Source organism: Arthrobacter sp. efr-133-R2A-120 (assembly GCF_030209835.1).
Classification (GTDB): domain Bacteria; phylum Actinomycetota; class Actinomycetes; order Actinomycetales; family Micrococcaceae; genus Arthrobacter.
Window position 1 is genome coordinate 1 of the sequence record NZ_JARVRF010000009.1, and the last position, 54342, is coordinate 54342.

Below are 54342 nucleotides of genomic sequence, written 5' to 3' on the forward strand. Positions count from 1 at the left end.
CTAAAGGCCTGACAGCAATAAACCCAAGCTTGACCCAGACGCGAAGGCCGGTTAACTGCCCGTGGCTATCGCAACCCAGACAACTACAAATCGGTTATTCTCTTGAGAAGTGCCGTCCGGACGGCGGCATGACACTCATCCGGGAATCTGCTTCCCCACGAACCACCAAGAGCCCGGATGCTCCGGCGGCTCAGGGCGCGAAGGTGGATGTCGTCGCCGCCGTCGGTGCAGGAGAGCAAGGCGTTGCAGGCGAACCGCGCCCGGGTAAGCAGTTGCCCAACCGTCAGGGCGTTGATCCCGTGCTCGGGCCGTGAATGCCCCCTGCCTAACCCAATAACTCAGATCGTGCTCCCGATCCCGCTATCGAACTGTGATTGATGCACCTTTTCTTCGGTTGCAAGGCCCGCAAAGGATTTGCAGGTTCTCTGCCTGGCTGCTGCCGCCCATTGCTATTGGAATCACATGGTCGAACTGAAGTTCGGTGGCACTCCCGCAGCTTCGGCATCGTCCCTGGTCCCTAGTCCACACGTAGTGTTTCACGTCCTCAGGGATGGATCCGCGGGATGACGACTCGCGAGGCTGAGAACCCATTGCCACGATCTGCTGTGCCCGATTGATTCGTTGAGTCTCGCGCTGTTGCCTTGTCACTAACAACGCGTAAATGGCGTCTTGATTAAGGTTGTCGTTGTCCCAATAGAATTTGCCTTGGAATAGCCAATAGGTCCGCTGGTCTATTCTCGCGATGTGCCAGGGTGTCCCGGCTTGCCACTGCTGGTACTGCGCATACTCGTTTTTGTGCATCTTTTTGATGCGAAACGCCGACTTTGCACCGACATGTAGAACTAGCCATCCTTTTCCCGTTATCCATCCGGGTGAGAAGGAGATTTTGGTGTTCTCGGCTCTCCGTAGCACTTCGTACCCTTCTCCAATGATCTTGTTATCTGGTCTGAGATCAAGGTACAGCCTCCCAATGACAATTGACCGGAAGGCCATCGAATGGGTACCAATGGCCTGCTAAGGCACGAGCTTTATGGGAGTTGCGTGCCTTCGTTCGTGAACGTGAGTTCCGCGTCGTTGGCTGCTTCCAGCCACTCGTGCAGCGGGATGCTCTGGCGGCCGAGCATGTTGAGGTGGATGTCGAGGCACAAACTCAGTTCTGCGACCTCACAAATCTTCGACAGGCCGGACGCTCACCCCGGCAAATCTCGGGAGCCTATGGGGCTGCGAGGATTTCGACGAGCGCCAGGTCCCAGCGATCAGAGGTGGGGGCGGTGTCGTTGATGGTGACCACGGTGCCGCTGGTTGTTGTTGGTCCGGTTTGGCGCTGCAGCCAATAGGTATCGCCGGCCGGGGGGAGGTATTGGTCAACAAGGGTCTGGGCTGGCCCGACGGTTCGGGCCAGCGGAGCGTTCCAGTCAGTTCCAACTCCCCAAACCCATGATCCGGCGCGGGTGGTGGTGAGGCTGGCGTTCGGGGCTCCGGTGGCGGCGCTGCCTCCGGCTGTGGCGCCCTGGGCGGTGTCGGCATTGTTGAACGCCACCACGGTCACGGCTGACTGCCACGAGCCCGAGTTCTGGGTTGCCGTGATGGTGGCGTTGGTGAGCGGGCCAGGTGCCACTGCCTGCCATATTTCGGCTGTGCCGGCCTGGGCATTAGTGCGCTGGCGGAGCGTCCAGGACAGGCCGCCGCCGCTGACGGATCGTATGGATGCGCTCCCTCCGCTGCTGGGACCGTCAGAGCTGATGAAGGCAAGTATTAGCTGGGTGCTTCCGGTCGTCGTGAGACCGCCAACGCTGACCGTGGCGGCGTTGGTGCCCTGATGTGCGGTCACGAGCTTGTCGATGGTGATGGTCCGCGCGCCGGACGCTGTTGCCGTGGCGGTGTTCGAGGGAGGACTGACATTGCCGGCCGCATCCTGCGCCGTGACGGTGTAGCTGTAGGTGGTGCCTGCGATGACCGTTCCGTCGACGAACGACGTGCTTGTGGCGGTGCCAATGGGTGCCCCGTTACGGGAAATGTTGTAGCGGGTGACACCGACGTTGTCGGTGCTGGCGTTCCAGGCCAAGGAGATTTGGCCGGAATCGGCAACAGCGGTGAGGTTTGTCGGGGCGGTCGGAGCAGTCGTATCGGCTGACACCACAGCTTGGGCTTCATTTGACGGTGGGCTCAGGTTCGATGCGGCGTCTTCCGCTTTCACCCGGTAATAATAGGTGCCAACAGCCAGGCCCGCGTCATGGTACGTGGTGGTTGATCCGTTCACCTGCGCGATTTGGTTTGCAGGCCCGGGCGTGAAGCCGGACGTCGTCGAGCGGTAGATGTCATATTTGGCGACGCCGACGTTGTCGGTCGATGCGGTCCAGCTCAAGTCCACCTGCCCGACGCCGCCCACAGCTGACAGGTCGGAGGGGGCGGTGGGGGCCATTGTGTCCTCGAACGGAGCGGGAAAGCGGACCATGGATGCCACCGAGGGCACACCGTTGCCGTCGATGATGGAAAGCATGTAGTAGCCCGGCGGGGCGTAGTTGCCATTTGACGGCATCTGAACGTTCAATCCGCCGGAAGCTTGGGAGAAGGGCAGCGATAACGCGCGGGTGTTTTGATCGAAGGAGTGGGTCACCGAACCGGTGCGAATAAGGGAAACAGACCGGATATCTGCTGCGTTCGGGGTCTGGACAAAGGTACTTGCGTTGTATTGGACGGTGGCCGGAACTGAACCCATCGTCGGTCGGCCACCCTTGAACAGGTACGACGGCGAGTAGATCTGATAGCTCTTTTGGTCCGTCACGCCCGTGTCACCGCCGCCGCCCGAGACGAAGACCCGGCCGTCGGGCAGGAGCAGGGCCGTGGAGTGGTAGAGGCGTGGTGCTGTCAACGCTGCCACCGTGGTCCACGTGCCCGTCGCAGGATTCCAGATCTCGGCCGGCTTGACGGCATTGTTGTCGTCGTGGCCGGACCTGTCAGTGCCGCCTCCCGTGGCCAAGACCGTGCCATCGGGCAGGTTGGTCAGGTTAACGAAGCTTCGGGGATACTGCATTGACGCGGTCGGCTGCCACGTCGGGTTCGGAAGGTTCATGTCAAGGGTGAACGCAGTGTTTGATGACAAGCCTGAGAATCCACCATCCGAGGAAGACCCGGCCTTCATGAATTTGCCGGGTGCGTAGTTGGTGATGGACGCGCCATCAATCACGCGGCCGTCAATGGTGCTCCACTGTTGTGTGGCCACGTTGAGGGCGAGCGTGGACGTCGCCTGTTCAGAAGCACCGGCCTGAAGGACCCGCCCGTCGGGAAGTTGGTACATGAAGGGGTAATACGGAATGTTTTTGGAGGCTGTGGCCAGATCGCTCCACGCATTCTGCTGGGAGTCATAGATCTCGGGAATTTGGATGAGGTCTGTGGAACTGGTGTTCGCCCCGGAGGTCACCAGTACCCGGCCATCGCCCAGGGTGGTGCCGGTGGGGTACCACCGGGGGTAGTGCATGGGCGCGAGCACCTGCCAAGCCTCGGTGCCCGGATTGAAAGCGTCGACATTGCGGATGCCCAGGCCGCCGCTGGTCGCTGTTCCACCGACAACCAGGATCCGGCCGTCGGGAAGTACCGCCTGCCCTGCGCAGAACAGATCTACGGAAGCGTTCGGCACCTGTATGTAGCTGCCCGTGACCGGGTCCAGGAGATACTGCTGGCCTCCCTGCGTAAAGTCGCCCTGGAACGTCAGGACCTTGCCGGTATTGGTGAGGGCCGCGTGGATGGAAACCTCGGGCCAAGCCTGGACTGGCCCCCACGAACCGACGACGGCGGGGTCGCCGCCGGAGTTGCTCACCGTTACAGTCACTGGACTCGCGGTCGCGGTGTTGCCGGCAACGTCCCGGGCGACGGCCGAGAGAATGTGGCTGCCGTTGCCGACGGCGGTGGTATCCCACTGAACCGAGTAGGGCGACGCCGTAGCCTCTGCCGAGAGATTGGCGCCGTCGAGCTTGAACTGGACGCCGGCAACGCCCTGATCATCGCTGGCGCTCGCAGTGACGGCTATCGTGCCGGTGACGGTGGAACCATTGGCCGGGCTCGTGAGACTGACCGTGGGAGGAGTCGTGTCCGAGGATCCCGCGGGTAGGATCTCGATCGTCGATAGATTCCACATGTCGGTGGTGGGAGCAGTGTCGTTGATCGTTACCGACTGTGGCGCTGTGGATGTGCCGGGGGTGGACTGGCGTTGTGTCCAGAATGTATCGCCGCTGCTGGCAAGGAACTCATCGACCTTGGTCTGACCGGTCCCGACGATGCGGGTCGCGGCCGCGCTCCAGTCATTGCCGACACCCCAGACCCAGGAGCCGGTGCGGGTCGTCGTGAGTGTGGCGGAGGGCGCCCCGGTGGCTCCACCGGCCCCAGCGACCGCTCCGTCGGTGGCAGTGTCCGCACCCGTGAAAGTGGCGACTGTAATCGAAGCCTGGTATGAACCGGTGTGCGTGGCCGTCACAGCCGCGTTGGTGAGGATACCGCTCGCCACGGCCTGCCAGACTTCAGCCGTGCCGTACTGAACGTTGGTCCGCTTACGCAGGCGCCAGGTGAGCCCGCCTCCGGTGACCGAGGTGAATTGCTGGGATCCGGTGGCTGCGGGGCCATCCGCGGTGACGAATGCAAGCAGTAGTTCCCCTGATTGGCTCGTGGTGAAGGTTGGTGAAACGACGGTCGTAGACGGGGACGACTGGTGCGTGCTGACCACTTTGTCTGTCGCCAAACCGCCGACGGCGCTGGCTGGCAGAGAGAACAGGGGCACCAGACCGAGGGCGGCAACTGTAGCGATCGAGACTAAGCGCGCAAACACGTTCCGCCGCATGATTTCCCCTGGTTTTCTCGCAGTGAACATTCGGCACAGAACCCTGACCGCCGCGTAACTTCGGTGTGCGGCCCGGAAAGCTCCGGTCGGAATCACCCCACAGGAGACCGAGCGTAGCCGGTCCGAAGCCGCGACATCACGAGTGGTGACCACCTGTTAGGGCTCTGACGCACTCCTAAGCACTTCCCGTCAGCCAGTAACAAGGAGTCGCCGACTTCGCGCAGAACTTACTGACCGACCGGCCTAGTCGGCGCTATTTCTTTCTTGTCGGGGACCAAGGAACTCCTTGTTTGACCTACTTGGAGCGGTGACGATGCTAGCTGCAGCGGGATGGCAGCCATCTACGTGTTTCGGTCTTGAACACGTAGACGCTCCTTTTGTGACACGTAGATGGAGCCCTTATTACACGTAGATTGGCCGTTTTTGCACGTATTTTTCGTTGTCTCACCACTTAGATGGCAAATCCAGACATAGCCTTTTTACGGCGAACTGGGCGGCCCTTGCGTCTCCCAATTGCCGGAATGAAGTGATTGCTACAGCAAGCTCGCACCTGAAGGGGCGCGAACCGGACATTCCCGCCGCACAACAAATCTGGGGGAAACGTGAAAATTAGTTCAGTATCCTTAGTTTTTTCGGTCTCAGCCGCTGCAATACTTTCTCTGTCAACTATTTCTCCCAGCGTGGCGGCCGAGAGCGTGCCACCGATAAGTCCGGCAATCCGCGCCATCGAAAATTCGGCACCGGGATTCATTCCGACGGCCAACGTGCGAGGATCTGCAGATTTGAACACCTCGCAGGCCAGGGCCCGAGCCGGGAACGTCTCGAACGAGCTTCCCACGAATTCTGGTGATCCCGTGGCAGTCCAGGGTTCAAGTGGGACCGTGATTAGGTTGGGGCTTCCCTTCAATGAAAAGGCCGTTGAGGGCAAGAAACAGTCGAACGGGACAGTCGTTTTTGATAATGAGAACGGAACGAGTTCCGTGCTGGTGCCTAAGGAAGGAAGGAGCGTTGCCGCAGTGACCGTCCTTTCCAACTCCTCCTCACCCAGTCGCTTCAACTACAATCTCACGGTTCCATCCAACGGCAGCGCAACCTTGAATAACCGAGGTGCCGTCGAAATCTTCGATGCCAAGGGCGCTTTCTCGGGCGTAATTGCCACCGCCTGGGCAAAGGACTCCAAAGGCACGGTCGTGGCGACTCATTACGAGCTAAATGGTCCCACTCTCACCCAAGTTGTAGACCACACGTCCCGGTCGTACACGTACCCCGTCGTGGCGGATCCATGGTTAGGAATCGACCTGATTGACAGATTTAGTTGGGACGGGAACAGTATCAAGGTTCACGTAACCCCCATGATGGGCTTCGTGAACGAGGCTGTCGCTGCCGGCGCAGGCTGGGACGAGCTGAAGACAAAGACCCGTAACCGGGTGAACCAGGCTACCCTTCACCAGCAATGGCTCTGCCATGCCTTGGGAAAGTTCGTGATCTTCTTCGAGCCGCCACCCAACAATACTTGGGATCTGGAGGGTTGGCGCCGAGTTGTGGTCAACCCACTCGACTTCATCCGGTACCGGTGCAATTGGTAGCACGTAAAGTAAGAAGGACGAAATGAGTAACCGAACAGCCCCCATCATCATAGGTGCCCTTGGTCTTGTAGTCTTTTCAGTCGTAACAGTGATCTGGACAGTGCGGACATTTGAGATTGACGCTGCCAATCTGACAGAGGCCACCCCACCACTGCAGGCGGCCCTCTGGCTGGGGAGCATCCTCGTGGTTGCGGGATCTATTACTTGGCTCATTGTGCTCAGAAGACGGGGACCTAAGGAGTAGCAGCCACTCGATCATTTCATCGACCAGCGCGGGTTCGCGGCTTTCGCTCGCGGAGGAGCGACGGCGGATTTGCCACTTTGCCAGTCGATAGCCCTAAATAGAACGGCTCTGAGCGGCTTTTCTTAACCGGTGACGGTGAATCGCCGGGACACCAAGAAAGATGTACCCAAACGCTAGCGCCGGGTATCCGGTCCACAGCGGTCCAAGCAACTCACGAACGGGGCTAATGAAAATCATGGCCACGCCCAAGAGTGCTACTGCGAGCGTCAGCAAGCCGCTCCAACCGTGAAGCATCACGTGTCGGGCTTGTTCTGCGGTTATCATTTCGCGGCTCCTATTTCTTTGGATGCAGTTGTTCACCTTGTTGTCATGTGATCTCGAATTGCTGACGTGACGTCCTCAGGACGAGCGGTTGAGACGATCCATCGGCGGTTGTTCGTTTCCAAAGCGATCGACGGCCCTCCCACCAGCAAGCCCCGGGTGTTCTTGCCCATGACCCGGAAGCCATATCCGACAGCGAGGGATGTCTCCGGGGCCGTGGTTACGGCCAAAACGTCTGAGATCGACACCTCGGTTGAATAGAACGGCTTGCAGCTTAGGACGATTTTCTCTCCAGCTACGGCGATGGAGACGGTCATCCGAACAATCGCCCAGGTGAAGGCGACGATGCCGGCGGCCACGAGGAGCCCGGGCAATACGATGCCCGAGACCAGAGCGGACACGACTAAGACCATGACTGAGGCGCCGACAATTCCCCAGATCAAGCTTTTGGAACTACCTGCCAGCCGGGCCTCTGATATCACCATGTCTTTCCCCAATTCCGAGTCCTGCTATGCCTGCCTCTCTACGATCTTCTGGAGGGACTTCCGAGCTGCTGCTGGCGCGCTTGTGAGTAGATAATCCAGGCAACTGAGCCTGCTAACGGCAACGCAAAAATCGCGACGGCAATTGCTACTTTGACTGGAGCGGGAATCCATTTTGATGCGATGAGCGATGCAAGCGCGACGACTACCAACACTAAATAGACGACGCCCGCAGCAGGTGTAGCCCAGGTTTCGCTGACGTCTGGGTTATCCGGATCAGTTGGATTCAACACGACCGACCTGCTTTGTTTGCTTCTTATAGACAAACCACGTCGCGAGATTTGCCCCCGATGCGGCCAGGGACACGATCCCCATGATGATCTGATTGGTGGAGAACGCGATGGCGGCAACGATCAAGAGCATGACGGCCGCGGAGATGGTCAGAAGTTTCATGACGCAGTCATCCACATCCCCAGGCATGCGACAGGGCGCTAAGTTGGCGCCAGTTCATAATTCCCCCCAAGGGTTACATCGTTTGGTTAGGAAAGCCTGAGAGAAAGATAGACCTCCGAGAGCCCGTCTCCGTGTGGAATAGGTCGAATCTCCGTGCGTTTTGGGCGAATCTCCGTGTGAAAATCGCTAAATTCAGTGGGGAAGAGCCTGCGTCTACGTGTTTTGGGCTACGTGGGTCTACGTGTTTGGGCTGGAGGGCGCGCCGTCGAGCTCCGCGACGGAACCACGCAGGAAGTGAACGCAACCGCCCAGGTGCCGGACGACGTCGTACGCCTCAACCTGGGCGACCCGACGCGCCACCTAAGCCCTCACACGGTCTACTTTTTCTTCGGGCAGCAGCAGGCCCTGGATTCGCGCGATACCCGCAGTCGCCTGGTCCACCTCACTTGGCTCTGAGGTCATGCGTGGGCTTGGGGGACTGGGCGATGTTCTCGGTCGCCGCCCAGGATGCGAGGAGTTTGAGGGCCTCTTCGGAGGGGCTGCCGGGAACGGCGGGGTAGACAGTGAGGGTGTGGCCGGGGTCGTCCTCGAGTTCCATGGCCTGGTAGGTCAGTTCCAGGAGCCCGACCACGGGGTGGTTGAAGAACTTGGTGCCTGAGTAGTGGCGGCGGACGTTGTGTGCTGCCCATCGGGTGCGGAATTCCTCGCTGCGCATTGAGAGTTCGCCAACGAGTGCTGCGATGTCTTTGTCGTGGGGGTTCCGGCCGGCGTCGCGGCGCAGAATGGCGACGTTGACATTCGCTGCGCGGTCCCAGTCGGGATAGAAGTTGTGCGCCCGGGGGTCAAGGAAGATGAAGCGCGAGTGGTTCGCGGGGCGTGCCGGGCTGCGGTACATCTCGGAGTAGAGGGCGTAGCCGAGGGCGTTGGCGGCAACGATGTCCATGTGGTTGTTGCCGATGAAGGCCGGGGCGCCGGTGATGGCGTCGAGCAGATACTGCATCACGGGCCGCACGGCTGACGCCGGTGGGCTCGCGGGTCTCCGCGCAGAGGTACCGGCCGCACGTGCCAGGTCATAGAGGTGGTCGTGTTCGGCGCGGTCAAGCTCAAGGGCCCGGGCGATTGAGTCGAGGACGCTGTCCGAGACCCCTGTGAGGTTTCCACGCTCGAGGCGGGTGTAGTAGTCGATGCTGACGCCGGCGAGACGGGCGACTTCTTCCCTTCGGAGACCGGCCACGCGGCGCCGGCCGCCGATGGGCTCGATGCCTGCCTGCTCGGGGGTGATGCGTCCTCGGCGGGAGACCAGAAACTCTCGTACCTCGGCTCGGTTATCCATAAGGAAACGGTACGGCGTAACCGGGAACGGTTGGGAGGTTCTGTCATAACCCGTTTCGGCAGAGCCCTCGCTACGCCTGCACGATGCGGGTTTCATGGAAATCGAAGGTCAAGCATTCGATGAAATGGAGCACCAGCGCATGCGCGCAGCAATCATGTATGCCCCCGGAGACGTCCGCGTCACGGAAAGGGACAAGCCCGCTCTCCGGAAGCCGACGGACGCAATCATCAAACTGGTCGCAGCCTGTGTGTGCGGCTCGGATCTGTGGCCCTACCGCGGAGCCGACAGCATCGAGGCGCCCAGGCCGATGGGACACGAGCACGTGGGCATCGTCGATGAGGTCGGCGCCGACGTGCGGAACGTCCAGGTGGGCCAGTTCGTCGTCGGGTCCTTCTTCGCCTCCGACAACACTTGCGAGATCTGCCGCTCCGGCTACCAGACCGGGTGCATCCACCGCGAGGGTGTCGGCGGCGCCCAGGCCGAGTACATGCGCGTGCCCCTCGCCGACGGCACCTTGGTTGCCACGCCGGAAATGCCCGACGCCGGCAAGGTCCCCTCGCTGCTGGCCGCGTCTGACGTCTTGGGCACCGGGTGGTTCGGTGCCAAGGCCGCGGAAGCAGGGCCGGGTAAGACGGTCGCCGTCGTGGGTGACGGCGCTGTAGGACTACTCGCCGTCCTGGCCGCGAAACAGATGGGTGCCGAGCGGATCATCGCCATGTCCCGCCATGCCTCCCGGCAGGCCCTTGCCCGCGAGTTCGGCGCAACGGACATCGTCGAGGAGCGCGGCGACGCGGGCGTGGCAAAAATCAAGGAACTCACCAACGGCCTCGGTGCGCACTCTGTCATCGAGGCGGTCGGTACCCAGGAATCGATGATGCAGGCCATCCGTGCCACCCGCGCGGGTGGGCACGTGGGCTACGTCGGTGTCTCGCATGACGTCGAGCTCCCTGGACTGGAGCTGTTCTTCTCGCACGTCCACCTGCACGGCGGCCCGGCCCCCGTCCGGGACTACCTGCCGGAACTGATCGACCTGATCCTCCGCGGCGAGATCGATCCCGGCAAGGTCTTCGACCTCGAGCTGCCCCTTGAGGAGGCAGCCGAAGGCTACAAGGCCATGGACGAACGCCGGGCCATCAAAGTGCTGCTCCGCCCGTGAGCACGCCAACCACAACCAAGGTGCCGTCGTCGGGGGCGGTCCCGGCGGCACTCGTCGCCACCGTCATCTTCCTCACCGCCGTCGCACCGCTTGCCACCGACATGTACGTCCCGGCGTTCCCACGCGTGTCGCAAGAATTCGGCACCTCGGCCTCGTCGGTGCAGCTGACCCTGACGACCTTCTTTGCCGGGATGGGACTCGGGCAACTGGTCGGAGGTCCGTTCAGCGACCAACGCGGCCGGCGAATACCTCTTGTCGCCGGCACGATACTCATGACCATCGCGACGGTTGGCTGCGCCCTGGCACCGAGCATCGGATTCATGATGGTTGCCCGGTTCCTGCAGGGCTTTGGCGGGGGATGGGCGATGGTGATCGGCCGCGCCGTCATCGTGGACCTGGCCCACGGCCCGCAGCTGGTCAGGGTGCTCAACATCGTGATGGGCATCGGCGGCGTGGCCCCGATCATCAGCCCCTTGTTGGGCGCGGTCATCCTGCAACTGACCGGGTGGCGGATTACCTTCTGGACACTGGCGGCCCTCGGCGTCCTGATGACCCTCTGTGCCCTGTTCATCGTGCCGGAATCCCTGCCACCCGGGAAACGTCACGCCGGCGGACTGCGTGAATTCGGGCACGCGGCGCGCACTGTCCTGGCGAACCGCCGGTTGGTTGGATACGTCATGGTGGCATCCTCGGCATTCATCGCCTTGTTCGCCTACGTCGCCACCTCCGCGTTCATCCTGCAGAACATGAACGGACTCTCACCGGTGGCGTACTCCATCGTCTTCGCCGCGAACGCCGGAGGGATGACCATCGCCGCCCTCGTCTCGGCGCGGCTGGCAGGCCGGGTACCCACCCGCCGGGTCATCCTCGCAGGGCAGACCATCGCCCTGGCCACCGGGGTCGTGATGCTGGCCGGCGCACTCTGGTGGGGCACTCCTTTGCTCGTGGCAATGGGCAGCTTCTTCGCCCTCATGGTGGCCCAGGGGCTCATCAATACCAATGGCGGTGCCCTTGCCTCGGCCGAAGTACCGGCGCACCCGGGCACGAGTTCCGCCGTCCTTGGCCTGGTGCAATGGACCACGGCCGGCATCATCGCGCCGATCGCAGGGCTGGGCGGCACTGACACAGCCGTCCCCATGGCAGTCATCATGATCGTCGGGGCACTGCTGTCCCTCGTCGGCCTCCTCATGGTGGCCCGGCCCGCCACTCCACGACCCGACTCCGACTCCTGGAACCCGCAACTCGAAGGAGCCAGCTCCCCGTGACAACCATCGCAATCATCGGCGCAATGTCACGGCCCGGCTACTGTCCGAAATAAAGTCAAATCGATTGACATGACCTAAGTCACTTTTTATATGCTGGTATAGGTCAAGCAGCTGGCTTTCTCGATTTAGTACGAGGAGGTCAGTCATGGCACCTATTCAACCCAGTCACCCCCACCTTCATGGTCAAGGGGTCGGCCACCCCGATGTCCGCACTGCACGGCGCGGGGCGCCTTTCACGCAAGCGCCCTCCAGTGATCCTTGGCGGGGCTACCTACCCAGGCAAAGCGCAGTTCAACAACTGTTTCGGCGGTGGCCATCCGTGCCGACGCGCGAATTGGAACGCATCCGTCGCGTGCTTCTGCACTGCGACGAAATTGCCCGCCCGGCCGCAACGCACCGCCTCTCCGAACCAGCCCAAGCGTTGCTGGACCTCGTGACGGGCGAACTGGAGCGACGACGGGAATCGGGAAAACATCAACCGCCCTGTGGTGGCCCGGCTACCGGGCACCCCGGACTGCCCAAGCTTCCTCCCAGACGCCGACAGGGAGAACTTCTCTGATGGCCGGACACTTTGAAGTGTTCACCGACAACGGAGGCCGTTGCAGGGTCAGGCTGGTTGACGAGTTCGGAAAGGAGCTTGCTGTCTCCGCCCCTTTCCGTGATACGGACGCCGCAGCCCGGGGGATCTATGCCTTCCGTGAGATCGCGGCGAGCGGACTCATTGAAGACCACACTTCCCGATTTTGAACCTTTGTGCGCGCCGGTGGCATCACCGTCGCGGCAGTTACTTCTTCGACGAACGCGGTTTCGCAGCTTTCGGCGGGAGGGTCGCAACGTAGGCGAACGCCTTCTCGACCCATTCCGCCGTTTGCTCTTCGTCGCCGTTCCAGGCTTCGGGCAGGCCGACGTAGCCGCCCATGGCGCGGCCTTCCGGGCCGAATGGAAGCGTTTGGTGGCCGGCCTCCAGAGCTGCCTTGTCGGCGTCGGAAAGCCTGACGCCGATCATCGGACCGAACAGTCCGGCGAACATGTTGCCGTTCACGAAGGCGCCCAGGTTGCCGAACATCGGCTTGACGACGACGTCGGGATGCTCCGGGACCACCGCGCGGAAGCGGTCTTTGTCGGCGTCGGACGGTTTGGGGATCTGCATGTGTCTACTCCGCGGTAGGGGATCGAAAGCCTAGGACTGCATGCAGCTTACGACGGCGAGATGCGGGCTGCCAGCGTCGGGGCACCGTGCCCCTCGTCAAACAAGAACAGCGGGACGGGGCAATGTCCACAGAATACGCCAACGCCGACAGTGCAAAAGCGCTCTGCGTGACCGGCGCTCTACCGGGGATGTCCTTCCGCAACTTTTGGCATTCGCAAAAGCTGCCGAAGTAGCAGCCAATGATCGTAAAGTGCATTTTCAACTGCATATTCAACGATGCCGGTTTCATACCCAGGGAGGATGTCAGGGAGCTGGCCAGTTGAAAGACTGCGTGGGCAGAACCACCGTGTTTTCGGTGGTAGGCCCGGAGGAGTGTTGCTTTGATGGATCGCCTTGAATCGGACTCGGAATCGCGCATCCATTGGTTCCTACAGCAGACCATCGGGAAGCCCATGGGATCGCTGGCCGGTCTAATCCCTCCCGTGTATCGCGCTTATGCCCGAGTGCTGAATCCCGCTACGTCGCCAGATGGGCGACGTCTGCGCTGGTCACAGCTTGCTGCTGATCACTTTGAGGTTGACGGCGCCACCCAATGGAGCGACATCGTCGCCGCGTGCGGTCCCGAGCCGAATCGAGTCTACGAACCCGAGTGCGGTTCAGTTGATTCCCTCGTTGCCGAACGTTTGGTTTCCAGGCTATCCAAAGCCGCCAAGCCACGACCTGAATGCTTGTTTTTGGTGTGGGAGGGATATAGCGACCTCAAAAGCCAAGTTCGAACCTCGCCCGTCATCGTCAATGGCCTTGGTCGGGGACTTCATGTGTTGCGGGGACCGCTCGAACTGGCGCTGGAATCCATCGAGGACCATCCTGCCGGACGTCTGCCCTTGAACCGGCTGCCTCCCGATGGAACATGGTGCGTCGCTAATGACATTCATGCTCGCTCGGTGTTTATCGGAGGTTCAGCATCCCTGATCGGTGAAATACTGGGCGATCCTGATTTGGAGGCCTATTTCATCCGGCCCAATCACGCGGTCGACCCGGAAGACTAGGAAAGGGATAAGCAAAACGATGTGAGCCAATGAAGCGCGGAACGAGTCATTTCCGGGTCAGTTCCCTCACCAGACTTGGATGAAGCCGGCATTAGGCTTTGAGTGTTGCACCATTCTGAACGGGGGCCAGAGTCGGAGAAAACGTTGAACAGATCAGTAAACAGGGGACTACTATTCGGTGCCGGGTTCGGATGCGCATACGCGTTGGTGGTTCTTCTCTTGGTCGGCACTGGCGGCCCCGGCTTGGCGATACTCAGCGGGCTTGGTGGGACGGCGCTGGGTGCCGTGTCAGGTTGCATTATCGCTGTGTTGACCCTTAGCGTCGTTCGCCTGACCAAAATTCGAGGTCATCTTGAAAAAGCTACCGCCGCCGGTATAACCGGGGTTTCGACTTTGCTGATCCTTTTGGCCTTGACCTCGGGATCGGAATCAAAATGGCCGTGGTGGACGAATCTTGTTTCGGCAGGTGCAGCAGCTGTTGTTGGTGGACTGGCGTGGCCCCGAGCGAAGAGGTTGGTTGAGGAGTCCCGTTAACCTCACCGCCCGGAAACGCGCCCCGCGTCCACGCCTACCCGCCGACGGGTGCTCACTTGCTGGGCTGCTGCGCCCGTGCGATACATCAATCCGGAATTCTCGCTGGCGCGGCCGAACCCGAGGCGCTGCAATGCCTGTACCTGTACCTCTGTGGTCGTAAACACTATGGATGCCCAACCGGGGCTGAGGTCCGGTACTAGGGTCCGCAACGCGGCTTCGAGATCGTCGACGGTGGCTTCCGGGTCGTGGACCAGGGCGCCGACGATCCACAGATGTCTGACTCCATGGCTTCTTTTCCACCTCCGCCCATTCAGCCTAAGGCCACGCGATCGGTGGAACCTGAGAGAGGGCAAGACGGCCGCCATCGAGCCGATGATCATCAACTCGAGGGCCACGATCACCGCGAAACTGCTCGAGGCGGGAACAGTCGTGGACACGAGGGTTCCGAGTGCAATGCCGATGGCTGCCGCGAGCAGACCCCTGAACACGGCCAACCCGCGGTACGCGCGCTCCGTCCCTGCTACGGCCGCGACCGGACCGCGGCCGACAACCATGCCGGCGAGGGAAGCAAGTGTCAGGGAGACGGTGGCGGAAACCACGGTGCTGGCCCTCTGCGCACGGCTCCGGTCTCCCAACGACGCATACCGTTTTGCGGCGTTCCACGCCTGCGCAGGGCCGAGCTCGCCCCATTCGGTGTCCGTTAAATTCCCGCCCACGCCTGTCCCCCTGTCAGCGCCTACATTTTGTGATCATTCTTCGAGGACTCGATGAGCCCCCCTGAAGTGTACCCACGGGGAAGTTCAGCCATCGACGACGGACATCGGCAGGCCGCCCGCGTGCACGTTAGGGGCGATGCCGTCCAGCTGCCAGCCGTTCCGAGATGACCGGAACGTCGCGGTTTGAGGCAGCGAGTAGCCCGACGGGATGCTGCTCGGCCCATTCGCCGTCGAGGCCTGATATTCCTCGGTCATTTCCTTGAACCGGACGCTCGCCTCCGAACCGGTCACCTCGACCGATTCCACCGTTAGTTTCGTCGAAAATGACGTATACCAGAAGCCCATTGCCTTGAATCCGGCCTTCGAACGGGTCACCGTTGAGAGGTCCCGTTCGCGCTTGGACAGGTAGGCCGCCGTCATGTGCTCTCCGGCAAGGCTCGCGGCAGGGGGAGTGTCAAGGACTGTGCCGTTTCGATCCTCAACGGCGGCCTGGATGATGGCCGCGAGCTCGGACGGCGAGGGGCTTGGGGCTGCTGCGGGCGATCCCGCCGCGAGCGGCCCGGCGTCGGGCTGGCAACCGGCAAGGGCTAACCCGAGCACAACCGCAACGGCGACCGTGTACGTCGCGTGCTTCATCGTGGTCCCCCTGCCGTAGGTGTCCTCACAGCCTGCCGTGCCGACCCCACCCCGTCAACAGGGCTCAGAGAGGTGCCCCTACAGGACGGCGGGCTTACGGGCGCTGTTGAAGTGCGCGACCGTTTTTAGTTAGGGTCCGCGACTCATTACTCGAAGGAAGCTCGGAGAACGCATCCGCCTGCGCGCGCTGAGTGCGTGACGCTTGAGGATTCAGGTCGGTGCACCACGCGGGATAGACGCGGAAGCCGCGTTTGCCGGGATGCAGGTCGGAGCTGACGTATCCGAGCGAGCTCAGGTGCGCCGCGGTGAATTGGAAGACCCCGAACCGTTCCTTCTCCTCTACGAACACGAGCAGTCCAGACATTGATTCGTCAACCGTGAAGGGCCTGGTCGATCCGCCTTCGCCACGCTTCCAGACTGCGACGAAGGCGCCCGGCTTCGTCGCTTTAATCCGGGCGGTGCGGATTCGCCATTGCTCCTTCCCGATGCTGGCGACCCCGGATTCGTAGTCACTGTTCTGTTCTTCAACCTGGAGGACAGGCTGAGCATCCGCAGGAACAGGCGCAAGATCGATGAAACGGTTGAACGCGTGGAAATTCACTCTCAAACTGTATTCGCTCAAGAATCCGGCCTGAAACCTGTCCGGTTGACGGTCCGTCAGCGTGGCCATCGCGGAGCCAGGGGCGTCCGCATCGATTATTTGGCAGAGGGCTGGTCGTTGAAAGGGAAGCGATACGTGGTGTCCCAAGTGAAGGTGCCTCGGTTGACGTCCTGGTGGACGGCTATGAAGTGCACCTCGTTGATGGTCAGCGGTGGCAGCGCAGATGCCCTCAGCTGATCGGACGCTTGTTGAATGCGTTCGGTACTGCCTTCGGCGACGGCGTAGCCCAAAGTGAGATGGGGGTTGAAGGGGGCGTTGGGCAGCGGTTGGCCCTTGTTGATGGTATCGGCAGCTGCGTCGCGGACCGCCGCGGTCAGTTTCGCCCATGATGACGTAATGGTCCCTTTGACGCCGAGCGAGTAGTCATCCACTTCCGGCTCACCCAGCTCGACGCTGAACGGCTTGGTTTCGGCGGCGAGGCTCTTGAGCCTGGCCTTGAAGGCATCCATTTCTTCGGGGCTGACCTCGTCGGAGGTAACCGCGAATTGCTGCACTGTCGCATGCAGGTAGTCGGCTGGCTGGATGGAGCAGTAGTCGAACGCCCCCAGGACGCGCTGACGTTCTTCCAGCGCCGTTCGGAGGTCAGGGTCGGGCAATGCGTAGATGTGCAGGCGGTTCCGCATAGACGGCCACAAAGTCATGGGGTGCCCAAAAAAGCGCTTCACGTGGAAACCGTAGTGTCATCATATGAATCGGAGGTAAACCGCCTGCCTGGCGGGCAGCAGAAGGCCCACGCGCCTTGATGGTGTGCGTGAGTCGATCTGTCTGAGGCTCTCAGCGGCCAAGTACCGAATGCGCGATCTGACGACGTCCCGTTCCCCGTCGTTCAGGGCCCGCGGTGGTGTCGAGCAGTTCGCGGACGTCGCGTTCGGCGTCGAGCATCGCTGCCACCGATTCAGCATGGTCTGCCTCATGTTCGCCGTGCCGGGGATCCGAGTGCGTTAGCCTCGCAAGGAAATCCGCGTGCCGGCGGGAAGCCCTGGCTCGGTTGCGGTTCGCGTTCGTCGCGACCCCAAGCAGCCACGGAAGGACGGTGTCCCTCTGCGGTCTGAGCCTGTTCCGTTGCCGCCACGCCTCCAAAAAGGTGATCGAGACGAGTTCCTCGGCGTCATGCCAGGACCCGCACCGGGACAGGCAATAACGGAAGACCGCGTCCGCGTGTCTGTCGAACAGCACCCCGAATGCATCGGCGTCGCCCGCAACGCACTCACGCAACAGGTCTTCGTCGGTTTCCCCCATTAGCCTCATGCCTTGTAGTGTCCGCAGGACCCGAAAAGGTTCCCGAGTCCCAAACAATTTTCACCACCCGATGCCCCCAGCTTCCGTCGAACAGCTCACGGCACCGCTCGACGCTACCGGAATTCTGTGATCAGTCGAGCGAATCAACCCAACTGGTACTGCACGTTGGCGGACTCGGCTATGGGGTGTCCTGGTCGAAGCAGGCCGCGAGTTCTGTGATGCGTCGGGAGCGGCCTTCCGGACGCATGCGTCCGGCGCGTTCGAGTTGGCTGATGCCGTGCAGGGCACCCCAGAACACCTCGGTCTTCGTTCCATCGCCGTCATCGCGAACCGCATCGGCAAGGGCCTCGAATCCTGCTCGCAGTTCAGGCTCGGTGTCCTCGCTCGTGAAGCGAGTTTCGATCGGTTGCTGGAACATCGCTTCGTAGACAGCCGGATGCGCGGCGGCGAAATCTAGATACGCGACGGCGACGGCTTCGATCGCGCGGGGTCCCCTCGTGCGCCCGACGGCCGAGCGGCACAACCGCGTCAGCTCGACGAAGCCTTCGAATGCGATGACCCGCATGATCTCCGTCTTGCCGCCGGGAAAGTGGCGGTATAGCACCGGCTGGGTGTATCCGATGGCATCCGCGAGGTGCCGGGTGGTCACGGCCGTCCAGCCCTCGGCATCGGCGCGCTCTTGTGCGGCATCGAGGATGCGCCTGCGCCGCTCGTCGCTGCGTCGTTGCCGGGCCGTGGGTACAGTCATCGGTCCTCCTCTTGCGCTCTGGGTCTCCATGGGTTTATGTTAGCACCGCTAGAAAAAATAGCATTGCTAACTAGAGGGGAATGTCATGATCCCGGTTCTCTCCGTCGTCACCGCGACCGTCCTCGGCCTTATGGTCGGTGTGGAGTTCGCCGTCGCGTTCGTCATCAATCCGATCCTGCTGCGGCTGCCGGCTGGCGCGTCACTCGAAGCGCGCGCAGACGGCGGCCGAATGCTGGGACGCGCGATGCCGTTCTGGTACATCGGATCCCTGGTCCTCATCGCAGCACTCACTGCAGTCACCTGGGGTACGCCGACCGCTGCGCTGTCACTCGTCGCGGCAGCACTGCTCGCCGTGAGCATCATCATGTCCGTCGCGCTGCTCGTTCCTATCAACAACCGTTCGGTCACCTGGACGGCCGACGACCATCCGGCCGACTGGCGGGAACAACAGCAGCGCTGGGACCGCCTGCACTATGCCCGCGTCGCGATCATCGTCACAGCGTTCGTGCTCCTACTTGTCGCGACAGCGCGCTGACCATACCCAGAGGCCGTTTCGTGACCGCTCCGTAGCCGTCACCCGTGCGTTGAAGGATCTACACCCGGCGCGCATGCCGCCACAAACCGTTGACAGAGCCACACCACTCACCGCTGCGTTCCACCGCTCCTAGCGGGTCCCTTTATGGTCGGCTGACGCCGTCGATCTTGCGCTCGAGCGCCGCGCGTTCGGCGGCGTTCCCGCACAGCTCAAGGGCCTGCAGGAGTGCGGACCGCGCTTCGTCGCGGCGACCGAGCCGGGTGAGCATCTCGCCCCGGATCGCGGGGAGCAGATGCGAGCCGGTCAGTTCGCCCCGTGACGCGATCGCGTCTACCAGTTCGAGACCCTCCGCGGGACCGGCGGCCATCGCGACCGCGACCGCTCGGTTGAGTTCGATGACAGGCGAAGGCGTCAGCCGTCCGAGGGCTTCGTAGAGGATCACGATTCGCTGCCAGTCCGTTTCGGCAACCGAGCGCGCCACCGCGTGACACTCGGCGATGGCGGCTTGGAGGCCGTATGCGCCCAGCCCGCGTCCGGCCCCCGCGGCCCGCGCCAGCGCCGCACGTCCGCGCCGGATCGCCGACTGGTCCCACAGCCTCCGGTCCTGGTCCTCCAGAAGCACCGGGTTGCCGGACGCATCGAGCCGCACCAGGACGCGGGCCAGCCGGCGCGCCTCGCCGGCCAGATCCGTGCGGATCCACTCCTCGCCGCCCGACGCAAACGAGCCCTCCGTAAAGATCAGGTAGATGACCTGAAGCACCGAGCCGAGCCGCTCGGTCAACTCCTGCCGTTCGGGCACAGCGAACGGGACCCGCGCGGCCGCCAACGTCTTCTTGGCCCGCGTGATGCGTGCCTGGATCGTCGCCACCGGAACCAGGAACGCCTTGGCGATCTCGTCGCTGCCCAGTCCGCCGACCACCCGCAGCGTCAATGCGATCCGTGCCTCCTTCGACAGCACGGGATGGCACGAGATAAACATCAACCCGAGCACGTCGTCCTCAATCGCGTCAGGGTCGAACAGCACGTCCGCCCCGGGCGCTGAGTCGTCCAGGCCGCGGGCGAGCACGGCGTACCGTTCGTCGCGACCGGCGCGCCGCCGGAAGGCGTCGATGGCACGACGGCGGCCGGTGGTCAGCAGCCACCCTGCCGGTTCGGTCGGCACCCCGTTTACGGACCAGGAGACCAGCGCCTCGGCGAGGGCTTCCTGCGCGAGATCCTCGGCCAGCGAGAAGTCGCCCGTATAACGGGCGAGGGCGCCGACGATGCGGGCGGACTCCATCCGCCACACAGCCTCGACGGCGCCCCGCGCCTCTGCGCTGCTCACCGTCGGGTCAGAGCTGCCCGGTCAGCTCGCGCCACGCGCGTTCCTTCTGGATCCACTGGTTGTCCTGCGGGAACTCATCGATCGTCGTCACGCGGCGGATCTCGGTCTTGCTACCCGCCGTGAGCGGCGCCCGCTTGGCCCACTCGACGGCCTCCTGCTTCGACGCGACATCAAGGATGTAGTAGCCGGCGAACAGCTCCTTGGTCTCCCCGTACGGGCCATCGGTGACAACCGGCGTCTCGCCGGTGAAGTCGACCACCACGCCCTCATTCGCATCGTCCAGGCCTTCGGCCGCCAGCAGGACACCGGCACGAATCAACTCGTCGTTGAACTTGCCCACGCTCTCCATGATCTCCGCGAAGTCCGTGTTCGCGAAGTTCGCGAACGACTCGTCGCTCGCCCGCATAATCAACATGTACTTGGCCATCGAATGCTCCTTGATTCTGGAAGGCCGCCCTTCCACCTTCTCACCCACAGGTCGAACGGCGCGAGGTCGGATCGACACAAACCGAAGAATCTTTTTTGCTTGCTTCCGCGGTGGACTGCTTGCCACCGTTCGACCAACGCTGGATCTTCAGTTCGTCGCCGAGCACCTCGAACGCGGTGCCGGCCTCGCCGAAACCCGCCTCAACAACAGAGAGGCTGGCGCCAAAGTAGCTGGCCTAAAACCACTCATAACCCACTTGGCTGTCGCCGATCAATGCCCGAAGCTCGACGACGTCATGATCGACCTGGCCGAGCGAGTCGATAACACCGTCACGGACGTTGACCTCAATGAGCTTCTCGGCTCCGGAGTGGAGCACGGGCCGGATCGACTGGCGGGCCCCCAACCACTGACGCCCCTGTTCCGCCCGAGAGCCTCAGCTCTGATTCGACGTCACCGTGCAGTCCCGGTGTCAGTGGGAGAAGTTTGCTGAGATCTCGGCGAGGGTGCGCCCTTTCGTCTCAGGCGCGAGCCATTGCGAGAGGACTGCGCCGAGTAATGCGACGGCGGCGGCCACGACCATGCTTGGGCCCAAGCCGATGTTGCTGATCGCCCATGGCAGGGCAAAGGTGCCGAGTGCGGCTCCGATGCGGCTGAAGGCGGCGGCGAAGCCCATGCCGATGCCCCGCAGGTGGCCGGGGAATACCTCGGCCGGATAGACCTGGGTCATCGTGGTGTAGCCGGCATTGAAGAAGGAGAAGGCGAGAAACAGGACGAGCACGAGGATCGCTGGTGCGTTCGCCCAGACTCCGATGATCAGCAGGATGCCTGCGCAGAGCCACTGCCCGGGCACGGTGAGAATTCGACGGCCGAGCTTGTCAATCAGAAGCACGGTGGTGACAACACCCGCGGCCGCAAGTGCGGACAGGCCGACTCCACCGGTCCAGCCGCCGAAGCCGAATTGGTTGAGCACGTCGTCGGCGAAGGTCGCGATCGCGAAGTACGGAGTGACCGCACAGAACCAAAAACCTGAGGTGAAGAGGGTGGTGCGCCAGTACTGCCTCGAGAACAGCATTCCGAAGGAAGCGCCCTTGATTTTGGTCCTACTCTGCGCGGCTTGGGCCTCCTGGATTATCCTCAGATCGATCTCTTCGGTGATGCTGTCGTGCATCTGGGGCGATTCGACGTATCTGCGTGCGATTGCGAGTGCTTCCTCACGCCGTCCCTTCGTAATGAGCCAGCTCGGCGATTCGGGGAGGCCAAAGCGGGCGAGGAACAGGACGAATGCGAGTATCGTGCTCGTGCCGATTACGAGGCGCCATGGGGTGCCGGCGTCGTGCAGGAGCGTGCCGATGATGAATGCCATCATGAAACCGACGTACCAGGCGATCAGAGTCAGCCCGAGCAATCGCCCGCGGAGCTTTGGAGGGGAGAACTCTGATAGCAATGGCCCACCGATTGAGTACTCGCCGCCGATGGCGACACCCATGAAGAACCGGATGATGGCCAGCTGGATCACGGCCCCTTCTCCGGAGGTTACGAAGAACTGGGCCGCTGAGGCGACCAGGAACAGGCCCATGTCCACGAGGAACATGGGCTTGCGTCCGAACTTGTCAGTAGCCCAGCCGGCCAGCGGGGAGCCGACGAAGATACCAACCAGCGGGCCTGCAGCAATCATGCCCAGAGATAGTGCGTCGAGCTGGAGATCTGACCGCATGAGTCCGCTGACGGGGCCGATGATTCCGAGGATGTAACCATCGAGGAACATCCCGCCGATGAAGACAGAGACAAGCCGCACCATGAAGCGGCGTTTGAACTTGGAGCTGGTCTCTCTTGATATGGAGGTGTCGACGGAGGCCGTCGTCCCGGTCGGATTGATCATTGAGATTTGTTCCCTTCTGACTTCAGCGCAAACCGCTGACGCCGTTTCCTAGACGCACGGACAGCCGCAGCCCTTAGCGACCGGTGGACGATGCCGACCGGCTTGACGCCAGCCGATATGGCGGCGCAGGACTCGCGAGATGATTTCGGCGTCGTCATGTATCACTGCTGCCCAATGTGACATATGACTCATATATCAGAAACTCTAAGGGTGCGATCCTCACCCGGTCAAGAGTTTGATATGTTAATTGGTTGTGTCCGTCGGCTCACCTTAATTGGTTGCATCCGTCGACTCACGGGGGTCTGTCTGAACCGGCGCAGGTTCCGTGCCGCAGTCATACGAGTTGCGGGGGCGCGTAGTCGACCGCCTCGAATTCGGTCGGCGTGGCCATTTGCGATGGCTGCCGTGGAGCCTGCAGATCTTTAGGCCCCACAAGCATGAACCAAACGTCCCTGACCACGACTCGTAGCGCCCGGTGCAGGATCCTCTACCTGTGCAGAGGCCTACACTTTCAGCCATGGGGGACTCAGAGTCAGACGTCGGGGCAACTCCGGTGATCGGGCGGGTCGCCGTCGGCGTCTGCGCCGCGGCCAACCTGACCATCCTGGGTGTGATCATCACAGATGCGCTATCCAGTAGCGCCTCCGCGGTCCTATCCGCGATGGCTCCACCGTCAGGGCGCCTCGGGCTGCTGGCTTTCGGGCTCGGGGCTTCAGTCATCCTCGGTCTCATCTTCGCGGTGAACTCCCTGACCGGTCCCGCCCCGGACTACGGGAAGATTCTGAGTCTCTTCAGGCGCAACGACCTCAAGGGATTGAGTGAAGCCGCACCGGCCATGCCGCTCTTGGGTTTTTCGTTCCTCATTTATTGGCTTGGCTTCATGGGCGTCTCCTGGTTCGCGTGGAGACGCCACGAGCCGGCGTCGGCGATTGCCGAGGTGAGCGGCGCCCTCATACTCGTCGGCGCTGCGGCCTTGGCTCTCTGGATGATCCTGGTGGCTCTCGGCAAGAGGTCACCGCACTCCGCAGGAAATGGCGCGCAGGAGCACGAGGCAGTACTTTTGGCGAACTCAGTCAGCCGAGCGGGGAGCCGAAGACCGATGGAGCCTTATCGATGTAATGTCGGCATCGAGTACCGGACAATCCGAGCCACGATACCGCTCGTAGAACTCAGCGCGACCTCAGAGGAACTCCATTTTAGGTTTCGGTTCGGTCTTGGACTCATTTTCGGGCCATGGCACTTCGGCAGGGAACAGGTATTCGAGGTTTTCACAACACGCGGACTATTTTCCACGCGAATCCACATCCGCGGGGAAGGCTTTGAGATCTATGTCTATGCGTCACCTCCGGGCCCGCTGCTCCTAACTCTCGAGGAACTCGGCTACCCCGTGGACTGGATCATGCGACGATGACAGCGCCGGAATTTGCAGGTGGGTTTGGGTGCCCGGTGAAGGATCCCTTACCGGACAGTGGACAAGGTGCCTCATGGCTCCCACAACCTGCCGATGCAGATGCGCAACAGTTGGTTGTATTGCCCGGCACGAGAACCCTAAGTTTCTACCCGACCCGTCGCCACTTCTTATCCGACCATTGGATAGATTGACTCCATGCCGATTCTGAGCCAGAAACATTCCGACAGCTTCATCCAGCGCGCCTGGGTGGGCGATGAGCGCCATTTTGGACAGGTGATCAATTCCTGCCGTGAGCTACAGGCAGACGCGACCAGAATCGCAACGGAACGTGCGTCAACTGTGGGAGGGCTTAGCGAACAGGAGTGGAAAGACCAGAAGCTCTCCTACGGCTGGGACGAGGAACTCACGAATCGCACTTGGGAAGCGCGTCTGACCGAAAGTCGGGAGGAGATCGCCAATGAGCTCAGAGTGACGCTCAAGGCGAAGCAGAAGCGGTTTGAACGCGAAATTGCAGGATCACCCGATGACGTTCTGCCAGAGCTTGATGCCGATGATCTCGTTGAGCTTGAGATATCCCTGGGGAGCCTCTATTCCTCGAGAATCTCCGGAGGGTTTGGGCTGTCGGTAGTCTTTCGCCGAGACGAGGGGTGCTCGGTGAAGGTCGTGGGCCCTGGAAATGACTGGGTGCTCCTCGGCATCCAGAAACTGCGATATGTGCTGAGGCCGGCCCGACCATGGTACTGGTGGGTGCGCCAATGGCCTGTGGTCATCGTGGCAACGTGCATCCCAGTTCTGATCGTGCTCGGGGTCATCCTCAGCTGGCTGCCTAAAGACGTTGCTTCCTCTGTTGGGGCCCTTGCGGTAGGCGTGGCCCTGCCAGCCCTAACCTACTGGTCGTCGAAGGGGGTCAGGTCACTCTTCCCGGCCTTTGAGCTTCTCAGAGCAGGCGCATCCGCACGCGGAAGTCGAACCACTTCCAGGACCCTTACCGCAGCTGCCTGGGTCGGAGGCATTGTCATACCGTTCTGGCTGGCCAAACCGTAAGCGCAGTGCCAAGTATCACGAGAAGAGCTTGCGAAAATGGGGATCGGGGCCATCTACCCCGTGGCCAGCGAGGATCCTCTAACGGACGCTCGCCTGTGTTGATTCGCCGAGATGAGTAGTCCGTGGCCACGGGCTAGTCACTAATGAAAGGGAAGCTCTGCACCCTTCGGGAAAGGCAAGACTCCTTGTGCGGGGGTCATGGTGAACCACTCGCCGCCCTGCCTGGTCGCAAAAATGATGACTCTTTCAGCTGCGTCGAGCGGATCACCGTCCAGATAGGAGTCGCTTCCAGAGCAGGTCTGGGGCATCGAGGAGATGCGCAGGTTCTCCTCGCCAGGATTCCCCTTGAGTACCCGCTCGACTTCAACAAGGTGGGTGGTGGCCTTGGAACCGTAAATGCTGGTCTTACCGACCTGGCTTACAGACTTTCCGATAACAACCAGGCTGACCTTGTCGTACTGGTCCTGAGGGGTCTCGAACCGGACCCAGTCAACGCACGCTACGGTGCCGCCGTCTGGCCCGGGGCTGCTGGCAGAACCAAGCACTGAGTCGCTTGCTTTCGCAGTGGGTTCCGCAGTTCCCGGGCCGCCCGCCACCTTCTCGCCGCATGATGTCAGCAGCATAGTTAGAAGTAGGGATAGAGCCAGGCATCGCCACAACCCAATGCGTTTCATTGTGTTCCTTCATGAGTGGACGCTGATCGGAGGATATAGGGTGCGTACCCGCATTCATTGGATGCCGCTCTCGGAGTGGATGGGGAACGGCCTAATGGAAAGGAGCTTAGGAATACCAGCGGAATGATCGGTTCACTCTGGCGGGTCAGGTCGCGTGGCAGCGGTTAAGGGAGCGCGGGTCCTCCTTGGTGATTTATCCCGAAGGGACTTGCCCCGGGCCACGGGGGTGTGACGTCGAAAACGGGCAGGGATTCATTGCCGCAGGAAGCCTTCTCGGTCGTCCGTGTGCCGGTGATCAGCGGCCGTGGCTCACCGTCATAGGCATAGATGGTGCCCCAGTCATTGAGGACGACCGGCCTGTCGCCGCGGGAGGATCCGTCAATGCTGAAGCTGCCGTCGGAGTTCTGTGGCAGTGATCTGGTGGCGGCTGTGTAGCCCGCCGGCCAACGCAGGTAGACCGTCTCCCTACTGGTCTGGAATGTGAAGCACGCCCCGCCGGCGCCCAGGTACCCGTGGATGGTCCCCTCGGATGTGCCGTCAGTGTTTTTCTTGTCTTCGCGGATGAGATCGCTGCCGGCTGCCACCGGAGGGGCTGCTGCGTAGGTGTCGATTCGGATATCGCCGATCGGTGCGACGTTGATGCGCGAGAGCAGTTCGGCGCCTACGTCGACAGGCTTGTGGGTGACCGGGTCGGCAAAGGTGGGTTTCCGGAGATTCTGGATCTCCAGTAACGCCTGCGGCTGGCCCATGAGGTGCATTTGGCCGTCAGTGCTTCGAGCCACGAAGGCGAGGAATGTCAGGGGGGTCACGATGTTGGTGTTCTTCCACCAGTCCGGGGCCGAGGCCACATCCAGTGTGGATTTCCCTACGGGGCGGGAACCCTTCAGGACCTGTAGAACATTGATTGGCTCGGTTCCTAGTCCCGGCATTTTCTTACCCAGAGTGTCGGGTGAGGCCATAAATTCTTCGTAGGCCTTGTTCCACGCCGGGTTGTTCGGCAGTGCTTGGAGGACGAGCACCTCATCGGCCGCCGCGAACAGGTCACGCATAGGACCGGAGGACAAGGCCTGGACGGCGGCTGTCGAGGAAGCCGCGGTGGCCGCTGTCCCAGCCGGCGGTGTTGGCAGGGCTGAGGTCGTCAGAACACTTGTGACGACGACGGCGGCGACCGCGGCCGCAGCAGTGCCTACCCCGGCCAAGCGCCCCCAATGGCGTTTGGCTGGCGGATGGTGAAACCCACTGATGGGCCCGCCCGCGGCGATATGGGTGACCTCCGAGTCCATAAACAAGAGGCTCTTTGCCCGGCTTCTGGCGATCTCGGCCTCGGTTATTTCCAATGCCGGATCGGCAGAGATCATGCGTTCGGAGAGTACGTTCTTACTCATCGTTGTGCTTCCTCTGACTCTCGCTCTGTCTCAAGTAAATGACTGAGTTCTTTGCGCGCGCGATGAAGGCGCATCCTAATCGCCGTAGCGCTGGTATTAAGGAGGTCCGAAATCTCCTTGGACGTGAATCCATCCCAGTACGTCAGTAGAAGCACTTCGCGCTCGTCGGGTTTCAACCCGGCCAAGGCCTCACGCACCGGCGATTCGACGTCATCGGAGGGTTCGGCCCGTTGACCGTGCAAGGAGACTAGGAGATTTGCGGACCTGATGGCGGACCGAGCATGGTTTCGCAGGATGTTCCTTGCAACTCCGAAGAGAACCAGCACCGAAAGGTCGCCCTCGTCCCGGGACTTCTCCCAGGCAATTCGAAAGACTTCCGCGCACAAATCTTCGGCGGTAGCCGGATCTTCCGTCCGGCGGCGGAAATAACGATAAATGCGATCGTGGCATGCCGCATGCGCTGCCAAAAAGCGCTTCTTCCGCTCCAAGTCCAAGCGTTCCCCCAAGTCTGGCTGCAAGCTCATACCCTGTTAATGTCCGGCAGCGCACAAAGTGTAACGAGGATTTGAAACCAACTTCCGAACTCTAGTCCCAAGAAGTGTCCTTCATGGGGCGCCCGTAAGCCGATCCTCGACCGGGCACTGCGGTCACCCCGGATCCGTGTGCGGCGGGAATGAGACGTCACCAGGGCCGAGCTTGGCGCGGACTACTTTCTACCCGCCATCCCGAAGGTCCTTGAGCTCCCGGATCTAGGACCTCAACTCCGCGGTCTTCACTTCTTCCGCTGCGGCCTCGCCCGCTTCACCGTCAGCGAGCACCTTGGGCGAGCCAAACGAGGGGAACGAGGAATAGTCGACGTCCACGGCCCTGCCGCCAGTGATTCATTCCCCCTGGCTCACCAAGTAATCAGGACCCAATCGCCCGGAAGATCCCCATGGCTGAGAACGGACAGCGCAAAGGCACGGGCTTCTTCCACATCGGACCCCGCGTAGGACGACCACGGCACCTCCATGAACGTGCCGTCACTTGAGTAGTCCCTAATATCCAGCCCTAGGATCAGTCGACCTGAGTCTGCAAGTGCTTCGATGGCAATTGAAGCTAGGGATATCGGCCAACTCACTTCGCCGTTCGGGTCGCACCGTGCTGCACGTTGAAGATCTTGAGCAAGGAACGAAAGGTCCGGGATCGTCATAGCTGGATCATACGGAGGTGTCCCGGGGGAGTCACCCTCGAAAGTGCCCGCAAGCCGGTCGATTGCCGTGCCGCTGTAACCCGCCGGCCCGGCCCGCGGAATTGCTGATCACGGCCATGTACGCAAGACCCGCACGATGAAATGCACGATGACGGGGGGATTACTGCAACCATTTCTCACCGCCCGCCACTCGCCCCGGAACATACTCGGCATCCACGCCCACCCCGCCGACGATCGACGAGTAGTGCCCTTGCAACCACGGCAGCCCGAGCGCATACAGCCCCGGTTGCTCGGTGACGCTGCGGACGTGTCGCCCCTTGGCTTTTGGAAATTCCAGTTTTGGTCGCATTGAGCTCCGCCAGACGTTCAACGCTGAAGCCGCCGTCCGACGTCGCGATCCGCGTGATGTCCATGCCCGTCTGGACCGGGGCATCGATCCTCTGGGCATAGTCGCGGAAATAGTGAATGACCACTCAGGCAACTACCGCAACTTTTGGCATTCATAACTGCTAAAGAAGTAGCAGCCAATAATCGTAAAGTTCATTTTCAACTGCGCCTTCGTCGCAGCCGATTTCATACACGGGGAAGAAGCCAGGGAGCTGGCCAGTTGAGAGACTGCGTGTACAGAAACACTGGGGTTTCTGCTGAAGGACCGGAGGAGCATATTGCTGAACGCCCGACTGCGCGGTCCCGGCGATCAGCGCGGCGCCCCAAGGGACTCGGAATCGCGCATCCGTTGGTTCCTGCAGCAGACCATCGGGAAGATATAGCGACCTCAAACGCCAAGTTCGAACCTCGCCCGTCATGGTGAATGGCCTTGGTCGGGGACTTCATGTGTTGCGGGGACCGCTCGAACTGGCGCTGGAATCCATCGAGGACCATCCTGCCGGACGTCTGCCCTTGAACCGGCTGCCTCCCGATGGAACATGGTGCGTCGCTAATGACATTCATGCTCGCTCGGTGTTTATCGGAGGTTCAGCATCCCTGATCGGTGAAATACTGGGCGATCCTGATTTGGAGGCCTATTTCATCCGGCCCAATCACGCGGTCGACCCGGAAGACTAGGAATGAGGAAAATCCCCTCGACGCCCGACTAGTCCTGCCTGTTTCTTGGCGGGAAGCGGGGACCATTTCGGCCCAGGTTATTACCTGTGCAAAGCCTGTTCGAGTCCTGTGCAAATACTGCGCCAAGTGAAGCAGGTATCGACGCATGCTTAAACACGCGCGGATAAAGCGCAGACGTACTTCTGGGGGGGGGGGGGGGGAATACGACACATGGGCAGACCATAGCGCGCCTCTCTCAGCGCCGATCTTCATCGAATCACGGATGTAACCCGTCCAGCGGATGACAATCCCTCGCACCCACCATTCCCACGTGGAAGCCCCCTTCAAGGGCGTCCCTTTGAAAGGAACCTCAATGAGTTCAGCTGACCCCTTCGGCGCGCCGCAGCAGCCGCAGCCGCAGCCGCCCTACGGGCAGACCCCCGCAGGAACCCAGCCCTATCCTGGCGCGCCGGCACCCTATCTGGGGGCCCGGCCCTTGGCGGATACGGCATCAGTAGCAAGTCCTTCCTCGTTACTTGGCTCCTCTCCCTGCTCCTCGGCGTTTTCGGCGTGGATCGGTTCTACCTCGGCAAAGTCGGTACCGGCATCCTGAAGCTGTTCACCTTCGGCGGCCTCGGCATCTGGGCTCTCGTCGACCTGATCCTCCTGTTGGCGAACAAGACCCGCGACAAACAGGGGCGTCCGTTGGACGGTTATGACAAGCACAAGAAGGTGGCGCTGATCGTCACCGCCGCCTTCATCCTCCTGAGCATCATCCTGAACAGCACCCGAGCGGGCGCCGTCCAAACGTCTGCCACGACCACCCCTGCACCGAACATATCTGCCGCCACCCCCTCGGCGGCTACAGCGGCTGAGGTCGCTGCGTCTGCCAAGGCTTCGGCTGAGGCTTCAGCTAAGGCCTCGGCTGACACTGCCGCCAAAGCGAAGTCCGATGCTGACGCTGCCGCCAAAGCGAAGGCTGATGCCGACGCTGCCGCCAAAGCGAAGGCCGACGCTGACGCCGCAGCCAAAGCGAAAGCTGATGCCGCCGCCGCCGCCAGGGCTCAGGCCGAGGCGGCCGCCAAAGCGGCAGCCGGGACAGTCAGTCAGCAGAACGCTCTGCGGAAAGCTGCTGATTACCTTTCTTTCAGTGCCTTCTCGCGCACCGGACTGATCGGCCAGCTGGAGTTCGAGAAGTATTCCACGGAGGATGCAACCTGGGCCGTGGATCGCGTGAAAGTCGACTGGAACCAGCAGGCAGCTAAGAAAGCCAAGGACTACCTAGGATTTACTTCCTTCTCCCATTCCGGGCTGGTCGACCAGCTGATCTTCGAGGGCTACACGCCGGAGCAGGCAGAGTACGGAGTGAGCCAGGCGGGTCTCTGACGGTCGAGCTCACCGCCCTGCCACGCACCCCGCGACATACTCCGCATCAACGCCCACCCCGCCGACTATCGACGAGTAGTGCCCTGTCAACCACGGCAGCCCCACCACATATAGGCCCGGACATTCGGTGACGCCGCGGACATGTCGTGGGTAGCTCCATGCGTCCAGGACAGGAATGTCCACGAAGCTGAGGGCGAGCTGGTAACCGGTGGCCCAGAGCACCGAGGTGATGTTCTCGGCGGCCAGGTTGACCCGCGCCGGCGAGGCGACAGGAAGCCAATCGTCCACCGGCGCCGGCAAAGCCGCAGGTGCATCGATGCCCGCGGCGGCGATGTAGGCGTCGAGGGCCCTGCCCATGCGCTGGCCGAACCCGGCCTCGACTGTTGCCAAGCGTTCGGGGAGGTCGTCCGTGAAGGTGAGCTCGCCGTCGTCGGCTCCTTCCAGATGCCCGTGAAGCCGGACCCCCTGGCGGCCGAGTTCGCGGAGGTGGATATCGTGGCCGCCGTCGGTGCCGGAGAGCAAGGGGTTGCAGGCGAATCGGGCCGCGGGGGAGGGCAACTGCCCGACCGTCAGGGCGTTGATCCCGTACTCGGGCCCGTGGATTCCAGCTTGCAGGAGCCAATAGAGGATGTCGTGCCCGCGATACCGACGCGGCGCCTCCGGACACGTCGACACCGCCAAATGCACCTCACGCCCGGCTGCGAGCAGGTCCTCCGCGATCTGCCCACCGGACTGCCCGGTCCCGACGATCAGCACGGCGCCGTCGGGCAGCTGCTCCGGATTGCGATAGTCGTGCGTGTGAAGCTGCAGGATGCTCTTTGGGAGGCCGGCCGCTAGTGCCGGGATTTTCGGTATTTGATATGCGCCGGTCGCCAGCACCACATTGCGTGCCCGCCAGCCGCCGTCGGACGTTTCAACGCTGAAGCAGCCATCCGACGTCGAGATCCACGTGACGTCCGTGCCGGTCCGGACCGGGGCGTCGATCCTCCGCGCGTAGTCGCGGAAATAGTCCACGGCGTTGTCACGCGCCATGAACGCTTCCGGTTCCGGCCCCGTATATGGCATTCCCGGCAGGTCCAGCGAGAAGTTCGGCGTGTTCAGCACGAATGCGTCCCAGCGATCCTGCCACGCGCCACCCAGCGCGGGCCGCCGTTCAAGGATCAAGTGCTCGACGCCGGCCCGGCTGAGAAAGTAGCTCGTGGCCAGTCCCGCTTGGCCTCCACCGACAACGAGCGTATCGATTTCGAGGGGGCGGTTCTGTTGTGCCGCTCTGTTCTGTTGCGCGGCTCTGGGCGGGGCAGTCTCCATGAGCGATCCTTCCGGTCCCTTGGCAGAACTTTACGCCCAGAGATTCAGGTGCGGGAGCCTGAAGCACGGGCATCGAGACGCGAGTGCAAGGTTTTGTCGAAGAATTGCCCAAGATTCGTCAATCGCCCAACCAGCTGGGGCAGCTTATGGAAGCATCGTGCTCGGGGCCTTTCCCGTTGGATGTTGGGGGTAGCGATGTTCGTTCCGAATTCCGATGATCACTTCCGCGAGGATGACCTTCCAGCCCAGATTCGCGCGCTACGGATGCCGCGTTGGGCTGGTGCGGTCCTAGGTGCTGGACTCGTGGTGATCGCTGTGGCAGCGGTGGCTGGCTCGATCCTCGTCAACGAGAGCGACAAGACGATCATCCCGTTTTGGGTCGAGGCGCTCATCCTGGCGGGAGCAGTAATTTCGGCGATTTCGGGTGCTGTCCTGCTCTGGTATGCCGGGGAGTGGGTCACGCTCACACGGGACGAGGCGATCGTGACGAAGGCATTCTTCGTCCAGGTCCGTGTCTCACGCATGCAGCTTGAAGACTTCCACGCCTACCTACACCAGTACGCCACTCGCGGGGGAGTCCAGTACCGCATGGTGCCGACCTTCACCACCAAGGACCTGTACGACCGGCTTCGGGACCTGCCACTTCCATTCCTGTCCTACTGGAACCCGGCCGGAGGCACGGAAGCTCCCTTACCGCCGCGCGCCGCGTATATTGAGGCCTGGACCCGCGCGGGCAGCAGCCCTTACTCGAGAACCATGCCCGCCGGCGTCGTACCCTACACACTCTCGATGCACCGGCAGGCTGTACGCACGGGCCTACGGCGCCGTGCGCTCATGTGGGCGATCCTCCTTCCGGTCGTCTCGATCGGGCTCGGTCTAAGCCTCGGCGTCGGACTCGGACCTGTCTCCAAAGCCCTGGGCCATAGCCGCAGCAACCTCGACAACCGCAGCGTCGACGCCCAAACGAACCGCACCGGCACCCGCGACCTCGACGACGCGCTCACCCCCGCCGTTACCTCCTTCCAATGGCGTGCGATGGTGTATCCGGCGACCGGCACGAGGGATTTCACCTTCTTCCCGACCATACGGTCCCTGCCGTCGGCGCCGTACACGGTCCGATACTTCATCCGTGACCCCGCGCAGCACGGCACGGATCTCAGTGTCCCGGAGCAGAAGTACGGCCGAATCGTCTCGCAGGGGACAATTTCCGTAAAGAACCCCACGATCGAGTTCACGCTCGACCACGACGACAGCACCTTCACGTTCGAGGTCTACGTCACCGACGACCACGGGCACACCACGCTCGACTCGGATCTCTACAGGAACCTCGCCGCGCTTCCGGCATCGACACCCACTCCTATGCCCACACGCTGAGAAGCCCGGCGATTCAGGCGCGGGAGGTGGACAGCGCTGACAGCCCCGTGGTTGCGTGGAACTTGTCGGCATGGCCGCCAACGGAAGGAACAACAGTGAGCAAGCTAGCACTTATCACGGGCGCCAGCTCCGGAATCGGTTGGGCATTCGCCGAACGCCTGTCCGCCGACGATTACGATCTGGTGATCGTGGGCCGACGGCAGGAACGCTTGGACCAGTTCGCCGATTCGCACCCTCAGACCAGGGTCAGGACCGTCGTCGCCGATCTATCCACGACGGCGGGTATCGACGCCGTCGCCGAGATCTGCGCTACCGAGCCGGTGACGATGCTCGTGAACAACGCCGGGGTCGCCCACTACATGCCCTTCGCCGAACTTCCCGCCGACAAGGCCACGGAACTCGTCAACGTCAAGGTCCTCGCCCCCACGATGCTCAGCCGTGCAGCCATCCCGGGCATGCAGGAACGCGGCGAGGGCACGATCATCAACGTGTCGGGCATGATCGCCTTCGGCGGCCCCGCCCCGCACTCCCAGATGCCCCGCCGCGTCGTCTACGGCGGGAGCCTGGCGTACCTCGTCGCGATGTCCCAGACACTCAGCGCGGAGCTGAAGGGCACCGGAATCACGGTGCAGGTGGTGTGCCCGGGAGTGGTAGCCACCGAGTTCCACGAACGCCAGGGCATGGACTTGAGCATGATGCCGCGGATGAGCGCCGCCGACGTCGTCACTGCGAGCCTGCGCGGGCTGGAACTGGGCGAAACCGTCTGCGCCCCGGGCGTAGAGGACGGCGGAGTCCTCGACGCAGTCTTCCAAGCAGACCTCGCCGCTTTCGGAGCGCAGAGCCCGGAACTCGCCACGCGGTACCGCTAATTCGGGCCGCAATTCCGACGGACAAACTTGGTGCGGTTCTCCGGAAACGGTCCTAGAGTGTTGGCCATGGCTATCGCACGCTTCCCCGTTGTCGTACTCGATTGTCCCGACCCCAAGACCCTGGCCGAGTTCTACAGCGCCCTGCTTGAGTGGAAGATCGAGAGGAACGACGACGACTGGTGGTCCGTCCGCGCCGAGTACGGCGATTCGCTGGCTTTCCAGAAAGTCGACTCTTACAGGGCGCCACAATGGCCCGGCCAGGACGTCCCGCAACAGATGCACCTCGACGTCGTGGTCGAGGACCTCGACACCGCTGAGGCGGCTGTGCTCGAGCTCGGCGCGACCAAACACGAACACCAACCGGGAACGACATTCCGAGTGTTCCTCGACCCCGCGGGTCATCCTTTGTGCCTCTGCCTGGACTGATTTGAATGATGGGGAGGGCAGGCGCTGTCCTCCGCCGGCCGCCGCTGATAGTCGGACAGTAGCTCCGCTGCGGTTTCCGTGTAAAAGTCTGGTCACAGTTGTCGATCTGTGCTTGTGGCGCGCGTCGTATAAGTAAGGGCCCGAATGGAAGGCCCTACTGACAGCGACGAAAGGAACAGGCCAATGTTGGAGAACGAGCCCACCGACGCTCAGTCCGAGGCGACCGACGAGGTCCGCAGCCTCTTCGGCGAGATCTACGCCGCATGGGCAGACAATGATGCGGATGCTTTCGTGGCATCGTATCGGGACGACGCCACGGTGGTTATGCCGCGGGCGTATCACCGCGACAAGCAGGAAATCCGGAGTTCCATGGCCGCCGGCTTCCAAGGTCCGCTCAAAGGTTCCCGGGCGGTCGATGAACCTCTGAGTATCCGGGTTATCGGTGGCCACACGGCGATCGTAGTCAGCAGGGCCGGCATTCTCATGGCGGGAGAGGCCCAACTCCCCGTCGACCGCGAAGTCATTGCCACGTGGGTATTGGTTCGAGAGGATGGGCGCTGGCTCGTCGCCTCGTATGCCAATGCGCCGGCCCACTGAAAAACGTGTCGAAGAGCCGAACCCGCAAGGTGTTCGGTGTTGATGGAGCGAAAACCCAAATCAAAGTTCAGACGAAGGGACTGCGAAATGTCAAAGTATTTGGTCCTGATCTTCCAGGATGAGGTGGCTACGAAAGAAGTCGCGGGCGAGACGGTGAGCGCCGACTACCAAGCGTTCATGCAGCGCCGTGGGCGGTCTCTGCTCGGCGGGGCCGCACTTGAGCCGGCGGAGACGGCGACGTCCATCCGGCGCGACGGGTCCGGTGGATTCTCGGTGACGGACGGCCCCTTCGCCGAGTCGAAGGAGACGCTTGGCGGCTACTACCTGATCGAGGCCGCCGACCTCGATGAGGCGCTGGAGATCGCCAAGGAGGTTCCCGCCGGCGCCGGAGTCGAGGTTCGGCCCGTGCGAGTGGCAAGCTGATGCCGGCCGCCAGCTCACAGGTCGCTGCTGCGGTCGCGGAGGCGCACCGTCGGGAGTGGGCGTTCGTGTTGGCGGCCACCATGCGTATTGCCGGTGATATCGACACAGCGGAAGAAGCCGTACAAGATGCGTACGCCAGCGCATTGTCGACGTGGGGTACGCGTGGCATCCCGGAGAACCCGGGAGCGTGGCTCACCGTGACCGCGCGGCGAAGGGCAATGGACATGCACCGACGGGCCGCGACGGCACAGCGGGCGCTCCCCAAACTTCTCGACCCGGAGGTGCAGTTGCTCGACGACCCCGGCCGCGAGACGGAAGACATCACCGATGACCGGCTGCGGTTGATATTCACGTGCTGCCACCCCGCCCTCGCGCTTGACGCTCAGGTCGCCCTGACGCTGCGCCTTTTGTGCGGGCTGTCCACGGCCGACGTCGCGCGCGCGTTTCTGCTCCCGGAGGCGACGATGGCTGCGCGGATCACCCGGGCGAAAAAGAAGATCGCGGCCGCGCACATCCCGTACCGCGTGCCGGCGGCGTCCGAGCTGCGCGAGCGTGTCGACGGCGTGCTGTCCGTTGTCTACCTGGTGTACACGACCGGGCACACCGCCCCATCAGGAGCGAACCTGATGCGCAGAGATCTCGCCGAACGAGGCCATGAGCTGGCGAGAATGCTGCGCGTCCTGCTGCCCGGCGACCGCGACGTCGCCGGGCTTCTCGCACTCGTGCTGCTCACCGACGCCCGCAGGGGCGCGCGGCTCGATGAGCACCGTGAACTCGTGCTGATGGAGAACCAGGACCGATCAAAATGGGACCGATCGGCCATTGATGAAGGGGTAGCGCTCCTGCGCGAGGCTTTGAACCTACGGCCGCCGGGCCGTTTCGCCCTCATGGCGGCGATCGCTGCCGTCCATGACGAGAGCAAGTCGTGGTCCGACACTGACTGGCAGGAGATCCTGGGTCTCTACGACCTGCTCATGGAGACGTGGTCCTCTCCGGTCGTCAAACTTAATCGGGCCATCGCCCTCGGCTTCGCGGTCGGCCACGCGGAAGGTTTGGCCGAGTTGGATGCGCTCGGAGCCGAACCGCGACTCGCCCGATACCCGTATCTTGCCGCTGCACGCGCCGACTTCCTGACCCGGCTGGGCCGTTTCGACGAGGCCCGGGTTGCCTTTGAAGAGGCGCTAATCCTCACCGAGAACGACACCGAACGACGCTACCTCCGGTCCCGACTGAGTGAACTGATGGAATGAATCCAGCAGGCACCGATCCTTCGGGCATCCCCGCCGGCGGCGCAATTTGCCGGTCCGAAGGGCCACCGCTTGCGCGGGTCAGGCGCGGTCGTGGAGGGTGATTTGGTATCCGTCGGGGTCGGCGAAGGTAAAGGTACGCCCGAATGGGCCGTCGAACGGTTCGACCACGATTTCGGTACCGGCCGCCGCTATTTTGTCATGGATCGTTTGCGTGTCCGTGGCGTGCAACCACAATCCGATGCCGAGGCCGGGCTGTGGCGTGGAGGCAAGGTTGACGCCCGGCGCCAGGTCCCGGACTGCGAACGCGACCGGTTTGGTGTCAAATACCACCGCATGCGGAGGCCCCGCCTGGGAACGGGTCAGCCCGAGATGTTGCTCGTAGAAAGCGGCAGACGCTTCAAGGTCGCGCACTTGGATTGAAACGAAGTCGGGTCCGGTGGCCGGCATGAGGAGCTCCTTAGTGTCAGTTAGTTGACACTAAGGGTATGTCAGAATATTGACATGAGTCAAGACGTCACAGGGGTCAACCTCGATACATCGCTCGGATATCTCCTTAAGGAGGCGGCCAGTGCGCTTCGCACCGCAATGGAGAGTGTGTTGCGGCCGCTGGGCATGAGCATCACCCATTACGCATGCCTTGAGCTCCTTGCTCAGCGGCCGGGGCTATCCAACTCCGAGCTCGCGAGAGGCGCCTTTGTGTCTCGACAGTCGATGAACGTTCTGTTGCAAGCGCTGGAGCGTGAGGGTCTTGTTTCTCGCGCAACCGAGGCTTCGGTCGGCCGGATACTGCCGACTGAACTGACGGCGCATGGCCGCCAGCAGCTCGAAGCCGCCAGTGCTGCAGTCCAGGCTGTGGAGGACACCATGCGCTCGGGCCTCACTGGCGAAGAACAGAAACAGCTTCAGGCCATGTTGAGGACATGCGTCGCTTCCCTGCAAGCGGCCAGCCAATAGAATCGGTCAGGATCGGAGAAGCGGTCGATGGGGCCTCGGCATAAAGTCGAAAGCACAAAGCAACCCACTCACTGGAGGACCTGCCATGACCGCCATCGAATCAGTCACCCTCGAAGTTCCTGACCCCGCGGCCGCCACCGCTTTCTACGACGCCGCCTTCGGATTAGGCCCGCGGGTGCGCGTGCGGGCCTCGGATGCTCCTACTGACGGCTTCCGGGGGTTCACGCTGTCGCTCGTCGTGTCGCAACCGTCCACCGTCAGCAGCCTCATCGATTCCGCTGTGGAAGCCGGCGCCACGACGCTCAAGCCGGTGGCGAAGTCATTGTGGGGCTACGGCGGCGTCGTACAGGCTCCGGATGGCACGATCTGGAAGGTCGCGACGTCGGCGAAGAAGGACAGCGGCCCCGCCACCCGGGAGGTCGACAAGATAGTGCTCCTGGTGGCGGTCGCGGACGTATCGGCGAGCAAACGGTTCTACGCCGACCGGGGCCTTTCCGTGGGGAAGAGCTTCGGCAAGTACGTCGAGTTCGCCATGCCGTCGAGTCCCGTCCAGCTCGGGCTCTACGCGCGCCGCGCCCTCGCCAAGGACGCCGGCGTCTCTCCCGACGGTACCGGATCGCACCGGCTCGCGATCGGCAGCGACGCCGGCCCGTTCACGGACCCGGACGGGTTCGCGTGGGAGCCAGCCTCAGCGTGAGGCGTTAATGCCGGGGCCGTCGCCAGTAGTCCATCGGCCCGGTGGCTTGGATCGCAACCAGCGCGAAGCATCGGAAGCGGGCTTCGATTTCCTAAGTAGGGGCCCTACCGCGATTCCCATCGGAACCAGCGGATTCCGATGAAGGCGAACACCGCGACATAAGCGACGCACGCCAGGAGCGAGCCGGTGTCCTGGCCGCTCCATGCCGACTGGTTCAGAACGTCCGAAAAGAGCGTCATGAGGGCTCCGACTGGAGACCAGTCTGAGATTTCCTTGATCGTGTCGCCGAGGATGCCGGTTCCACCGAGGACGCCGAGAAGCAACAGGGCGATCATGAGCAGCCGGCCGATCGCGCTGATGGCGTTGGTGGACCGGATCAAGCCGACGAGCGCTTGTCCGATGGCCAGGAAGACGGCGGCCCCAAGAATAGCGACGGCGATGACCAAGAGGTACTGGCCAACGTTCAGTGTCAGGCCGTGAACGATTGCACCGACGATTACCACGATGACGGAAGCGATCAGATTGGTGGCCACCTGCACGATGAGGCGGCTGGTCATGATCATCCAGTTCGGTGCCGGCGTGACCCGCAGCCTTTGCAGCACGCCGATGTCCCGGTCGTGTGCCAGGGCCAGCGTGAACCCGAGCAAGCACGACGTGAGCAGGCCAAGGGTCAAGGCCAAACCGACTATGAGGGCGGATCCGCCTAGCCGCGATTGCCCTTTGCCGAAGGTTGTGGCCACGAGGATCACGATCGGCAGCAGGGCGCTCAACACAAGTGAGGTCTTGCTGTTGAGCATCACAATGGTGTCCGCGCGGAGCAGCGAACGCATCCCCAGGCCCATCGGCGGGCGGGCGGTATCGACCCTGGCGTTAGTCACGGATCTCACTTCCTGTCAGACCGATGAAGACGTCTTCCAGGGTGGGCGCACCGTGGGCCACTGAAAGCACGCGCGGATCCTCCCTGTGCTTGTCGATCAGCTCCGAGGGCTCTCCGACCGTGAGGAGTAGCCCGTGGTCGATGATCGCCACCCGGTCGCACACGGCCTGCGCTTCCTCCATCGAGTGTGTGGTGAGAAGAATGCTGTTGCCTTCGCCACGGAGTTCCTCGATGCGACGCCACAGTCCACGGCGCGCCTGCGGGTCCAGCCCGGCGGTTGGCTCGTCGAGCAGCAGAAGAAGGGGGTTGTGGATCGTGGCAATGAACAGCGCGAGCCGTTGCTGCTGTCCACCTGACAGCTGCTTGAACCTCTTGCCCAGTTCCTGTTCGAGTCCGATGGCCCGCATGCTCGTACCGATCTGCTCACGCGAGAGTTTCACTCCGTAAAGCCCGCCGTAGAGCCTTGCGATCTGCTGAATGGTCAGTTCGGCCTGGAAACTGGAGGACTGCAGTTGCACCCCGAGGCGGGCTTTCGCGTCCAGAGGCTCTTCTTGAACGTCGATTCCGTCCACCAGCAGCCGCCCGGATTTCGGCTTGACCAAGCCCTCGATGGCACTGAGTGTGCTCGTCTTCCCTGCGCCGTTCGGACCCAGCAGGCCGAAGATCTCACCGCGATGAATCTGAAAACTGACGCCGTCGACGACGGTCCGCGCACCATAGGCGACCCGCAAGTTGCTGACGTCCAAAACCGGCGGGTGTGCCGGCATATTCACTTCACTCATCGAGCCGTATCCCTCTCAGGCTGGCCGAGCCGCCCATGGCAGGGCGACGTTGCGATGAGTCTATATGCGGGAACCTGAGGTTTTCATGGGAGCCGAGGAGTGTCGAATCGGGCCTGTGCTACCTCGCTGATCGGTGTGAAGAAGTTGATCAGGTTTCCGTCCGGATCCCTGACGAGGAGAGAACGGTTACCCCAGGGCATGTCCGTCGGCTCATTGACGAACACTTCGACGACATCCTGAAGAGCCTTATAGGTGGCGTCGACGTCGTCGACGAGGAAATCCAAGATGATGCTGTGATTCGCGCGAGCCTCGGCGGCATTGTCTCCGAGCAACGGCACTGTGGCTGTGCTTGCGAAGGCTAGCGTGCCGAATGGGGTGCGAAGCTCGGCGAACAACGGGTGAAGCCGCACGCCCGTGATTCCGGTGGCTGTTTCGTAGAACGCGACGAGCGCGTCGACGTCGTCGGTGATGATGCGGGTGGCTGTCAACTGCATTGCTGTCTCCTCCTGTTGTGAACGTGAATTCGGCCCACGAACCTGGCCATGGACATGACGGTACCGGGTATACCGGGCGAAAACCGCCCGGTATTTTGGCGATAATGGGTGTCATGGCCGACACAACCGCGCGAGCGTTGCAGTTGCTCGAGCTTCTGCAGTCAGCGCAGCTGCGCACTGTTGCCGAGCTGGCAGAACGCCTCGGCGTTGACGAGCGGACGGTTCGCAGAGATGTGGCGCGACTGCACGATCTGGGACTGCCCGTCGAAACGCTGCGAGGGCGCTACGGCGGTTACCGGCTCGCGCCCGGCCAGCGCGTCCTCCCGCTCATGTTCAGCAATGAGGAAGTGGTCGCGGTCTTTCTTGGGCTTGCCCGTGCGAAGGCGGCGTCACACGAACCCGGGATTGCCGCACAGACTGCCCTGTCCAAGATCAAACGAGCATTGCCGATCGCTGACGCGAAGCGGATCGACACCCTGCTCGGGGTGATGACGCGTACATCCCAGCACGGGGGAGCCGCTCCCGACCCTGCCGTGATGTTGACCCTGGCGGAGGCCGTGAACCTTCGACGCGTCCTCGACGTGCGCTACCTTAGCGGCGACGGCGTCCCGTCGCGGCGGACGATCCACCCCTATGGCCTGGTCGCGCACTCAGACCGGTGGTATCTCGTTGCGTTCGACATGGACAAGCAGGAGGAACGTACGTTCCGGGTAGACCGGATTCGAACGGCTCGGTCGATACCCGGAACCTTCGAGCCGCCGCAGCAACCCGTGGAAGGTCGCCTCCTCGACCTTTTCGCCGATGCGGACTATCGATGGCAGGTCGTGCTGCGAATTCGAGAGACCGAGGACAACATCCGGGCACACCTGCCGCCCAGTGTTGCTCGACTCGAAAGACTGGACCGTGCGGCAGACCAAGCGAGCGCAGACTCCCTGCCCTGGCATCGGGCAGAGATCCACGCCCAGAACCTCGACTGGCTACCGTCCGTCATTGCGGCGCTCGACTGCGAGGTGGTGATCGATCGCCCCGACGAACTTCGAAACCGGGTGAGGGCTGCAGCGACGAGGATGCTTCACTCGGCCGGTGACGATCAATGATCAACCCGGGCATGTTCGCAGCGGGCGATCCGCGACGAGTCCGCTGAGGGGGCGTGTGTCCTAGACAACCCGATCCGCACGTTCCCAATGCTCCCGCAGCAACGCTCCAAGCCGGTCGGGTTCGATCCGGTGCGGGGGATCGAAGTGGTGGCGGTCCGGGAACACTTCGAGGCGGAAGTCCTGGAACACCGTGGACAAGCGCTCGGCAACCTCGCCATAGTCGTCCGGGTTGCTCAGGCCGCCAAGGACGAAGAACACCGGCCGGTCGAACGCGGCAAGCCGCGCCCTGTCCAGGTCGTAAATCTTGAAGTCCCGCAGAAACGCCCTGATCCCCGCCGGCCGTTTGGCCATCCACGGCGGCGGTCCGCCTTCGGGCGGTGGCGGAAGGACGACGTCGGGCTTCACTCCCAGCCTCATGAACGCGGCCATGAACTGATCAGGCGGCAGCGATTCCAGCGCCTCGTATTCGTTCCAGAGTTGGGTGTGCGCGGGACTCCAGTCCCAGCTTCCCGCCCATGCGGGCTCCAGGAGCGTGAGGCTGAGCAGTCGCTGTGGATGCTTGGCGGCGAACGCCAAAGACGCTGCCCCGCCGCCCGAATAGCCGAGCAGATGGAACGTTTCCCAGCCGCGGGCGTCGGCCTCGCGGAGGACGCCCTCGATTTCGGTGTCCAGGTTCCAGCCCGGTGGCGGCTCATCGCCGTCGTACAGTTCCAGGTCCTTCGCGACGGCGTCGACGTCGGGACCCAGCGCTTGGATCAGCGCCCCATAGGCGGGTTGGGCGGGAAGAACGCTCCCCGGAAGAAGGACCACCCGAATCGGCTCCATGGCGGAACTCTACGCCGCTTGGGGCGCCAAGGGAGGGGAAGGAAGGACTATTTTCCGGGGGCGAGGACGGTGACGCCGGCGTCAAGGGCAGCGGCGAGAAGCGCGCCGTCGTAGGCCACCAGCAGATCAGTTTGGAGCCTGATCGCGGTAGCCAGATGGATCGCGTCTGCACTCCGCAGCCTGCCGGGAAGAGCGGCAGCGTACATCAGATCGGAACGGGCAATGTCTACCAGGTTGATGCCGCTCAGGACGGTGTTGACCGGCTCTGCGCCCAGTCCCCGTCGCCGCGCCGCGCAATGAAGCTCCGTATATAGCAGCATCGAAGCTACGAGGCGGTGTCCTGTCGCCGCGGACGTCGAAAGATACTCAGCGAGGGCAACAGATTCCGGTTCGTCGACCAGAAGCTTGAGGATCGCCGAGGAGTCCACATAAGTGATCACCGATCGCCACGCAGGTCTGCCAGCATGTCCGAGGTGCCCATCTCACTCTTGATGCGGGTCACGAGCCTGAAATCCACGGGACTCTCAGCAGCAGGGCGGACGCTGCCTGACTGCAGCAGCCTTTCGAACGGCGAGGCGGAAGGCGGAATGAGTGTGGCCGCAATTTCCCCATTATTTGTCACATCGATGATTTCGCCGTTTTTGACGCGCTCCAGAATCTTGCTGCTGTTGTTGCGAAGTTCGCGGTGCGGGATCGTAGTCATCATTACCTCCGTAGCAATCGTAGCACTTGCCGGGATTCTGGCTTCGACCGGTAGTTGCCGCAGACCGCAGGAGAGCCAGTTCGCGGCGCGCGGCAGATGAAGGATTTTGAGAAATAGTAGCCATCCGTCCAAAGGCCTGTATGCTTGTAGCTGTTGTTGTGTTTGGCATTTGGTAGTTCAGGCAGTTCCCGCGGTTCATCAACCGCGACCTTCTGAAGTAACGGTGGAGAACACCCCACACCGGAGGCCCGACAGTCGGGACAACCTCCACCTTCAGTAAGGAAACTGAAAAAATGGCTACAGGTATCGTCAAGTGGTTCAACTCCGAAAAGGGCTTCGGCTTCATCTCCCCGGAGGATGGCAGCCAGGACGTTTTCGCTCACTACTCCGCAATTAACTCGGGCGGCTACCGCTCCCTCGAAGAGAACCAGAAGGTTTCCTTCGACGTCGAGCAGGGCCCCAAGGGTCCCCAGGCAGTAAACATCCAGGCTCTCTAAGCTTCGGATTTCAAAAAGCAGGGCCGGTCATTGACCGGCCCTGCTTTTTTGTGCCCTGTTTTTGGGTTGGGGTGACTAGGAAGCACTTCGTGACGCGCAAATAGCCTGGAGATGCGCTAGATCCCTGTCGACACCTGAATACGGGTGTCGACAGGGATTTGGCGTGTCGCCCAGCTTTTGCTGTAGCGCTCCGTCCCGGGCCGGTCATGTCCGTCCCGGGAGCGTCTCCGCTGAGATGACGGATTCCGCTCAATCATTCGAATGGACAAATTCCGGGCCCCGGAATCACTGGACGGGCAACTTCGGCGGAGAGAATGATCCAGCAGAATCCGACGGTGTTCATAGATCGAGGAACCAGCTTCACCCGCCAACACTGGGAAGCAAGCCCTTCCCATACGCACGTTTTGTCGTATAACCCCTATTTCTCGCAGCCGATGCCGTCGCCGTCGTTGTCGAGACCGTAGATGTCAGTCCCGATCACCTTCACCGGGCCACGCACATAGGCAGGCCCATTGCCTTTTCCTCCCGCGCAGTCGACGTCTGAAGCAATCGGAACGCAAGCCCAGGCATAGTTGGGGTCACAGCCCGACGGCGCTGCGGGTGCCGCTTGCTTTGCGGCCGCCGCCGCCGCCGCTGCGGCTGCTTGCGCCGCTTGTGCTGCGGCAGCATCGGCGTCTGCCTTCGCCTGGGCCGCAGCCTGAGCTGCCGCTGCATCGGATGCAGCCTTGTCAGCAGCGGCCTTGTCAGCAGCCGCCTTGTCGGCCGCAGCCTTGTCTGCCGCCGCCTTCGCCGCCGCTGCGGCGCGAGCGTCCGTCACTCTCTTGGACTCTGAGCGTTCCATCCAGACCAAAGCGCCGGCGTCGGACTTTGTGCAGATGTATTCCTTCGGCGAATAGCTCTCCGTTGCGTTCTCCGTCACGCAGGACACGGACTTCGGCGCGGTGGGTGTCGGGGTTGGGTTGGGAGTGGGTGTCGCCGATGCGGATGCCGACGCAGATTGCGTGACGCCCGCTTGGGAGGTTGTTGGGCCGGCTCCGCCGCATGCGGCAAGGGAGAGCGCTGCGGCTGTTGATGTGACGATGGCAAAGACCTTGAAAATAGCTTTGCGGGATTTCAAGAAGTCGTGCGACGCGTGCTTTATTGCCCCATTGTTTTCAGGCGCGCGAGTATTCATTTATTGCCCCCATGATTCAGTTCTTGATGCAAATGTCAGCAGATCTTAGCATCTGAAATGCGAGAAAAGAAGGAGTTGTCCACATAGCTGAGAGGGCCTCTTGACAGGGTCTTCAGAATCAGGGCGTCTGACTCAGATTAGAAACTGTGTTCGATACCAGAAAAGAAGATTCGAATAAATATCCACATGCGCGAGGTTCGATCTAGAGGCGGCCACGAAACCCCCGTAGCGTCGTATACAAGAGACCACCACCAGGAGAGCCATGGAGAAACCACTGCCAAACCTCACCTCCTTGGACGCCGGGGGAACACTGAGTTTTCATCGGCGCACACGTAGATGCGGAACAAAACCCCACGTCGGCACACGTAGACGCCTCCCCGCGCACACTGAGTTTCGCCAAAACGACACTTAGACGGCGGTTTCGGACTTTACGGTTTCCCTTGGAACGAGGTTCGTCAGCGCACCCCGGGGGGATTCCGTCGGAGTGCCTGGGAGTCCGCCTGCCAACGCCCCGCTTTGGGCAGGAAACAGTTGAATCGGCTGGACCTCGCGCCACCCAGGGCCCGGAGAGTGCTGGATCAGCGCATCAGAGAAAGTTGGATCGCGAGTGTTCGATCAAGAAGTTCGGCGAACGCTGGACTACGTTGCTCGCGGAATGATGGTTCGAATTGTCGGCGCGCCTGGCAGCGGTCGCACGAGTGTCGCACAAAAAGCTATCGCCGATCTGGAAAATACCGGAGCAACGGTTTATTCCATTTCGGGACTCCGCTCACATCGCGGAATACCATTTGGTGGAATACATAGCCTGAGCCTGGATATTCGAATAGGGCAATTGGGAGTTCTGGGTGTGGCTGACACCCTGGCAAGCCGCCTCTCCAGGCCGGGGGAGCGCGTGATCGTAGTCGACGACCTCGAGTTCGTCGACACGGAGACTGTAGCGGTTCTGGACGCCGTCCGGCGTCGGACAAAACGGCCCATGATCGTCACCATGAGCGAGTCTTCCATCTACTCGATGGCACAGCCTGCGGTGCTCAGCCCCGGCCCGGAAGCCAGGGTTCAGCTGAATCCGCTTCGCTACGAGCAGGTGAACGAGCTCCTGACCGACATTCTGGGAGCTCCGGCGGACACCGACACCACTGCCCGGATCCTGACGAAATCGGCAGGGAACCCGCGGCTTGTGGTTCGTATCGCGGAAACGGCTTCGCTCAGTGGCTTGATTGTCCTCCACCATGGTCAATGGCACATGACGGGCGACACTCTGTGGAATGAGCACCTCCATGGCACGGTCGAATCCCTCCTCGAAGGACTTGAACCCGACGAACTCACGGGCCTTCAAGCCATGGCCATCGCCGGGACGACGCCCCTCGATGTGCTGCAACAGGTAGTCCATTCCGACGTTCTCGACAGGCTCGAACAGCGCGGCCTCGTTTCCGTCATTGAGGATCTCCACAACACGGTCTGCGCTTCGATCACGCCACCCGTCCTGGCCGACTACTTCCGTGGTCAAAGAGTGCTCACAAGCAGGCGGGTCCTGAAGAGTCGAATCGCCCGAGCCCTCAGTGGTTTGCCACAGGAATCCCACGTTGAAGTCAACTCGGCCGATTCGCTGCTGAGGGTTCTGGCCGCGCTGCGCCTTGAACGGAGCTCCGACGACGCAGCCACGGCGCGCCATTTTCATGAGCAAATCTCCGTCCTGGAGCGTCAGCGCTACGAGCTGTGGAATGCCGACAGATCGGTATCGAATGCCGTGGCACTTCTGATGGTCTACTGGGGCTCTCCTATCGACGCATCGAGAATTGAGCGTGTCCTTGCCCAGACCTTGACCTCGGAAGGAGAATCCTGCGATCTCCTGTTCCTGGCATTTACCAAAGCGCTTTGGGCGATCCATCAAGGCAAAGGACTGGATTCTGCAGCCGCCGTCCTCAGGAGCTTCGGGGCGGAACGTCCCAAATGGTCCGCCGAAGCCGAAGCGGCGGAGCATTTCCTCGTGGCGTCCTACGACCGAATGCCGGAGAATCTCGACGAAATCTTCGCGCGGCTACACGATCGTCACCCTGAGAGCGGTGTCATATCCAGCATCCGGGGCATTCTGGAACTTTACCGATTCAACCCGTCTGCCGCGCTCAAAGCCATCGCTACTTCAGGCGGATTAAGAGGCATTCCGGGAATCGAACCGTTCATCCGCGGTATGGCTTTGTTCAGCTCGGGGCGGATTGAGGAGTCAATTGTTTTTGCGCTTGACCAGCGCGCAGAAGCTCGCCGCAACCTCGACCAACTCGGGATGATTACCAACACCTATGTGGCCGCCCAGGCCTTGATCTACCGCGGCTATTTCGACGACGCCGAGTACCTCATGGGGAGTGTCTTTGCCATGGGGCGGCCAGGCTTCCTGGTGGCTTCCCTCCACGATGCCATGCTCAGGCTCGCCGGACTGAGGACGGCGACGTCCGCGATCTTGCCTGCAGCGACGCTTGCCACCCAGGCGCGGCGCGAAGCTGAAGAGATCGGCCCGCTCCCCGGGACCGCGAGAGGAGTCTACGAGCTCGTCGCCGCGCGGCCCCTCATCCCGGCTGTATTCGACGGGAAAGCCGCGAAACTCATTCAACGGCAGCTCGAACGTGGCTATGTCCTCGAGGCGATCTATTCCGCCTTGTTCTTCACGTGCCTTCTCCCGGGCCGCAAGGTACTCGAACTCCTTCGGCAGACCTTGAAAGAGTATGCCCCCTCCACTTCACATGATCAGCTTTTGGCAATTGCCGCTGCCGTGGTGGAGGACGACCACCAAATGCTGGGCGCGTTGCTCGAGCATTACGAGCCCGACGCCGATTTCTACCAGGTACGGATGCTGCTCCGCGGTGCTTTCAAGCGGTATGCATTCGTGGACGACACCATCGGTGCGGCCGCGATGGACCGGGCGTACTCCATCTTCGCGACACGATTTCCATCGCCGGATGAGCCTGTCGCGTTTAGTTCCGGAAGCTACTCGCCCCTGACGGTCCGGGAAATTGAGATAGCAGCCCTCGCAGGTCATCGCTCCAACCCTGAGATTGCCGAGCATCTGGGAATCAGTATCAGGACCGTCGAAAGCCACATCTCCAACGCGCTGCGCAAGACGGGAAGCCCGTCCCGCACTGCCCTCTTCGACCTTGTCCGGGATTCGTCTCCGTTCCGCGAGAAACGGCTTTCCGAGTGATCCGGCGTTGTGGGTCTCTGTCTACAACGTTGCTTACTCCTGCTTGAAGACGAAGGAATGGCTAACGGCCAGCTGTTCCGGAACCGTGTGGGAGATAAGGACGACTACTTTGTGCTGTGCCCACTCGCCGAGCTCGCCGATCAGGGCCTCGATGCCTTGAACATCCATGCCGTTGAAAGGTTCATCGATGGCGACTACGGGGGTGTCGGCGACGGTGCACATGAGCAGCCAGAGCTTCCGGATATTGCCCGTGGACAGCATGGAGGCGGGCTGCTCCGCCCAGTCCTCCAATCCGTATCTGGCCAGTCGGGCGAGTCCGGCCTCCGGGCCGAGCTGACGGCTGCGGGCGGCAAGAGCCAGATGATCGTGAACGGTCATGGAGGGGTAGAGCGCCGGCGTCGTACGGCAGACGCTCCGTACGTGGCGCGCATCGGGAGAGCCGGCGTCGATGCCGCAAAGACTTACGCTTCCGGCCCAAGGTTGGAGGAAGCCGCTGATGAGCTCCAGGAGAGTCGACTTCCCGCTGCCATTGCTGCCGGCCACCCGGTAGAGCCCCGGCCCGTTCATGCTGAGACTGAGTCCGTCCAGGACGGGTGAGCCTTGCCGGTAGCCGGCGGTTACAGAATCAATTTCGATCGAAGCCTCAAAAGACGTTGGTGCAGGCATGCGGCGGCTCCCAGGATCAAGAGGATGGAATAGCCCAACAACAGCACGGTGCTGAACTCGGGGCTGACAATAAGGATGAGCGAGCAAGGAGAAATCAGGAGGAGTGTGAAGAGACCGTCCATCACATCATTGGACTTGGTGCCGTCAGTGGTGGTTGGCGGACGGGAGACGGATTCCGCGACGACTCCGGACGCTGCGACGATCAAGCCCGCGAGGACAGCGCCAGGAGCCGGAATGTCCAGCGCGAGAAGTGCCCCTAGGAAAACAAATCCACCAGTCGCCGCCCCTGCCATGACGTAGATTCCAACGAGCCGGACGACGATCGCAGTGGCGGAGAAGCCGTTCTCCCACGCGAAACGGTAGTGGTACAGCTTCGCTGTGGGCCCGATCCGATAGAGCGTCGGTTCCGTGACCCCAAGGCCCAGGAGCACGGCAATACCAACCAAGGATTTGTGCAGATCCCCACCGCCGAGAGTCGAGTCGAGGGGGAGGATGCCCCTAGCTCCCAGAAGGATGCCAACGACGGCGATCCAGGCGAGGACGATGGTGGTGATCACCGAGCCCTGTTTGCTGCTCAACAGATCGGTGACAACGAAAAGCCCGAAGCTTTTCACCGCTCGTTGACCGGTCCGCCGTTCGGTGCTGAAGGAAATCCTGCGGTAGCTGAGGCGGCGCCACGCGTGGAGGCTGAGGAGGATCAATATCGCGGATTCAACGACCGCTAGCAAGCACAAGGCAGGAAGGAAGCCAGAGGGGTCCTGGTCGAGGCCGTCCAGCCGGGAGAGCTGAGGCACGAGGAATCCGGTGGCAGCCCCGAGCAACAGCCCGAGGATGAGAGCCAAGAGGCAGTACAGCCAACGGAGGCCTATCCGTCGTGCAGGTGTTGAAGCGAAATGGAGGACGCAGTAGACGCACGCACAGGTGGCGAAAGCCAGGACGGTGACCGAAGCAACCACGACGTTGAGGTAGCTCGACGATTCCTCGAAAAAGACTAAGAGGAATACCGCAGCTGAATACCAAAGGATGCCTGTGCGGCGGAGCGTCGGGAGCAGGCCGTATCTCACCACAACCTGCGGGAGAGGAAGTTCCATCGCACGGAAGAGCTCCAAGTGCGGACTGCCGGACACCGCCAGCCGTCGGCTTGAAACTACCTCGGTGAGCACTGTCGCGCCAGCGGAGTAGAGGATCAAGAGGAATCCCCAATTGAGTACGGTGGCCGTGTCATGGCGGAGCGGGCCGTCGCGGAGAACAGCCATCGTGGACGCGAACACGAGGGTTCCGAGCACGATCATGGCTATCGATCCGAAGATCGCGAGGGCCCTGAAGCCATCCAGCGTGAGCGGCAAACGCATCGCGTTGGCGATTTCGAACGCGCGGAAGTCCCGCAGGGTTCGGTAATCGGACCCCCGGACCGACCCGGCAGGGGTCTTGGCGTTCGACATCTGGCCTGTGACGGCGACGGGAGAGACTTTGGTCCCCATCAGCGCCTAGAACTTGCTCCGCGGACTCTTCTTCTGGACCGAGTCCATGAAGGCCACAATGGTGAGGACCGCAAGCCCGAGCGCACAGACGGCGGCGACGGCCGACGTCGTTCCCTGGAACGGGACGACTATTACGGGACTGAGAGCAGCCGCGTTGGCGAAACCGGCGACGGCGAAAACGGCCGCTTTGAGCGGTAGCCATTTCCCGGCCGGGCTGAAGGCCGCAATCAGCGGTACGGACACGCCGAGGACGAGAAGTACGGTGACGGTCGTGTTCTTCAGGGCGAGGGGATCTATGTTCTTGAGGCCTTCCGGGGCAGGAGAAGCCCAAATCAGGCCGAGGGAAATGCAGGAGAATGCGGCGACCATGAGGCCCACAATTCGTAGAAGAAGGCTGTAGAGCTGAGTAGTCATTGATAATTTCTGTCCGTGGGTGGTGGTTGAGGAAGGTCAGCCGATGGCGACTATTGTTGACAGACCAATGGCCGAAAGCACAACGAGGATCTTCCTGCCTGTGGAAAACCCCCGCCAATGTCGGTAGAAGATCGCCAGGGCAAGTACGGCCATCGAGGGGAAATAGGCCCAATATCCGGGGACTTCCCGCGGTTGGATGACGCCGAACACCACGCTGAATAGGTTCACGGGGATCGTGGCGAGAATGGCGATCACAAAGAACGCCCCGATATTGACGCGGCCCGCGAGTACCGATTTTCCCGGAATCACCCGTTTGTCCAGGAACGCGGCGAGGGAGAAGTACAAAGCGATGATCACCGCGTAGACAAGGAAGAACAAAACGGTGCCGACGGTCATGGAGAGACTAAGCAGGCGATCGTCGCCGATTTCCGAACGCACGTCCGCCGGGACGTTTGCGTTGAGATACTTTCTGGTCAGGGGAAGCCGGAGGGCTACCAAAGCCATGAGCAGAATGTAGCTCGCGATCCACAGACCGCGGGACGTGGAAACCCATTCCTTGGCTGCAGTTGGCTCGGGCCGCAAACTTCCGACCTTCGCGACGCTGATGACGGTCTCGGACTCCCGGCCGTCTTCCGTGCTGGTCATGAAATCCTCCTCAGGTCTTTAGCTGAATCACGATGGCCTCAATGGCGGCACCGAGGACTATCAGGGCGATGGCAATGAGCAAAGTGCCGAGGGAACGGGCCATGTCGTCGATGAACGACCTCAGGGTTGGAGGCTCGTTCTTCATCAGCAGCCTGCGAGCCAGGCCGGCGGCGGGCTGGAATCCAGCGGTCGCCGCCATCACCAGGCCGAAGAATTCGAACGGGACATACCAAATGACGTCGGCAACCAGGCCGGCACCGCCGACGGAATGCACTCCGAGGGACACCGTCGCCCCGACATACAGCGCCAGGATTCCGGCTCCGATGAGCGTAGTGAGCCCAAGGGTCGCGACTCCGGAATACAGCACCAAGGCCGCGCCGACGTTCCGCCCGAGGATCTGGAGGAAATCTTTGCTGTAGAGGGGGCTCCCACCCATATCCCTCGCGTCCCGAATCCAGGACAAGTCCACGGCCGAGTAGCCGAAGATGGCTATGGCCGCCATGGCCAAGCCCGTGCTTGGGAGCAACCATCCAGGGATGCTCCCAAGCACGCGTGCTGTCTTAGCAAGCATCGAGTTAGGCGACCGCTTGCGCCCGGCCGATGCGGAAGAGGATGCTTCGAGCCGTTGCGATCAGGGCACCCGTGATTCCTGCCCCGAATATTGTGCCGATGACAACGAGAGCCCAGCCTCCGACCTCGATGGCGTGCATGATCTGGGACGCCGCCGCGGCAGAGATGCCAAGGGACCCCGCGATCCATGAAACGGCCAGGCTCGCACCGAAGATCCCAACCACAGCCAGCGCCGCGGCTGCCGCAGCCTGAAGCCCGGTCCTTTTCGTCATTGTTGATTCCACTACAACCCCATTTCTCGAGTAGAACGGCCAACGGGTATCGCTGGCCTTGAATAGTGGTGCCCCTCCAAAAGGAAGGCCATCCACGATTCAGATTCTCTCGGTGAAATTGGCGTCTACGTGTAAAAAACGGAAAAATCCGTGTGCAAAAGGCCGTTTCTCAGTGTGAACAAGCCGGATCTCCGTGTGCCCGGAGGCCCGTCTACGTGTTAACAGGGCGAAAACACTGAGATCCGCTAGTGGCCCTGGGAACGGTGAGGAACTTAGGCGTGGTCGGTCTGGTCGTGGACCGTCAATGTCCCGGCGAGGTCGAGGTCTGCGCCGGTGCCGTGTGCCCCAGCGTGTGCGAGAAGTGCGGCACCGAGTGCGGTGCTCCAGAATGTCTTGGCTTCGACGTCGATGGGTCGCCTGAGGCTCCAACCGCGGCTGTCGATGAGCTGGCTCATGAAGCGCTCCGATTGGCGGAACAGCAGTTGGAGGTGCTGGTCGACTACCGGGGCGAGCTCGGCTTTGGCGATTCCGGTCGCGAGTGCTCCCGCGACCGAAGGGAGCGAGGGCAGGGCGAGGACCGCGCGGGCGATGTTGCGCCGGAAGGTCGCCGCGTCGGGGGCCTGGCGGCCAATCCGCTCGATCCGCCGGGTGTCGTGGAGCAGACCCAGGAACGCGGCGTGCACGAGTAGTGAGTCCTTGGAACCGAAGTAGTAGGTGATCTGGTTGGGGAACACCGCTGCCGCGTCTGCGATCTCCGCGACGCTCAGCTGGGCTCCGTGGCGCTCCTTGCCGAGCCGGGCCGTGGTCTCGATGAGTCGCCTCCGGGTCGCGCGTCCGCGCTCAAGCGTCGAGGTCTGCGCCTCGGGTTCGGTTCGCTTCTGAATCACCTCTCGATTGTATGTGATACAAAAGTAGTGTTAGTTGTATGGCATACAAGAGAGGTGGTTGAAGGGCATGGGACGGAATGAGGTTGTCGTGACCGGACTCGGCGCGATCACGCCACTCGGAGGCGACGTCAGATCGACGTGGGAAGCCCTGCTGGCCGGTGAGTCCGGCATTAGGGGCAAGGTTCTACCCGGCCATGAGGACGGCGAACTGGCCGGCACCGTGGCCGGGACGATGGCGATCGACCCGGCCGAGCGCCTTTCCCCGGTGCAAGCCAGGCGTCTGGACCGCTCGCAGCAGGCAGCCCTCGTCGCGGCCGCCGAGGCTTGGGCTGACGCCGGTGCCCCTGAGGTCGACCCGGAGCGACTTGCCGCGGCGATCGGCACCGGAATCGGCGGCGTGCAGACCCTGTTGGGGGAAGACGACGTTCTTGAGCTGTCGGGTGCCCGCCGTGTGTCGCCACGAACCGTCCCGATGCTCATGCCCAACGCCGCCGCCGCGCTGATCAGCATCGCCTACGGTGCGCGCGCCGGGGTATACACACCAGTCTCGGCCTGCTCATCCGGTGCCGAGGCGATCGCGCTAGGGGCCAGGCTCATCCGCGCTGGCGAAGCAGACGTGGTCATTGCTGGCGGAACCGAGGCAGCGATTACCCCGATCACGGTCGCCGGTTTCAAGCAGACCCAGGCGCTGTCGCGTCACACGGCGGAGCCGGCCTCAGCGTCTCGACCGTTCGCCGCGGACCGCAGCGGATTCGTCCTGGCAGAAGGTGCCGCGGTCTTGGTGCTCGAGAGTGCCGAACACGCCGCTGCGCGTGGTGCACGGGTCCACGCAGTGCTCGCCGGAGCCGGCATCGCGGCCGACGCGCACCACATCACCGCCCCCGCTCCCGATGGCAGCGGTCAGATCTCGGCAATGCGGAAGGCTCTCGCGCAAGCTGGACTTTCTCCCAAGCAGATCGGGCACATCAATGCACACGCTACTGGGACGACGGTGGGAGATGCTGCCGAGTCCCGTGCGATCAGGGAGGTTTTCGGGCACGCGACCGTGACGGCGCCCAAGGCGGCGCTCGGCCACCTCTTCGGGGCTGCGGGGGCGATCGAGGCTCTCATAGCGGTCCTCAGCGTGAAGCACGACGTCGTTCCGCCGACCCGCAACCTCACA

At 62.2% G+C, this 54342-nt stretch carries 62 protein-coding genes (1 of these 62 only partly in view); 24 read left to right on the plus strand and 38 right to left on the minus strand.

All coding sequences use genetic code 11. The features are described 5' to 3' along the window. The first annotated feature begins 128 nt into the window (after nt 1–128). Nucleotides 129–314, plus strand: a complete 186-nt coding sequence (locus tag QRN52_RS05740; protein ID WP_284751796.1) for a hypothetical protein — start codon at nt 129–131, stop codon at nt 312–314. Between the two features lie 46 nt (nt 315–360). On the opposite strand, the gene QRN52_RS23910 is transcribed toward QRN52_RS05740, so the two are convergent. After that, nucleotides 361–993, minus strand: a complete 633-nt coding sequence (locus QRN52_RS23910; protein WP_350225129.1) for an HNH endonuclease — start codon at nt 991–993, stop codon at nt 361–363. Between the two features lie 220 nt (nt 994–1213). Then, nucleotides 1214–4831: a galactose oxidase-like domain-containing protein gene (locus QRN52_RS05745; protein WP_284751797.1), complete on the minus strand. Its 3618-nt coding sequence runs from the start codon at nt 4829–4831 to the stop codon at nt 1214–1216. A 1016-nt stretch (nt 4832–5847) separates the two neighbouring features. Between QRN52_RS05745 and QRN52_RS05750 the strand changes: the two genes are divergently transcribed. Beyond that, the gene (locus QRN52_RS05750) at nt 5848–6417 is read left to right on the plus strand and encodes a DUF2599 domain-containing protein (protein WP_284751798.1); all 570 of its coding nucleotides are present in this window, start codon (nt 5848–5850) and stop codon (nt 6415–6417) included. Between the two features lie 600 nt (nt 6418–7017). Here the strand turns inward: QRN52_RS05750 and QRN52_RS05755 are convergent. The 3 genes from QRN52_RS05755 to QRN52_RS05765 are packed head-to-tail and all read right to left on the minus strand — an operon-like array spanning nt 7018 to nt 7917. Then, complete coding sequence (locus QRN52_RS05755; protein ID WP_284751799.1) at nt 7018–7467, minus strand: hypothetical protein; 450 nt, start codon at nt 7465–7467, stop codon at nt 7018–7020. A 38-nt stretch (nt 7468–7505) separates the two neighbouring features. Beyond that, nucleotides 7506–7757 carry a hypothetical protein gene (locus QRN52_RS05760; protein ID WP_284751800.1) on the minus strand — a complete coding sequence of 84 codons (252 nt, stop codon included), beginning with the start codon at nt 7755–7757 and terminating at the stop codon, nt 7506–7508. Next, a complete protein-coding gene (locus tag QRN52_RS05765) occupies nt 7741–7917 on the minus strand; it encodes a hypothetical protein (RefSeq protein WP_284751801.1) in 177 nt (58 codons plus the stop codon). The genes QRN52_RS05760 and QRN52_RS05765 overlap by 17 nt, the downstream gene beginning before the upstream one ends. Before the next feature lie 294 nt (nt 7918–8211). Between QRN52_RS05765 and QRN52_RS05770 the strand changes: the two genes are divergently transcribed. Then, entirely contained in the window at nt 8212–8373 is a 162-nt protein-coding gene (locus tag QRN52_RS05770; protein ID WP_284751802.1) for a hypothetical protein, read from the plus strand. Here QRN52_RS05770 and QRN52_RS05775 read toward each other — a convergent pair. Continuing rightward, on the minus strand, nt 8360–9250 hold the full coding sequence (locus tag QRN52_RS05775; RefSeq protein ID WP_284751803.1) for a helix-turn-helix transcriptional regulator: 891 nt from the start codon (nt 9248–9250) through the stop codon (nt 8360–8362). The two genes, QRN52_RS05770 and QRN52_RS05775, sit on opposite strands and share 14 nt — an antisense overlap. A gap of 139 nt (nt 9251–9389) precedes the next feature. Here QRN52_RS05775 and QRN52_RS05780 point away from each other — a divergent pair, with 139 nt between their 5' ends. The 3 genes from QRN52_RS05780 (at nt 9390) to QRN52_RS05790 (ending at nt 12418) form a co-directional block, all read left to right on the plus strand. Then, on the plus strand, nt 9390–10406 hold the full coding sequence (locus tag QRN52_RS05780; protein ID WP_284751804.1) for a zinc-dependent alcohol dehydrogenase family protein: 1017 nt from the start codon (nt 9390–9392) through the stop codon (nt 10404–10406). Further along, a complete protein-coding gene (locus QRN52_RS05785) occupies nt 10403–11671 on the plus strand; it encodes a multidrug effflux MFS transporter (protein ID WP_284751805.1) in 1269 nt (422 codons plus the stop codon). Before QRN52_RS05780 ends, QRN52_RS05785 begins: the two co-directional genes overlap by 4 nt. Nucleotides 11672–12229: 558 nt before the next feature. Continuing rightward, nucleotides 12230–12418: a YegP family protein gene (locus tag QRN52_RS05790; RefSeq protein ID WP_284751806.1), complete on the plus strand. Its 189-nt coding sequence runs from the start codon at nt 12230–12232 to the stop codon at nt 12416–12418. A gap of 37 nt (nt 12419–12455) precedes the next feature. On the opposite strand, the gene QRN52_RS05795 is transcribed toward QRN52_RS05790, so the two are convergent. Next, a complete protein-coding gene (locus QRN52_RS05795) occupies nt 12456–12821 on the minus strand; it encodes a TfoX/Sxy family protein (protein WP_284751807.1) in 366 nt (121 codons plus the stop codon). A 383-nt stretch (nt 12822–13204) separates the two neighbouring features. Here QRN52_RS05795 and QRN52_RS05800 point away from each other — a divergent pair, with 383 nt between their 5' ends. Continuing rightward, nucleotides 13205–13870: a hypothetical protein gene (locus QRN52_RS05800; RefSeq protein ID WP_284751808.1), complete on the plus strand. Its 666-nt coding sequence runs from the start codon at nt 13205–13207 to the stop codon at nt 13868–13870. Between the two features lie 536 nt (nt 13871–14406). Here the strand turns inward: QRN52_RS05800 and QRN52_RS05805 are convergent. The 6 genes from QRN52_RS05805 to QRN52_RS05830 form a co-directional block, all read right to left on the minus strand. Beyond that, nucleotides 14407–15120: a hypothetical protein gene (locus tag QRN52_RS05805; RefSeq protein WP_284751809.1), complete on the minus strand. Its 714-nt coding sequence runs from the start codon at nt 15118–15120 to the stop codon at nt 14407–14409. An 84-nt stretch (nt 15121–15204) separates the two neighbouring features. Continuing rightward, on the minus strand, nt 15205–15756 hold the full coding sequence (locus tag QRN52_RS05810; RefSeq protein WP_284751810.1) for a hypothetical protein: 552 nt from the start codon (nt 15754–15756) through the stop codon (nt 15205–15207). A 94-nt stretch (nt 15757–15850) separates the two neighbouring features. Continuing rightward, nucleotides 15851–16426: a MepB family protein gene (locus tag QRN52_RS05815; protein WP_284751811.1), complete on the minus strand. Its 576-nt coding sequence runs from the start codon at nt 16424–16426 to the stop codon at nt 15851–15853. 26 nt (nt 16427–16452) lie between these two features. Next, complete coding sequence (locus QRN52_RS05820) at nt 16453–17082, minus strand: 2'-5' RNA ligase family protein (RefSeq protein WP_284751812.1); 630 nt, start codon at nt 17080–17082, stop codon at nt 16453–16455. Nucleotides 17083–17191: 109 nt separating this feature from the next. After that, on the minus strand, nt 17192–17656 hold the full coding sequence (locus tag QRN52_RS05825; protein ID WP_284751813.1) for an RNA polymerase sigma factor: 465 nt from the start codon (nt 17654–17656) through the stop codon (nt 17192–17194). 178 nt (nt 17657–17834) lie between these two features. Next, a complete protein-coding gene (locus QRN52_RS05830; RefSeq protein WP_284751814.1) occupies nt 17835–18404 on the minus strand; it encodes a TetR/AcrR family transcriptional regulator in 570 nt (189 codons plus the stop codon). Between the two features lie 85 nt (nt 18405–18489). Here QRN52_RS05830 and QRN52_RS05835 point away from each other — a divergent pair, with 85 nt between their 5' ends. Next, entirely contained in the window at nt 18490–18939 is a 450-nt protein-coding gene (locus tag QRN52_RS05835) for an anthrone oxygenase family protein (RefSeq protein ID WP_284751815.1), read from the plus strand. A gap of 142 nt (nt 18940–19081) precedes the next feature. On the opposite strand, the gene QRN52_RS05840 is transcribed toward QRN52_RS05835, so the two are convergent. The 4 genes from QRN52_RS05840 to QRN52_RS05855 form a co-directional block, all read right to left on the minus strand. Next, complete coding sequence (locus QRN52_RS05840; RefSeq protein ID WP_284751816.1) at nt 19082–20263, minus strand: RNA polymerase sigma factor; 1182 nt, start codon at nt 20261–20263, stop codon at nt 19082–19084. A 7-nt stretch (nt 20264–20270) separates the two neighbouring features. Then, nucleotides 20271–20690, minus strand: a complete 420-nt coding sequence (locus QRN52_RS05845; protein WP_284751817.1) for a YciI family protein — start codon at nt 20688–20690, stop codon at nt 20271–20273. Between the two features lie 235 nt (nt 20691–20925). Beyond that, nucleotides 20926–21066, minus strand: a complete 141-nt coding sequence (locus tag QRN52_RS05850; RefSeq protein ID WP_284751818.1) for a hypothetical protein — start codon at nt 21064–21066, stop codon at nt 20926–20928. Nucleotides 21067–21159: 93 nt separating this feature from the next. Next, nucleotides 21160–22569 (minus strand): MFS transporter, encoded by a 1410-nt coding sequence (locus QRN52_RS05855; RefSeq protein ID WP_284751819.1) that lies wholly within the window; start codon nt 22567–22569, stop codon nt 21160–21162. Between the two features lie 517 nt (nt 22570–23086). On the opposite strand from QRN52_RS05855, the gene QRN52_RS05860 reads away from it, so the two are divergent. After that, complete coding sequence (locus QRN52_RS05860; RefSeq protein ID WP_284751820.1) at nt 23087–23980, plus strand: hypothetical protein; 894 nt, start codon at nt 23087–23089, stop codon at nt 23978–23980. Between the two features lie 195 nt (nt 23981–24175). Beyond that, a complete protein-coding gene (locus tag QRN52_RS05865) occupies nt 24176–25024 on the plus strand; it encodes a hypothetical protein (RefSeq protein ID WP_284751821.1) in 849 nt (282 codons plus the stop codon). A gap of 140 nt (nt 25025–25164) precedes the next feature. Here QRN52_RS05865 and QRN52_RS05870 read toward each other — a convergent pair whose 3' ends face one another. The 5 genes from QRN52_RS05870 to QRN52_RS05890 form a co-directional block, all read right to left on the minus strand. After that, a complete protein-coding gene (locus QRN52_RS05870; protein WP_284751822.1) occupies nt 25165–25647 on the minus strand; it encodes a hypothetical protein in 483 nt (160 codons plus the stop codon). A 215-nt stretch (nt 25648–25862) separates the two neighbouring features. Then, a complete protein-coding gene (locus tag QRN52_RS05875; protein ID WP_284751823.1) occupies nt 25863–27083 on the minus strand; it encodes a hypothetical protein in 1221 nt (406 codons plus the stop codon). After that, a complete protein-coding gene (locus tag QRN52_RS05880; RefSeq protein WP_284751824.1) occupies nt 27080–27607 on the minus strand; it encodes an RNA polymerase sigma factor in 528 nt (175 codons plus the stop codon). Before QRN52_RS05880 ends, QRN52_RS05875 begins: the two co-directional genes overlap by 4 nt. 371 nt (nt 27608–27978) lie before the next feature. Continuing rightward, the gene (locus QRN52_RS05885) at nt 27979–28275 is read right to left on the minus strand and encodes a hypothetical protein (protein WP_269993600.1); all 297 of its coding nucleotides are present in this window, start codon (nt 28273–28275) and stop codon (nt 27979–27981) included. Between the two features lie 160 nt (nt 28276–28435). Beyond that, nucleotides 28436–28624: a hypothetical protein gene (locus tag QRN52_RS05890; protein ID WP_284751921.1), complete on the minus strand. Its 189-nt coding sequence runs from the start codon at nt 28622–28624 to the stop codon at nt 28436–28438. Between the two features lie 455 nt (nt 28625–29079). Between QRN52_RS05890 and QRN52_RS05895 the strand changes: the two genes are divergently transcribed. Together QRN52_RS05895 and QRN52_RS05900 are read left to right on the plus strand one after the other, a co-directional pair. Beyond that, a complete protein-coding gene (locus QRN52_RS05895) occupies nt 29080–29340 on the plus strand; it encodes a hypothetical protein (protein ID WP_284751825.1) in 261 nt (86 codons plus the stop codon). A gap of 489 nt (nt 29341–29829) precedes the next feature. Continuing rightward, nucleotides 29830–30705: an Ltp family lipoprotein gene (locus tag QRN52_RS05900; RefSeq protein WP_284751917.1), complete on the plus strand. Its 876-nt coding sequence runs from the start codon at nt 29830–29832 to the stop codon at nt 30703–30705. A 9-nt stretch (nt 30706–30714) separates the two neighbouring features. On the opposite strand, the gene QRN52_RS05905 is transcribed toward QRN52_RS05900, so the two are convergent. Further along, complete coding sequence (locus QRN52_RS05905; protein ID WP_284751826.1) at nt 30715–32013, minus strand: flavin-containing monooxygenase; 1299 nt, start codon at nt 32011–32013, stop codon at nt 30715–30717. A gap of 195 nt (nt 32014–32208) precedes the next feature. Here QRN52_RS05905 and QRN52_RS05910 point away from each other — a divergent pair, with 195 nt between their 5' ends. The 6 genes from QRN52_RS05910 to QRN52_RS05935 all read left to right on the plus strand — a co-directional run bounded on the left by QRN52_RS05910 (nt 32209) and on the right by QRN52_RS05935 (nt 36952). After that, complete coding sequence (locus QRN52_RS05910) at nt 32209–33387, plus strand: hypothetical protein (RefSeq protein ID WP_284751827.1); 1179 nt, start codon at nt 32209–32211, stop codon at nt 33385–33387. Between the two features lie 95 nt (nt 33388–33482). Further along, nucleotides 33483–34256: an SDR family NAD(P)-dependent oxidoreductase gene (locus QRN52_RS05915; protein WP_284751828.1), complete on the plus strand. Its 774-nt coding sequence runs from the start codon at nt 33483–33485 to the stop codon at nt 34254–34256. Nucleotides 34257–34322: 66 nt separating this feature from the next. Next, nucleotides 34323–34682, plus strand: a complete 360-nt coding sequence (locus QRN52_RS05920; protein WP_284751829.1) for a VOC family protein — start codon at nt 34323–34325, stop codon at nt 34680–34682. A gap of 183 nt (nt 34683–34865) precedes the next feature. Next, on the plus strand, nt 34866–35279 hold the full coding sequence (locus tag QRN52_RS05925) for an SgcJ/EcaC family oxidoreductase (RefSeq protein WP_284751830.1): 414 nt from the start codon (nt 34866–34868) through the stop codon (nt 35277–35279). A gap of 87 nt (nt 35280–35366) precedes the next feature. Further along, nucleotides 35367–35702 carry a YciI family protein gene (locus QRN52_RS05930; RefSeq protein ID WP_284751831.1) on the plus strand — a complete coding sequence of 112 codons (336 nt, stop codon included), beginning with the start codon at nt 35367–35369 and terminating at the stop codon, nt 35700–35702. Next, nucleotides 35702–36952 carry an RNA polymerase sigma factor gene (locus QRN52_RS05935; protein ID WP_284751832.1) on the plus strand — a complete coding sequence of 417 codons (1251 nt, stop codon included), beginning with the start codon at nt 35702–35704 and terminating at the stop codon, nt 36950–36952. Before QRN52_RS05930 ends, QRN52_RS05935 begins: the two co-directional genes overlap by 1 nt. A 78-nt stretch (nt 36953–37030) precedes the next feature. Here the strand turns inward: QRN52_RS05935 and QRN52_RS05940 are convergent, their stop codons facing one another. Continuing rightward, a complete protein-coding gene (locus QRN52_RS05940) occupies nt 37031–37399 on the minus strand; it encodes a VOC family protein (RefSeq protein ID WP_284751833.1) in 369 nt (122 codons plus the stop codon). Nucleotides 37400–37453: 54 nt separating this feature from the next. Here QRN52_RS05940 and QRN52_RS05945 point away from each other — a divergent pair, with 54 nt between their 5' ends. Beyond that, nucleotides 37454–37906 carry a MarR family winged helix-turn-helix transcriptional regulator gene (locus QRN52_RS05945; RefSeq protein ID WP_284751834.1) on the plus strand — a complete coding sequence of 151 codons (453 nt, stop codon included), beginning with the start codon at nt 37454–37456 and terminating at the stop codon, nt 37904–37906. An 85-nt stretch (nt 37907–37991) separates the two neighbouring features. After that, nucleotides 37992–38603 (plus strand): VOC family protein, encoded by a 612-nt coding sequence (locus QRN52_RS05950; RefSeq protein WP_284751835.1) that lies wholly within the window; start codon nt 37992–37994, stop codon nt 38601–38603. A 104-nt stretch (nt 38604–38707) separates the two neighbouring features. On the opposite strand, the gene QRN52_RS05955 is transcribed toward QRN52_RS05950, so the two are convergent. The 3 genes from QRN52_RS05955 to QRN52_RS05965 all read right to left on the minus strand — a co-directional run bounded on the left by QRN52_RS05955 (nt 38708) and on the right by QRN52_RS05965 (nt 40756). Beyond that, complete coding sequence (locus tag QRN52_RS05955; protein ID WP_284751836.1) at nt 38708–39481, minus strand: ABC transporter permease; 774 nt, start codon at nt 39479–39481, stop codon at nt 38708–38710. Next, nucleotides 39474–40262 (minus strand): ABC transporter ATP-binding protein, encoded by a 789-nt coding sequence (locus QRN52_RS05960; protein ID WP_284751837.1) that lies wholly within the window; start codon nt 40260–40262, stop codon nt 39474–39476. The genes QRN52_RS05955 and QRN52_RS05960 overlap by 8 nt, the downstream gene beginning before the upstream one ends. A gap of 83 nt (nt 40263–40345) precedes the next feature. Further along, on the minus strand, nt 40346–40756 hold the full coding sequence (locus QRN52_RS05965) for a VOC family protein (protein ID WP_284751838.1): 411 nt from the start codon (nt 40754–40756) through the stop codon (nt 40346–40348). Between the two features lie 113 nt (nt 40757–40869). On the opposite strand from QRN52_RS05965, the gene QRN52_RS05970 reads away from it, so the two are divergent. Beyond that, entirely contained in the window at nt 40870–41853 is a 984-nt protein-coding gene (locus tag QRN52_RS05970; protein ID WP_284751839.1) for a helix-turn-helix transcriptional regulator, read from the plus strand. A 60-nt stretch (nt 41854–41913) separates the two neighbouring features. On the opposite strand, the gene QRN52_RS05975 is transcribed toward QRN52_RS05970, so the two are convergent. From QRN52_RS05975 to QRN52_RS05985, 3 genes are read right to left on the minus strand one after another with little or no spacing between them, the layout of a single operon-like run. Continuing rightward, nucleotides 41914–42678 carry an alpha/beta fold hydrolase gene (locus tag QRN52_RS05975; protein ID WP_284751840.1) on the minus strand — a complete coding sequence of 255 codons (765 nt, stop codon included), beginning with the start codon at nt 42676–42678 and terminating at the stop codon, nt 41914–41916. Nucleotides 42679–42725: 47 nt separating this feature from the next. Then, nucleotides 42726–43118, minus strand: a complete 393-nt coding sequence (locus QRN52_RS05980) for a type II toxin-antitoxin system VapC family toxin (protein WP_284751841.1) — start codon at nt 43116–43118, stop codon at nt 42726–42728. After that, entirely contained in the window at nt 43115–43384 is a 270-nt protein-coding gene (locus tag QRN52_RS05985) for a type II toxin-antitoxin system Phd/YefM family antitoxin (RefSeq protein WP_284751842.1), read from the minus strand. The genes QRN52_RS05980 and QRN52_RS05985 overlap by 4 nt, the downstream gene beginning before the upstream one ends. Before the next feature lie 290 nt (nt 43385–43674). Here QRN52_RS05985 and cspE point away from each other — a divergent pair, with 290 nt between their 5' ends. Beyond that, complete coding sequence (gene cspE, locus QRN52_RS05990; protein WP_028266315.1) at nt 43675–43878, plus strand: transcription antiterminator/RNA stability regulator CspE; 204 nt, start codon at nt 43675–43677, stop codon at nt 43876–43878. Between the two features lie 418 nt (nt 43879–44296). Here cspE and QRN52_RS05995 read toward each other — a convergent pair whose 3' ends face one another. Further along, a complete protein-coding gene (locus tag QRN52_RS05995; RefSeq protein ID WP_284751843.1) occupies nt 44297–44995 on the minus strand; it encodes a hypothetical protein in 699 nt (232 codons plus the stop codon). A gap of 904 nt (nt 44996–45899) precedes the next feature. Here QRN52_RS05995 and QRN52_RS06000 point away from each other — a divergent pair. Then, complete coding sequence (locus QRN52_RS06000) at nt 45900–48245, plus strand: helix-turn-helix transcriptional regulator (RefSeq protein WP_284751844.1); 2346 nt, start codon at nt 45900–45902, stop codon at nt 48243–48245. A gap of 33 nt (nt 48246–48278) precedes the next feature. Here QRN52_RS06000 and QRN52_RS06005 read toward each other — a convergent pair whose 3' ends face one another. The 7 genes from QRN52_RS06005 to QRN52_RS06035 form a co-directional block, all read right to left on the minus strand. Further along, entirely contained in the window at nt 48279–48911 is a 633-nt protein-coding gene (locus QRN52_RS06005) for an ABC transporter ATP-binding protein (protein WP_284751845.1), read from the minus strand. Next, on the minus strand, nt 48863–50392 hold the full coding sequence (locus tag QRN52_RS06010; protein ID WP_284751846.1) for a hypothetical protein: 1530 nt from the start codon (nt 50390–50392) through the stop codon (nt 48863–48865). The genes QRN52_RS06005 and QRN52_RS06010 overlap by 49 nt, the downstream gene beginning before the upstream one ends. Before the next feature lie 6 nt (nt 50393–50398). Next, nucleotides 50399–50806 carry a hypothetical protein gene (locus QRN52_RS06015; RefSeq protein WP_284751847.1) on the minus strand — a complete coding sequence of 136 codons (408 nt, stop codon included), beginning with the start codon at nt 50804–50806 and terminating at the stop codon, nt 50399–50401. A 36-nt stretch (nt 50807–50842) separates the two neighbouring features. Beyond that, complete coding sequence (locus QRN52_RS06020; protein ID WP_284751848.1) at nt 50843–51451, minus strand: hypothetical protein; 609 nt, start codon at nt 51449–51451, stop codon at nt 50843–50845. Nucleotides 51452–51461: 10 nt separating this feature from the next. After that, nucleotides 51462–52001, minus strand: coding sequence for a stage II sporulation protein M (locus QRN52_RS06025; RefSeq protein ID WP_284751849.1), 540 nt, complete (start codon nt 51999–52001; stop codon nt 51462–51464). 25 nt (nt 52002–52026) lie between these two features. Continuing rightward, on the minus strand, nt 52027–52293 hold the full coding sequence (locus QRN52_RS06030) for an uberolysin/carnocyclin family circular bacteriocin (RefSeq protein WP_236816065.1): 267 nt from the start codon (nt 52291–52293) through the stop codon (nt 52027–52029). Nucleotides 52294–52565: 272 nt separating this feature from the next. Beyond that, the gene (locus QRN52_RS06035) at nt 52566–53180 is read right to left on the minus strand and encodes a TetR/AcrR family transcriptional regulator (RefSeq protein ID WP_284751850.1); all 615 of its coding nucleotides are present in this window, start codon (nt 53178–53180) and stop codon (nt 52566–52568) included. Nucleotides 53181–53247: 67 nt separating this feature from the next. Here QRN52_RS06035 and QRN52_RS06040 point away from each other — a divergent pair, with 67 nt between their 5' ends. Beyond that, on the plus strand, nt 53248–54342 hold the 5' portion of the coding sequence (locus QRN52_RS06040; protein WP_284751851.1) for a beta-ketoacyl-[acyl-carrier-protein] synthase family protein. It continues 147 nt past the right edge of the window; 1095 of the gene's 1242 nt are visible here — the first part of the coding sequence; it begins with the start codon at nt 53248–53250; its stop codon lies off the right edge, out of view.

Excerpts from the sequence above, each read along its gene's own strand:
- QRN52_RS05740 (WP_284751796.1), top strand. The coding sequence starts at position 129 with ATGACACTCATCCGGGAATCTGCTTCCCCACGAACCACCAAGAGCCCG.
- QRN52_RS23910 (WP_350225129.1), bottom strand. The coding sequence starts at position 993 with ATGGCCTTCCGGTCAATTGTCATTGGGAGGCTGTACCTTGATCTCAGA.
- QRN52_RS05745 (WP_284751797.1), bottom strand. The coding sequence starts at position 4,831 with ATGCGGCGGAACGTGTTTGCGCGCTTAGTCTCGATCGCTACAGTTGCC.
- QRN52_RS05755 (WP_284751799.1), bottom strand. The coding sequence starts at position 7,467 with ATGGTGATATCAGAGGCCCGGCTGGCAGGTAGTTCCAAAAGCTTGATC.
- QRN52_RS05765 (WP_284751801.1), bottom strand. The coding sequence starts at position 7,917 with ATGAAACTTCTGACCATCTCCGCGGCCGTCATGCTCTTGATCGTTGCC.
- QRN52_RS05775 (WP_284751803.1), bottom strand. The coding sequence starts at position 9,250 with ATGGATAACCGAGCCGAGGTACGAGAGTTTCTGGTCTCCCGCCGAGGA.
- QRN52_RS05780 (WP_284751804.1), top strand. The coding sequence starts at position 9,390 with ATGCGCGCAGCAATCATGTATGCCCCCGGAGACGTCCGCGTCACGGAA.
- QRN52_RS05790 (WP_284751806.1), top strand. The coding sequence starts at position 12,230 with ATGGCCGGACACTTTGAAGTGTTCACCGACAACGGAGGCCGTTGCAGG.
- QRN52_RS05795 (WP_284751807.1), bottom strand. The coding sequence starts at position 12,821 with ATGCAGATCCCCAAACCGTCCGACGCCGACAAAGACCGCTTCCGCGCG.
- QRN52_RS05800 (WP_284751808.1), top strand. The coding sequence starts at position 13,205 with ATGGATCGCCTTGAATCGGACTCGGAATCGCGCATCCATTGGTTCCTA.
- QRN52_RS05810 (WP_284751810.1), bottom strand. The coding sequence starts at position 15,756 with ATGAAGCACGCGACGTACACGGTCGCCGTTGCGGTTGTGCTCGGGTTA.
- QRN52_RS05815 (WP_284751811.1), bottom strand. The coding sequence starts at position 16,426 with ATGGCCACGCTGACGGACCGTCAACCGGACAGGTTTCAGGCCGGATTC.
- QRN52_RS05825 (WP_284751813.1), bottom strand. The coding sequence starts at position 17,656 with ATGGGGGAAACCGACGAAGACCTGTTGCGTGAGTGCGTTGCGGGCGAC.
- QRN52_RS05830 (WP_284751814.1), bottom strand. The coding sequence starts at position 18,404 with ATGACTGTACCCACGGCCCGGCAACGACGCAGCGACGAGCGGCGCAGG.
- QRN52_RS05835 (WP_284751815.1), top strand. The coding sequence starts at position 18,490 with ATGATCCCGGTTCTCTCCGTCGTCACCGCGACCGTCCTCGGCCTTATG.
- QRN52_RS05845 (WP_284751817.1), bottom strand. The coding sequence starts at position 20,690 with ATGGCCAAGTACATGTTGATTATGCGGGCGAGCGACGAGTCGTTCGCG.
- QRN52_RS05855 (WP_284751819.1), bottom strand. The coding sequence starts at position 22,569 with ATGATCAATCCGACCGGGACGACGGCCTCCGTCGACACCTCCATATCA.
- QRN52_RS05860 (WP_284751820.1), top strand. The coding sequence starts at position 23,087 with ATGGGGGACTCAGAGTCAGACGTCGGGGCAACTCCGGTGATCGGGCGG.
- QRN52_RS05865 (WP_284751821.1), top strand. The coding sequence starts at position 24,176 with ATGCCGATTCTGAGCCAGAAACATTCCGACAGCTTCATCCAGCGCGCC.
- QRN52_RS05870 (WP_284751822.1), bottom strand. The coding sequence starts at position 25,647 with ATGCTGCTGACATCATGCGGCGAGAAGGTGGCGGGCGGCCCGGGAACT.
- QRN52_RS05875 (WP_284751823.1), bottom strand. The coding sequence starts at position 27,083 with ATGAGTAAGAACGTACTCTCCGAACGCATGATCTCTGCCGATCCGGCA.
- QRN52_RS05880 (WP_284751824.1), bottom strand. The coding sequence starts at position 27,607 with ATGAGCTTGCAGCCAGACTTGGGGGAACGCTTGGACTTGGAGCGGAAG.
- QRN52_RS05885 (WP_269993600.1), bottom strand. The coding sequence starts at position 28,275 with ATGACGATCCCGGACCTTTCGTTCCTTGCTCAAGATCTTCAACGTGCA.
- QRN52_RS05890 (WP_284751921.1), bottom strand. The coding sequence starts at position 28,624 with ATGCGACCAAAACTGGAATTTCCAAAAGCCAAGGGGCGACACGTCCGC.
- QRN52_RS05895 (WP_284751825.1), top strand. The coding sequence starts at position 29,080 with ATGGTGAATGGCCTTGGTCGGGGACTTCATGTGTTGCGGGGACCGCTC.
- QRN52_RS05905 (WP_284751826.1), bottom strand. The coding sequence starts at position 32,013 with ATGGAGACTGCCCCGCCCAGAGCCGCGCAACAGAACAGAGCGGCACAA.
- QRN52_RS05910 (WP_284751827.1), top strand. The coding sequence starts at position 32,209 with ATGTTCGTTCCGAATTCCGATGATCACTTCCGCGAGGATGACCTTCCA.
- QRN52_RS05920 (WP_284751829.1), top strand. The coding sequence starts at position 34,323 with ATGGCTATCGCACGCTTCCCCGTTGTCGTACTCGATTGTCCCGACCCC.
- QRN52_RS05925 (WP_284751830.1), top strand. The coding sequence starts at position 34,866 with ATGTTGGAGAACGAGCCCACCGACGCTCAGTCCGAGGCGACCGACGAG.
- QRN52_RS05930 (WP_284751831.1), top strand. The coding sequence starts at position 35,367 with ATGTCAAAGTATTTGGTCCTGATCTTCCAGGATGAGGTGGCTACGAAA.
- QRN52_RS05935 (WP_284751832.1), top strand. The coding sequence starts at position 35,702 with ATGCCGGCCGCCAGCTCACAGGTCGCTGCTGCGGTCGCGGAGGCGCAC.
- QRN52_RS05940 (WP_284751833.1), bottom strand. The coding sequence starts at position 37,399 with ATGCCGGCCACCGGACCCGACTTCGTTTCAATCCAAGTGCGCGACCTT.
- QRN52_RS05945 (WP_284751834.1), top strand. The coding sequence starts at position 37,454 with ATGAGTCAAGACGTCACAGGGGTCAACCTCGATACATCGCTCGGATAT.
- QRN52_RS05950 (WP_284751835.1), top strand. The coding sequence starts at position 37,992 with ATGACCGCCATCGAATCAGTCACCCTCGAAGTTCCTGACCCCGCGGCC.
- QRN52_RS05960 (WP_284751837.1), bottom strand. The coding sequence starts at position 40,262 with ATGAGTGAAGTGAATATGCCGGCACACCCGCCGGTTTTGGACGTCAGC.
- QRN52_RS05965 (WP_284751838.1), bottom strand. The coding sequence starts at position 40,756 with ATGCAGTTGACAGCCACCCGCATCATCACCGACGACGTCGACGCGCTC.
- QRN52_RS05970 (WP_284751839.1), top strand. The coding sequence starts at position 40,870 with ATGGCCGACACAACCGCGCGAGCGTTGCAGTTGCTCGAGCTTCTGCAG.
- QRN52_RS05975 (WP_284751840.1), bottom strand. The coding sequence starts at position 42,678 with ATGGAGCCGATTCGGGTGGTCCTTCTTCCGGGGAGCGTTCTTCCCGCC.
- QRN52_RS05985 (WP_284751842.1), bottom strand. The coding sequence starts at position 43,384 with ATGATGACTACGATCCCGCACCGCGAACTTCGCAACAACAGCAGCAAG.
- cspE (WP_028266315.1), top strand. The coding sequence starts at position 43,675 with ATGGCTACAGGTATCGTCAAGTGGTTCAACTCCGAAAAGGGCTTCGGC.
- QRN52_RS06005 (WP_284751845.1), bottom strand. The coding sequence starts at position 48,911 with ATGCCTGCACCAACGTCTTTTGAGGCTTCGATCGAAATTGATTCTGTA.
- QRN52_RS06010 (WP_284751846.1), bottom strand. The coding sequence starts at position 50,392 with ATGGGGACCAAAGTCTCTCCCGTCGCCGTCACAGGCCAGATGTCGAAC.
- QRN52_RS06015 (WP_284751847.1), bottom strand. The coding sequence starts at position 50,806 with ATGACTACTCAGCTCTACAGCCTTCTTCTACGAATTGTGGGCCTCATG.
- QRN52_RS06020 (WP_284751848.1), bottom strand. The coding sequence starts at position 51,451 with ATGACCAGCACGGAAGACGGCCGGGAGTCCGAGACCGTCATCAGCGTC.
- QRN52_RS06030 (WP_236816065.1), bottom strand. The coding sequence starts at position 52,293 with ATGACGAAAAGGACCGGGCTTCAGGCTGCGGCAGCCGCGGCGCTGGCT.